The organism is Klebsiella terrigena, from assembly GCF_006539725.1.
Classification (GTDB): Bacteria; Pseudomonadota; Gammaproteobacteria; order Enterobacterales; family Enterobacteriaceae; genus Klebsiella; species Klebsiella terrigena.
On record NZ_BJNO01000025.1, the window covers coordinates 1 to 55,651 of the forward strand.

At 59.8% G+C, this 55,651-nt stretch carries 50 protein-coding genes, 1 other RNA gene and 3 pseudogenes (1 of these 54 cut by a window edge); 37 read left to right on the forward strand and 17 right to left on the reverse strand.

Annotation, left to right across the window (positions count from 1 at the left end; genetic code table 11):
* The first annotated feature begins 206 nt into the window (after window positions 1–206).
* Window positions 207–1,649, forward strand: a complete 1,443-nt coding sequence (gene selO / locus RTE01_RS21930; protein WP_123551555.1) for a protein adenylyltransferase SelO — start codon at window positions 207–209, stop codon at window positions 1,647–1,649.
* Between the two features lie 53 nt (window positions 1,650–1,702).
* On the opposite strand, the gene hemP is transcribed toward selO, so the two are convergent.
* The 3 genes from hemP to ppsR all read right to left on the reverse strand — a co-directional run bounded on the left by hemP (window position 1,703) and on the right by ppsR (window position 4,092).
* On the reverse strand, window positions 1,703–1,882 hold the full coding sequence (gene hemP / locus RTE01_RS21935; protein ID WP_161795705.1) for a hemin uptake protein HemP: 180 nt from the start codon (window positions 1,880–1,882) through the stop codon (window positions 1,703–1,705).
* Between the two features lie 175 nt (window positions 1,883–2,057).
* Entirely contained in the window at window positions 2,058–3,104 is a 1,047-nt protein-coding gene (aroH, locus tag RTE01_RS21940; RefSeq protein WP_134526524.1) for a 3-deoxy-7-phosphoheptulonate synthase AroH, read from the reverse strand.
* 154 nt (window positions 3,105–3,258) lie between these two features.
* Window positions 3,259–4,092, reverse strand: coding sequence for a posphoenolpyruvate synthetase regulatory kinase/phosphorylase PpsR (gene ppsR, locus RTE01_RS21945; protein WP_041147670.1), 834 nt, complete (start codon window positions 4,090–4,092; stop codon window positions 3,259–3,261).
* 340 nt (window positions 4,093–4,432) lie between these two features.
* On the opposite strand from ppsR, the gene ppsA reads away from it, so the two are divergent.
* The 4 genes from ppsA (at window position 4,433) to RTE01_RS21965 (ending at window position 8,524) form a co-directional block, all read left to right on the forward strand.
* The gene (gene ppsA / locus RTE01_RS21950; RefSeq protein WP_134526521.1) at window positions 4,433–6,811 is read left to right on the forward strand and encodes a phosphoenolpyruvate synthase; all 2,379 of its coding nucleotides are present in this window, start codon (window positions 4,433–4,435) and stop codon (window positions 6,809–6,811) included.
* Window positions 6,812–7,278: 467 nt separating this feature from the next.
* A complete protein-coding gene (locus tag RTE01_RS21955) occupies window positions 7,279–7,761 on the forward strand; it encodes an Hcp family type VI secretion system effector (protein WP_123551554.1) in 483 nt (160 codons plus the stop codon).
* A gap of 11 nt (window positions 7,762–7,772) precedes the next feature.
* The gene (locus RTE01_RS21960) at window positions 7,773–8,225 is read left to right on the forward strand and encodes an STM2901 family protein (protein ID WP_134526518.1); all 453 of its coding nucleotides are present in this window, start codon (window positions 7,773–7,775) and stop codon (window positions 8,223–8,225) included.
* A complete protein-coding gene (locus RTE01_RS21965) occupies window positions 8,225–8,524 on the forward strand; it encodes a DUF1493 family protein (protein ID WP_227503252.1) in 300 nt (99 codons plus the stop codon). The genes RTE01_RS21960 and RTE01_RS21965 overlap by 1 nt, the downstream gene beginning before the upstream one ends.
* 53 nt (window positions 8,525–8,577) lie before the next feature.
* On the opposite strand, the gene rprA is transcribed toward RTE01_RS21965, so the two are convergent.
* Together rprA and ydiK are read right to left on the reverse strand one after the other, a co-directional pair.
* An RNA gene (gene rprA, locus RTE01_RS21970) (antisense sRNA RprA) lies at window positions 8,578–8,685 on the reverse strand.
* Between the two features lie 184 nt (window positions 8,686–8,869).
* Entirely contained in the window at window positions 8,870–9,994 is a 1,125-nt protein-coding gene (ydiK, locus tag RTE01_RS21975) for an AI-2E family transporter YdiK (RefSeq protein ID WP_123551552.1), read from the reverse strand.
* 322 nt (window positions 9,995–10,316) lie between these two features.
* On the opposite strand from ydiK, the gene ydiJ reads away from it, so the two are divergent.
* Both ydiJ and menI read left to right on the forward strand, forming a co-directional pair.
* On the forward strand, window positions 10,317–13,373 hold the full coding sequence (ydiJ, locus tag RTE01_RS21980; protein WP_135184384.1) for a D-2-hydroxyglutarate dehydrogenase YdiJ: 3,057 nt from the start codon (window positions 10,317–10,319) through the stop codon (window positions 13,371–13,373).
* On the forward strand, window positions 13,370–13,780 hold the full coding sequence (gene menI, locus RTE01_RS21985; RefSeq protein WP_041146035.1) for a 1,4-dihydroxy-2-naphthoyl-CoA hydrolase: 411 nt from the start codon (window positions 13,370–13,372) through the stop codon (window positions 13,778–13,780). The genes ydiJ and menI overlap by 4 nt, the downstream gene beginning before the upstream one ends.
* 54 nt (window positions 13,781–13,834) lie before the next feature.
* Here menI and RTE01_RS21990 read toward each other — a convergent pair whose 3' ends face one another.
* On the reverse strand, window positions 13,835–14,023 hold the full coding sequence (locus RTE01_RS21990) for a YegP family protein (RefSeq protein WP_041146034.1): 189 nt from the start codon (window positions 14,021–14,023) through the stop codon (window positions 13,835–13,837).
* Between the two features lie 166 nt (window positions 14,024–14,189).
* On the opposite strand from RTE01_RS21990, the gene RTE01_RS21995 reads away from it, so the two are divergent.
* Complete coding sequence (locus RTE01_RS21995; protein ID WP_041146033.1) at window positions 14,190–14,438, forward strand: GlsB/YeaQ/YmgE family stress response membrane protein; 249 nt, start codon at window positions 14,190–14,192, stop codon at window positions 14,436–14,438.
* Between the two features lie 230 nt (window positions 14,439–14,668).
* Here RTE01_RS21995 and RTE01_RS22000 read toward each other — a convergent pair whose 3' ends face one another.
* Window positions 14,669–14,998: a hypothetical protein gene (locus RTE01_RS22000; protein WP_134526515.1), complete on the reverse strand. Its 330-nt coding sequence runs from the start codon at window positions 14,996–14,998 to the stop codon at window positions 14,669–14,671.
* 945 nt (window positions 14,999–15,943) lie between these two features.
* Here RTE01_RS22000 and sufA point away from each other — a divergent pair.
* The 7 genes from sufA (at window position 15,944) to ldtE (ending at window position 22,616) form a co-directional block, all read left to right on the forward strand.
* Window positions 15,944–16,321 carry a Fe-S cluster assembly scaffold SufA gene (gene sufA / locus RTE01_RS22005; protein ID WP_041146031.1) on the forward strand — a complete coding sequence of 126 codons (378 nt, stop codon included), beginning with the start codon at window positions 15,944–15,946 and terminating at the stop codon, window positions 16,319–16,321.
* 2 nt (window positions 16,322–16,323) lie between these two features.
* A complete protein-coding gene (gene sufB, locus RTE01_RS22010) occupies window positions 16,324–17,811 on the forward strand; it encodes a Fe-S cluster assembly protein SufB (protein WP_041146030.1) in 1,488 nt (495 codons plus the stop codon).
* A gap of 66 nt (window positions 17,812–17,877) precedes the next feature.
* Window positions 17,878–18,624, forward strand: a complete 747-nt coding sequence (gene sufC, locus RTE01_RS22015) for a Fe-S cluster assembly ATPase SufC (RefSeq protein ID WP_134526512.1) — start codon at window positions 17,878–17,880, stop codon at window positions 18,622–18,624.
* Window positions 18,599–19,873, forward strand: coding sequence for a Fe-S cluster assembly protein SufD (gene sufD, locus RTE01_RS22020; RefSeq protein WP_141335361.1), 1,275 nt, complete (start codon window positions 18,599–18,601; stop codon window positions 19,871–19,873). The genes sufC and sufD overlap by 26 nt, the downstream gene beginning before the upstream one ends.
* Window positions 19,870–21,090: a cysteine desulfurase SufS gene (gene sufS, locus RTE01_RS22025; protein WP_134526509.1), complete on the forward strand. Its 1,221-nt coding sequence runs from the start codon at window positions 19,870–19,872 to the stop codon at window positions 21,088–21,090. The genes sufD and sufS overlap by 4 nt, the downstream gene beginning before the upstream one ends.
* Before the next feature lie 11 nt (window positions 21,091–21,101).
* Window positions 21,102–21,518: a cysteine desulfuration protein SufE gene (sufE, locus tag RTE01_RS22030; protein ID WP_134526506.1), complete on the forward strand. Its 417-nt coding sequence runs from the start codon at window positions 21,102–21,104 to the stop codon at window positions 21,516–21,518.
* A 99-nt stretch (window positions 21,519–21,617) separates the two neighbouring features.
* On the forward strand, window positions 21,618–22,616 hold the full coding sequence (gene ldtE, locus RTE01_RS22035; protein ID WP_076947624.1) for a L,D-transpeptidase LdtE: 999 nt from the start codon (window positions 21,618–21,620) through the stop codon (window positions 22,614–22,616).
* A gap of 64 nt (window positions 22,617–22,680) precedes the next feature.
* Here the strand turns inward: ldtE and lpp are convergent, their stop codons facing one another.
* From lpp to ynhH, 3 genes are all read right to left on the reverse strand, one after another.
* Window positions 22,681–22,917: a murein lipoprotein Lpp gene (gene lpp, locus RTE01_RS22040; RefSeq protein ID WP_001082307.1), complete on the reverse strand. Its 237-nt coding sequence runs from the start codon at window positions 22,915–22,917 to the stop codon at window positions 22,681–22,683.
* 312 nt (window positions 22,918–23,229) lie between these two features.
* Entirely contained in the window at window positions 23,230–24,642 is a 1,413-nt protein-coding gene (gene pykF / locus RTE01_RS22045; RefSeq protein ID WP_041146024.1) for a pyruvate kinase PykF, read from the reverse strand.
* 7 nt (window positions 24,643–24,649) lie between these two features.
* Window positions 24,650–24,925 (reverse strand): protein YnhH, encoded by a 276-nt coding sequence (ynhH, locus tag RTE01_RS26735; RefSeq protein ID WP_421673175.1) that lies wholly within the window; start codon window positions 24,923–24,925, stop codon window positions 24,650–24,652.
* Between the two features lie 221 nt (window positions 24,926–25,146).
* On the opposite strand from ynhH, the gene fumD reads away from it, so the two are divergent.
* On the forward strand, window positions 25,147–25,362 hold the full coding sequence (gene fumD, locus RTE01_RS22050; protein ID WP_041146023.1) for a fumarate hydratase FumD: 216 nt from the start codon (window positions 25,147–25,149) through the stop codon (window positions 25,360–25,362).
* Window positions 25,363–25,385: 23 nt separating this feature from the next.
* Here fumD and RTE01_RS22055 read toward each other — a convergent pair whose 3' ends face one another.
* Window positions 25,386–26,024, reverse strand: coding sequence for a TetR/AcrR family transcriptional regulator (locus RTE01_RS22055; RefSeq protein WP_134526503.1), 639 nt, complete (start codon window positions 26,022–26,024; stop codon window positions 25,386–25,388).
* A gap of 125 nt (window positions 26,025–26,149) precedes the next feature.
* Between RTE01_RS22055 and RTE01_RS22060 the strand changes: the two genes are divergently transcribed.
* The 4 genes and pseudogenes from RTE01_RS22060 to RTE01_RS22075 form a co-directional block, all read left to right on the forward strand.
* Window positions 26,150–28,003 carry a bifunctional sugar phosphate isomerase/epimerase/4-hydroxyphenylpyruvate dioxygenase family protein gene (locus tag RTE01_RS22060; protein ID WP_141335363.1) on the forward strand — a complete coding sequence of 618 codons (1,854 nt, stop codon included), beginning with the start codon at window positions 26,150–26,152 and terminating at the stop codon, window positions 28,001–28,003.
* 157 nt (window positions 28,004–28,160) lie between these two features.
* Complete coding sequence (locus tag RTE01_RS22065) at window positions 28,161–29,483, forward strand: MFS transporter (protein WP_041146020.1); 1,323 nt, start codon at window positions 28,161–28,163, stop codon at window positions 29,481–29,483.
* Between the two features lie 15 nt (window positions 29,484–29,498).
* Entirely contained in the window at window positions 29,499–30,335 is an 837-nt protein-coding gene (locus RTE01_RS22070; protein ID WP_141335365.1) for a shikimate dehydrogenase family protein, read from the forward strand.
* Between the two features lie 55 nt (window positions 30,336–30,390).
* Window positions 30,391–30,627, forward strand: a pseudogene (locus RTE01_RS22075) (substrate-binding domain-containing protein); the annotation flags it as partial.
* A gap of 20 nt (window positions 30,628–30,647) precedes the next feature.
* Here the strand turns inward: RTE01_RS22075 and RTE01_RS22080 are convergent.
* Window positions 30,648–30,854, reverse strand: a pseudogene (locus tag RTE01_RS22080) (ATP-binding cassette domain-containing protein); the annotation flags it as partial.
* 43 nt (window positions 30,855–30,897) lie between these two features.
* On the opposite strand from RTE01_RS22080, the gene RTE01_RS22085 reads away from it, so the two are divergent.
* The gene (locus tag RTE01_RS22085; protein WP_041146017.1) at window positions 30,898–31,629 is read left to right on the forward strand and encodes a polyphenol oxidase family protein; all 732 of its coding nucleotides are present in this window, start codon (window positions 30,898–30,900) and stop codon (window positions 31,627–31,629) included.
* Between the two features lie 15 nt (window positions 31,630–31,644).
* Here RTE01_RS22085 and RTE01_RS22090 read toward each other — a convergent pair whose 3' ends face one another.
* The gene (locus RTE01_RS22090; RefSeq protein ID WP_141335367.1) at window positions 31,645–33,225 is read right to left on the reverse strand and encodes a rhodanese homology domain-containing protein; all 1,581 of its coding nucleotides are present in this window, start codon (window positions 33,223–33,225) and stop codon (window positions 31,645–31,647) included.
* Between the two features lies 1 nt (window position 33,226).
* Window positions 33,227–33,823, reverse strand: a complete 597-nt coding sequence (locus RTE01_RS22095) for a cysteine dioxygenase family protein (RefSeq protein ID WP_123551542.1) — start codon at window positions 33,821–33,823, stop codon at window positions 33,227–33,229.
* Window positions 33,824–33,953: 130 nt separating this feature from the next.
* On the opposite strand from RTE01_RS22095, the gene RTE01_RS22100 reads away from it, so the two are divergent.
* The 7 genes from RTE01_RS22100 (at window position 33,954) to RTE01_RS22130 (ending at window position 41,009) form a co-directional block, all read left to right on the forward strand.
* The gene (locus RTE01_RS22100) at window positions 33,954–34,847 is read left to right on the forward strand and encodes a LysR family transcriptional regulator (RefSeq protein WP_134526499.1); all 894 of its coding nucleotides are present in this window, start codon (window positions 33,954–33,956) and stop codon (window positions 34,845–34,847) included.
* Between the two features lie 144 nt (window positions 34,848–34,991).
* The gene (locus RTE01_RS22105; RefSeq protein ID WP_134526496.1) at window positions 34,992–36,077 is read left to right on the forward strand and encodes an LLM class flavin-dependent oxidoreductase; all 1,086 of its coding nucleotides are present in this window, start codon (window positions 34,992–34,994) and stop codon (window positions 36,075–36,077) included.
* A 71-nt stretch (window positions 36,078–36,148) separates the two neighbouring features.
* Window positions 36,149–37,237, forward strand: a complete 1,089-nt coding sequence (locus RTE01_RS22110; RefSeq protein WP_134528539.1) for an acyl-CoA dehydrogenase family protein — start codon at window positions 36,149–36,151, stop codon at window positions 37,235–37,237.
* Window positions 37,238–37,248: 11 nt separating this feature from the next.
* Entirely contained in the window at window positions 37,249–38,223 is a 975-nt protein-coding gene (locus RTE01_RS22115; protein ID WP_141335369.1) for an ABC transporter substrate-binding protein, read from the forward strand.
* Window positions 38,220–39,257 carry an ABC transporter substrate-binding protein gene (locus tag RTE01_RS22120; RefSeq protein WP_041146010.1) on the forward strand — a complete coding sequence of 346 codons (1,038 nt, stop codon included), beginning with the start codon at window positions 38,220–38,222 and terminating at the stop codon, window positions 39,255–39,257. The genes RTE01_RS22115 and RTE01_RS22120 overlap by 4 nt, the downstream gene beginning before the upstream one ends.
* Window positions 39,238–40,233, forward strand: coding sequence for an ABC transporter permease (locus RTE01_RS22125; protein WP_041146009.1), 996 nt, complete (start codon window positions 39,238–39,240; stop codon window positions 40,231–40,233). Before RTE01_RS22120 ends, RTE01_RS22125 begins: the two co-directional genes overlap by 20 nt.
* The gene (locus tag RTE01_RS22130; RefSeq protein WP_141335371.1) at window positions 40,227–41,009 is read left to right on the forward strand and encodes an ABC transporter ATP-binding protein; all 783 of its coding nucleotides are present in this window, start codon (window positions 40,227–40,229) and stop codon (window positions 41,007–41,009) included. Before RTE01_RS22125 ends, RTE01_RS22130 begins: the two co-directional genes overlap by 7 nt.
* Before the next feature lie 63 nt (window positions 41,010–41,072).
* Here the strand turns inward: RTE01_RS22130 and RTE01_RS22135 are convergent, their stop codons facing one another.
* Window positions 41,073–43,235 (reverse strand): TonB-dependent siderophore receptor, encoded by a 2,163-nt coding sequence (locus RTE01_RS22135; RefSeq protein WP_141335373.1) that lies wholly within the window; start codon window positions 43,233–43,235, stop codon window positions 41,073–41,075.
* A 427-nt stretch (window positions 43,236–43,662) separates the two neighbouring features.
* Between RTE01_RS22135 and RTE01_RS22140 the strand changes: the two genes are divergently transcribed.
* From RTE01_RS22140 to RTE01_RS22175, 8 genes and pseudogenes are all read left to right on the forward strand, one after another.
* Window positions 43,663–44,484 (forward strand): ABC transporter ATP-binding protein, encoded by an 822-nt coding sequence (locus RTE01_RS22140; protein WP_041146006.1) that lies wholly within the window; start codon window positions 43,663–43,665, stop codon window positions 44,482–44,484.
* Window positions 44,481–45,500, forward strand: a complete 1,020-nt coding sequence (locus RTE01_RS22145; RefSeq protein WP_141335375.1) for a FecCD family ABC transporter permease — start codon at window positions 44,481–44,483, stop codon at window positions 45,498–45,500. The genes RTE01_RS22140 and RTE01_RS22145 overlap by 4 nt, the downstream gene beginning before the upstream one ends.
* The gene (locus RTE01_RS22150; protein ID WP_141335377.1) at window positions 45,497–46,549 is read left to right on the forward strand and encodes a FecCD family ABC transporter permease; all 1,053 of its coding nucleotides are present in this window, start codon (window positions 45,497–45,499) and stop codon (window positions 46,547–46,549) included. The genes RTE01_RS22145 and RTE01_RS22150 overlap by 4 nt, the downstream gene beginning before the upstream one ends.
* A pseudogene (locus RTE01_RS26660) lies at window positions 46,539–47,518 on the forward strand (iron-siderophore ABC transporter substrate-binding protein). Before RTE01_RS22150 ends, RTE01_RS26660 begins: the two are co-directional and overlap by 11 nt.
* The gene (locus RTE01_RS22160) at window positions 47,515–48,414 is read left to right on the forward strand and encodes a MurR/RpiR family transcriptional regulator (RefSeq protein ID WP_141335379.1); all 900 of its coding nucleotides are present in this window, start codon (window positions 47,515–47,517) and stop codon (window positions 48,412–48,414) included. The pseudogene RTE01_RS26660 and the gene RTE01_RS22160 overlap by 4 nt, the downstream one beginning before the upstream one ends.
* A 95-nt stretch (window positions 48,415–48,509) precedes the next feature.
* A complete protein-coding gene (locus tag RTE01_RS22165; protein WP_076947601.1) occupies window positions 48,510–49,277 on the forward strand; it encodes a basic amino acid ABC transporter substrate-binding protein in 768 nt (255 codons plus the stop codon).
* Between the two features lie 66 nt (window positions 49,278–49,343).
* A complete protein-coding gene (locus RTE01_RS22170; RefSeq protein WP_134526493.1) occupies window positions 49,344–50,108 on the forward strand; it encodes an amino acid ABC transporter permease in 765 nt (254 codons plus the stop codon).
* Window positions 50,095–50,817: an amino acid ABC transporter ATP-binding protein gene (locus RTE01_RS22175; RefSeq protein ID WP_041147669.1), complete on the forward strand. Its 723-nt coding sequence runs from the start codon at window positions 50,095–50,097 to the stop codon at window positions 50,815–50,817. Before RTE01_RS22170 ends, RTE01_RS22175 begins: the two co-directional genes overlap by 14 nt.
* Window positions 50,818–50,870: 53 nt before the next feature.
* Here the strand turns inward: RTE01_RS22175 and RTE01_RS22180 are convergent, their stop codons facing one another.
* A complete protein-coding gene (locus tag RTE01_RS22180; protein WP_041147668.1) occupies window positions 50,871–52,085 on the reverse strand; it encodes an MFS transporter in 1,215 nt (404 codons plus the stop codon).
* A gap of 293 nt (window positions 52,086–52,378) precedes the next feature.
* Between RTE01_RS22180 and RTE01_RS22185 the strand changes: the two genes are divergently transcribed.
* Complete coding sequence (locus RTE01_RS22185) at window positions 52,379–53,545, forward strand: M20 aminoacylase family protein (protein ID WP_134526490.1); 1,167 nt, start codon at window positions 52,379–52,381, stop codon at window positions 53,543–53,545.
* A gap of 53 nt (window positions 53,546–53,598) precedes the next feature.
* Here RTE01_RS22185 and fdhF read toward each other — a convergent pair whose 3' ends face one another.
* A protein-coding gene (gene fdhF, locus RTE01_RS22190) for a formate dehydrogenase subunit alpha (protein ID WP_041145998.1) crosses the window boundary here: on the reverse strand, window positions 53,599–55,651 show its 3' portion. 98 nt of this gene lie beyond the right edge of the window; only the last 2,053 of its 2,151 coding nucleotides appear in the window; its start codon lies off the right edge, out of view; its stop codon occupies window positions 53,599–53,601.

Genomic DNA, 55,651 nt, shown 5'->3' on the forward strand with positions numbered 1-55,651 from the left:
AGGGCCCCGCTGCACGATTTTCTATGACTAAACGTTCAGTGTTGCGAAGAGACGGACGGGTGAGGGCAGTAACCACCGGGTCTCTTAGTTAACAAACAGAGGTACAAACGCGAGACCTCCGGCTTCCTCACTTTATCTTGATAACCCTGCCATTCGCCCGTGTTAATACTTTGTTGAAGGCACTACACTGAAGGCCGGAGGAACCCATGACCCTGTCTTTTACAACCCACTGGCGTGATGAACTGCCAGATTTCTACACCGCCCTGACCCCGACGCCGCTGAGCAACGCGCGGCCGATCTGGCACAACGCACCGCTGGCGCAGACGTTGGGCGTGCCTGAGGCGCTATTTCAGCCGTCAACGGGCGCCGGCGTTTGGGGCGGCGAAACGCTGCTACCCGGCATGTCGCCGCTGGCGCAGGTCTATAGCGGCCATCAGTTCGGCTCCTGGGCCGGGCAGCTGGGCGACGGCCGCGGGATCCTGCTGGGCGAGCAGCAGCTGCCCGATGGCCGGCGAATGGACTGGCATCTGAAGGGCGCCGGGCTCACGCCCTATTCGCGAATGGGCGACGGGCGCGCGGTGCTGCGTTCGACGATCCGCGAAGGCCTGGCATCGGAAGCGATGCACGCTCTGGGCATACCCACCACCCGCGCGCTGTCGATCGTGACCAGCGACACGCCGGTGTATCGTGAAACCGTCGAGCAGGGAGCGATGCTGATGCGTATCGCTGAGAGCCACGTGCGCTTTGGCCACTTCGAGCACTTTTACTATCGCCGGGAGGCCGAAAAGGTGCAGCAGCTGGCCGACTACGTGATTCGTCATCACTGGCCTGAGCTCGACGGAGAGGCGGATAAGTACATTCTGTGGTTCCGCGACGTTGTCGCCAGAACGGCGACGCTTATCGCCAGCTGGCAAACGGTAGGCTTTGCGCATGGGGTAATGAATACCGATAACATGTCGATTCTCGGCCTGACGATGGACTACGGCCCGTACGGGTTCCTTGATGACTTCAAGCCTGATTTCATCTGCAACCATTCGGATTACCAGGGGCGCTATAGCTTTGAGAATCAGCCGGCGGTAGGGCTGTGGAATCTGCAGCGTCTGGCGCAGTCGCTGTCGCCGTTCATCAGCGCCGATGCGCTAAATGCGGCCCTGGATGGCTACCAGCACGCGCTGCTGAGCGCCTACGGCCGCCGCATGCGCGACAAGCTTGGCCTGTTTACCCCGCAGCAGGGCGATAACGATCTGCTGGACGGTCTGTTTGCGCTGATGATACGCGAAGGCAGCGATTACACCCGCACCTTCAGGATGCTGAGCGCCAGCGAGCAGCTCAGCGCCGCCTCGCCGCTGCGCGATGAGTTTATCGATCGCGCCGCCTTTGATAGCTGGTTCGACGGCTACCGTGCGCGCCTGCGTGATGAGCAGATTGATGATGCGCAGCGTCAGCAGCGCATGCGTTCCGTCAACCCGGCGCTGGTGCTACGTAACTGGCTGGCGCAGCGGGCCATCGAGCAGGCGGAACAGGGGAATACCGGCGAGCTGGAGCGGCTGCACGAGGCGCTGGCTCAGCCGTTTATCGACCGGGAAGATGATTACGTCAGCCGCCCGCCGGACTGGGGAAAAGGGCTGGAAGTCAGCTGCTCCAGCTGATACGCCGGTGCAATCGGGTGCCGTGCTCTCCTCGCGTCAGGCGGCGGGGAGGGCTATTTTGTCAGGATCAGCTTACCGGCATGGGTTTGGCGCAGCAGATAGCGCTGGCCGTCATGCTCGATAACCACCCGACCTTCGGGACCTAGCAGCACCCGGCTGCAAATTTTACGATCCGTGGCGACAGGGTAAGGGGCATTGTCTTTTGTTTTTTCAGCTGTGGCAGTGTTATCCATTCGCGTCATAGCACCAAAAATAAAAATAAAAGTAACAATGATAATCATTATCAGTAATGTTAATTTTCACGGCAAGCGTTTTTTATCAAAGTACTATATTTGGCAGGCTGGCGGTGGGGATATTCCGGCGCGAGGGGGGGAGAATTCCCACCGCATGCGCGGTGGGAGAGCGCGGCTACAGGCGAGTGGCGGTTGCCGCAGCCAGTTCAGCCAGCAGGCGCTCGCTGTCTTCCCAGCTCAGGCACGGGTCGGTAATCGACTGACCCCAGGTCAGCGGCTGTCCGGCGACCACTTTCTGCGTGCCTTCCTGCAGGAAGCTTTCCGCCATGATGCCGGCGATAGCCGTCGAACCGTCGCGGATCTGCTGACACACGTTCTCGCACACTTCTAACTGGCGACGATGCTGCTTCTGGCAGTTGCCGTGGCTGAAGTCCACCACCAGCTGCTCCGGCAGATCAAACTCGCGCAGCTCATCGCAGGCGGCGCTAATATCCGCCGCATGATAATTTGGCCGTTTGCCGCCGCGCATAATGATATGCCCGTAAGGGTTGCCACTGGTCTGATAGATGGTCATCTGACCCTGCTTGTCCGGAGAGAGGAACATGTGGCTGGCGCGGGATGCGCGAATCGCATCAACGGCGATGCGCGTGTTGCCATCGGTCCCGTTTTTGAATCCGACCGGGCAGGAGAGCGCGGAGGCCATCTCGCGGTGGATTTGGCTCTCGGTGGTGCGCGCGCCGATGGCGCCCCAGCTGATCAGATCGGCAATAAACTGTCCGGTCACCATATCGAGGAATTCGGTGGCGGTTGGCACGCCCAGCTCGTTGATCTGCAGCAGCAGGCGACGCGCTACTTCGATACCGTGATTGACCCGATAGCTGCCGTTCAGGTCAGGGTCGGAGATCAAACCCTTCCAGCCGACAACGGTGCGCGGTTTTTCAAAATAGGTGCGCATCACGATTTCCAGCTGCGGCTGGTAGCGCTCGCGCATCGCCTGCAGGCGCTGCGCATACTCCAGCGCGGCCTCGGTGTCGTGAATGGAACATGGGCCAATAACCACCAGCAGGCGGCGATCTTCACCGTTAAGGATCTTTTCAATTCGGCGGCGGGAAGCGGAGACGTGTGCCGCGACATCGGCAGATACGGGATGCCGCTGGGCCAGCTCCGCAGGCGTTACCAGGCTTTCAATGCGCGCGGTACGCAGTTCGTCTGTTTTATTCATTGGGGTCTCAAAAATCTGTTTCTTCCGCGACGAAACTGCCGGGAAGTGATGCGCATCACGATAAACCAATCCCCGCTTATTGCAAGAGCGGGGGATGATCCTGTATAGGCCACGGGTGATAGCATAAACAAATTTTCAATAATGTACTAGTGTGTTAGTACATTCTTCGATTCAGCCCCATAATGTCCATGATTTTCGTCGCGATTTCCTCTACCGAATAGTTGGTACTATTCAGGCAGGGAATTTTATTTTTGCGGTACAGGGCCTCCACCTCGGTGACCTCCATTCGACACTGGCGCATCGAAGCATAGCGGCTGTTTTCCCGACGCTCTTCGCGGATCGCCGCCAGGCGCTCCGGATTAATGGTCAGGCCGAACAGCTTGTGCTGGAGAGGTTTGAGCGAGGCGGGCAGGATTAAATTATCCATATCGTCGGCGATAAACGGATAGTTGGCGGCGCGGATACCGTACTGCATGGCCAAATACAGGCTGGTCGGCGTTTTGCCGCAGCGTGAGACCCCCAGCAGGATCACCTGCGCCTGATCGAGATTGCGCAGCGAGATACCATCGTCGTGGGCGAGGGTGTAGTCAATAGCGGCAATACGCGCATCGTACTTGTTCAGGTTACCCGGCGTCAGGCCGTGTGTACGATGAGCGATCGGCGTGGGGTCGAGGCGCAGCTCCTGCTGCAGCGGCGCCACCAGCGCCTGCACGATATCCTGACAGAATCCTTCACTTTGCACGATAATGTCGCGAATTTCCGGGATCACAATGGAGTAAAAAACCAGCGGACGGATACCGCTTTGCTGATAGATCGCGTCGATTTGCTCCTTCACCGCCCGCGCCCGGCTGATGTTCTCCACGAACGGCAGGGTAACGCTGCTGATAGCGACCGGAAACTGCGACATCACCGCGTGCCCCAGCACCTCGGCGGTAATGGCCGTCCCGTCGGAAATATAAAATACGTGGCGATCTACAGCACTTTCCATTTTGACCATCCGGTATAATGAGTTTAATTACCTGAAAGCAGTTATTAAATTTAAGCATATCCGTTTATGTTTTGTCTCACTTTAAAAATGAAACGCTATTTTTATTTTTAATGAAAAGGTAGGTTCATTTTTGCCTGCTGGTTATTTTTTGTCTCTTATTGCAGCAGATTCAAGAAGAATCATTGAGTTAGCTATATCAGGTGAACTGTCCTAAAAAAGAAAAAATAATTTGCTTGAACGATTCACCGTTTTTTTCAGCCGCGTAAATATGTCAGGATAAATCCCGTAGTTGATCGTGAGTTTTTTATCACTGGTATTAAATCACAAAAGGATTGTCTCGATGTCCAACAATGGCTCGTCACCGCTGGTGCTTTGGTATAACCAACTCGGCATGAATGATGTAGACAGAGTTGGGGGCAAAAATGCCTCCCTTGGTGAAATGATCACTAATCTGTCCGGTATGGGTGTTAGCGTACCGAACGGATTTGCCACCACCGCTGATGCCTTCAATCAGTTCCTGGACCAAAGCGGCGTAAACCAGCGCATTTATGAACTGCTGGATAAAACCGACATTGACGACGTTTCCGCATTAGCGAAAGCGGGGGGACAGATCCGTCAGTGGATCATCGATACCCCGTTCCAGAGCGAACTGGAAGACGCGATTCGCGATGCCTATAAGCAGCTGTCCGCCGACAACGCTGAGGCCTCTTTTGCCGTGCGCTCCTCCGCCACGGCTGAAGATATGCCCGATGCCTCCTTCGCCGGGCAGCAAGAGACATTCCTGAACGTGCAGGGCTTCGATGCCGTGCTCGTCGCAGTGAAGCACGTGTTTGCTTCGCTGTTTAACGATCGTGCGATCTCCTATCGCGTGCATCAGGGTTACGATCACCGCGGCGTGGCGCTATCCGCTGGGGTGCAGCGCATGGTCCGCTCCGACCTCGCCTCGTCCGGCGTCATGTTCTCCATCGATACCGAATCCGGTTTCGACCAGGTGGTGTTTATCACCTCAGCCTGGGGCCTGGGGGAAATGGTGGTGCAGGGCGCGGTCAACCCGGATGAATTCTACGTCCATAAGCCAACGCTGGAAGCTGGTCGTCCTGCTATCGTGCGCAGAACCATGGGATCGAAAAAAATCCGCATGATTTATGCGCCGACCCAGGAGCATGGCAAGCAGGTGCGTATTGAGGATGTGCCGCAGGCGCAGCGCGATATTTTCTCGTTGACCGACGAGGAAGTGCAGGAGCTGGCGAAGCAGGCGGTGCAGATCGAGAAGCACTACGGGCGTCCGATGGATATCGAGTGGGCGAAAGATGGCCATACCGGCGAGCTGTTTATCGTCCAGGCCCGTCCGGAAACCGTGCGCTCGCGCGGCCAGGTCATGGAGCGCTATACGCTGCATGCCCAAGGGCAGATTGTCGCCGAAGGGCGTGCCATCGGTCACCGCATTGGCGCGGGCCCGGTGAAGGTTATCCATGATATCAGCGAGATGAACCGCATCGAGCCGGGCGACGTCCTGGTTACCGACATGACCGACCCGGACTGGGAACCGATCATGAAGAAAGCGGCGGCCATCGTGACCAACCGCGGCGGGCGTACCTGCCACGCGGCGATTATCGCCCGTGAGCTGGGGATCCCGGCAGTGGTGGGCTGCGGCGACGCCACCGATCGCATCCAGGAAAACCAGAACGTGACCGTTTCCTGTGCGGAAGGCGATACCGGCTACGTCTATGCTGAGCTGCTGGACTTCAGTATCAAGAGCTCCAGCGTGGGCGAAATGCCCGACCTGCCGCTGAAAATTATGATGAACGTCGGTAACCCGGACCGGGCGTTTGACTTCGCCTGCCTGCCAAACGAAGGCGTAGGTCTGGCGCGCCTGGAGTTCATCATCAACCGGATGATTGGCGTTCACCCGCGCGCGCTGCTGGAGTTCGATGACCAGGAGCCTGGCCTGCAGAACGAAATCCGCGAGCTGATGAAAGGCTACGATTCACCGAGAGAGTTCTACGTCGGTCGCCTGACGGAAGGGATCGCCACCCTGGGGGCGGCATTCTATCCGAAACGCGTTATCGTGCGCCTGTCCGACTTCAAATCTAACGAATACGCCAACCTGGTGGGCGGCGAGCGCTATGAGCCGGAAGAAGAGAACCCAATGCTCGGCTTCCGCGGCGCCGGCCGCTACGTTTCCGACAGCTTCCGCGACTGTTTTGCGCTGGAGTGCGATGCGGTTAAGCGCGTGCGTAACGACATGGGGCTGAGCAACGTCGAGATCATGGTGCCGTTCGTCCGTACCGTCGCCCAGGCGAAAGCGGTAGTGGAAGAGCTGGAGCGTCAGGGCCTGAAACGCGGCGAGAACGGCCTCAAAATCATCATGATGTGTGAAATTCCATCCAATGCCCTGCTGGCGGAACAGTTCCTTGAGTACTTTGACGGCTTCTCTATCGGCTCGAACGATATGACGCAGCTGGCACTGGGCCTGGATCGCGACTCTGGCGTTGTTTCTGAGCTGTTTGACGAACGTAACGACGCGGTGAAAGCGCTGCTGTCGATGGCGATTCGCGCGGCGAAGAAGCAGGGTAAATATGTCGGTATTTGCGGGCAGGGCCCGTCCGACCACGAGGACTTTGCTGCCTGGCTGATGGAAGAGGGGATTGATAGTCTGTCCCTGAACCCGGACACCGTGGTGCAAACCTGGCTTGGTCTGGCTGAGCTCAAAAAATAACGCACCTTTGCCCATGCAAACCCCGCCGCTAATGGCGGGGTTTTTTATTTTAATAGCCTCCTGGTCAGGTATTTTGCGGTCAGGCATATAGAGCGGAAAGAACAGTTCGTTTTCCTGGTGCGCCTGCGCCCTTCCTGCCAGACAGCTATATCAAGGCTGAACGCTTTACAGCGATGAAAAAGGAAACATAGCGTATCGGGACGTACAGAAGGAGATGACGGCCATAAGCTGTTCAACTGTGGCGAAGGAAACAAGAGATAATCAGACTAAATAACTGCGCCTTCGTAGATACAGGTAAAATGATTAAGAAAGTAAATTATGCCGCAACTTTATTCATCAAGATTATGATGGATGCAGCTTTAATTCATCGGTATGTATATTTTGATTTTTCTATAATATCTAATTCTTGAGGTTACCTTCACTTCTGTGATTTATTATGTTCTCAACTTAGGAGAGGGCTAAAAATCATGGCAATTCCTGCTTATTTGTGGCTGAAAGATGATGGCGGCGCGCTTATTAAAGGGGGTGTCGATGTTCTTAATCGAGAGTCCAGCATTGAGATTAAGGGGTTTCATCACAACTTAATGATTCCTACTGATAATGCGACAGGGAAAGTAACAGGTACACGAATGCATTCACCGATGCTGTTAGTGAAAGAGTTCGATTATTCCAGCCCATATCTTTATAAAGCGGTAAGTACGGGGCAAAATCTGACTTCAGCAGAGATTAAATGGTACAAAATTAATGATGCTGGTCAGGAAGTTGAGTATTTTAACATGTTTCTTGAGGAGGTTCGGATCGTCTCTATTTCTCCCTCTATGGCTTCACCAGACAACCCGAATGAGAATCATATGGAAACCCTGGAGCTTCGCTACGAGAAAATTACGTGGAAACACTGCGATGGCAATATTATGCATACTGATGCATGGAACCAGCGTCAGACGGCGTAACGGAGGGCTGCATGGACACGACTGAAGAGCTTAACGGTACCTACTTCTATCACGGCCACGCTAATGTTGCGCGGGAAGAGCTGTTTTGGCTTATTTTTCTGGAGATTTTTGCCAGTCGTACCGGTATTGCAATAGAAACGGCTGCTATGATTTTATCCGGGCAGCCTATTTTACCTAAACCTAAAGGATTGGGTAAATCAACGTCTCGGACCAGCATTGCATCAAAAATGGCACGCCGGATATTTAAGGACAGACGTTTTTCTGAAAATATTCGCGTAGCAACATCCGTTGGTTTTGGAAGTGCAAGATATACAACTAAAATGGGTACAGTTGTCGGGCGTGCTGTTCCGTATCTTGGATATGCACAGGCTGTAGTCATTATGATGCACGTTGCTAAAGATACAAGGAACAAATATAACATGATTGCAAGGGCTGCAGATCGTATAGGATGGGCATATTTCTGATGGTTGATGAAAGAGAGATACTTCAATACCTCACCGATAAGTACAGTGAAAGAAAACAGCCTGTACAGAAAAACTGGACGTTTCAAGAGTATTTCAATTTCGTCGATGAAGAACTAGAAGAAATGCTCATTGATTTATTTACCCGATACAATATCAGGTATGATGGCTTCAATTTATATCATTACTTCGAGCCTGAACGTCCCTGGTGGAAGGGTAAGCCTCCTGAAAGAAAGCTTAAACCACTTACCGTAGAAATGATCATTGAATCTGCCAGGGCTGGTGTATGGCTCTATGAGTAAGAAAAGCGTCCATCAGGAGGCGCTCTATCGCGGTGTCACCGTTAGGATTTCAGGCAAAAAAATGCCCATCGTGGGAGATGGGCAAAGACTACACACAGCAATTCGTTGTTTCACTCAGGGGATTTCCATGCTTATAAATCAATATGTTGATTTATAACCGTGCTCATATAGTAGACACGGGGACTTTTTGCGTCGATCGGATTCCTCTCAATAGTTAAATTGAAGTGAAGAATATGCGTGGGATATGTAGCGAAAGGTACGGTGAGGGCGTCAGGCAGGCATGAATGTATAAGATTTATTTATGTTTAAGGCGGGTTTCCCCGCCTTGATATGCGCTGTCAGGGCTTACTTGTCGCTTTTGATATTGCCGGCATTAAGCTCGGTGAGCTCGGCCAGCACCTGCTCGGGGTCTTTCGGCGGCGGCGGAACTTCGTGCACCCAGGCGTCGTACAGTCGCCATGACACGGCGAGCAGGACCGGGCCGATAAACAGGCCAATCATGCCAAAGGCAATCAGGCCGCCGATAACGCCGGAGAGGATCAGGATCATCGGCAGATCGGCACCCATGCGAATAAGCATCGGACGAATGACGTTATCCATTGTTCCCACCACGCAGCTCCACACCAGCAGCACGGTGCCCCAGGTGGTATCGCCGCTGTAGTACAGCCAGATAATGGACGGGATGAGCACGATCAACGGCCCCAGCTGAACGAGGCAGGTGAAGATCATCACCACCGTCAGCAGCGCGGCGTAAGGCACGCCGGTGACCGCCAGGCCGATGCCGCCCAGTACCGCCTGAGTCAGGGCGGTAACCACCACCCCCAGCGCCACGGCGCGAATGGCCTGTCCTGCCAACAGTACCGCGGCATCACCGCGCTTGGCCGCCAGGCGGGTGGCGAAATAGCGGAAGCCATAGGCCACTTTTTCACCCTGCCAGTAGAGCAGGGCGCTGAACAGCAGCATCAGCCCGCAGTAGACCAGCAGTTTGCCAATGTGCGCCGCCTGTCCCACAAACCAGGTGGTGGTGGTGCCGATATAGGGCCGAATTTTGGCCATGATCGCCGCGCCCCCCATATCCAGCAGGCCATGCCATGCGGAGTAGAGCTTGCCGCCGATCAGCGGGATGCTGTTCAGCCAGGCAAAATCCGGCAGGCTCACGCTACCGGTGGTAAACATTTTAATCAGCGGCGCGCTGTTATCGACCAGGCTGTTGACCAGCAGCGCGATCGGGATAACGAACAGCAGGAATAACAGCACGGTCATGACCAGCACCGCGAGGGCGCGTTTGCCAAGCAGCAGCCGCTGCAGGCGGAGAAGTACCGGCCAGGTGGCAATGACCACGGTGCCTGCCCAGGCAAATGACAGAATAAAGGGCTGTACGACCCACAGGCAGGAAACAATAATCAGGGACAAAAACAGCACCGATAGCAGAACCTGCGGGATATCCCGGGGCTGACGATCGTTAATCATAGAGAAATTTTACCTTTCCAGTGGCGCCAAAAGGCTGACGCAGCGTAATTCCATGTACGGATAATAATACCAATAATTTCGCGAGCCTGATTCTGCACATAAATCTGGTGGGCGCATATGAAAAAAATGTGATAAAAAGTTGACTGCACTACGCAATCGTTTAGTTACCCACACACAAAATCATCCAGGATACCTCGAACCGGCAGGTGAAAGCTCGCGACGTTTGCCTAAGTCAACGTTCGGCGCAGCAAAAGCGGCTGACGAAAGCGCTCCGAAGGATGAAGTTTTTACAACACAACATAGTCAGGCAGGGTCAAGCGTTATGATCCCACAAATTTCTCAAGCACCAGGCGTCGTTCAGCTGGTATTGAATTTTTTGCAGGTACTGGAGCAACAAGGTTTTACCGGCGATACCGCCACCAGCTATGCCGACAGGCTGACGATGGCGACGGATAACAGCATCTATCAGCTGCTGCCGGACGCGATTTTATTCCCTCGCTCTACGGCGGACGTCGCGCTGCTGGCGAGAGTGGCGGCGGATGAGCGTTTTAAAACGCTGGTCTTTACGCCACGCGGCGGCGGCACCGGCACCAACGGCCAGTCGCTGAACGCGGGAATAGTCGTTGATATGTCCCGCTATATGAACCGCATTATCGAAATTAACCCGGAAGAAGGCTGGGTTAGGGTCGAAGCCGGGGTCATTAAAGATCAGCTCAACCAATATCTTAAGCCGTACGGCTACTTTTTCGCGCCGGAGCTGTCAACCAGCAACCGCGCCACCCTCGGCGGAATGATCAATACCGATGCCTCCGGCCAGGGGTCGCTGGTGTACGGTAAAACCTCCGATCACGTGCTGGGCGTGCGCTCGGTGCTGATGGGGGGCGATATTCTGGATACCCAGGCCATTCCCGCAGCCCTGGCAGAAACCCTGGCAAACGAGCAGTCGGCAATCGGGCGCATTTACCGCACCGTCTACCAGCGCTGCAAAGCGCAGCGCCAGCTGATTATCGATAAATTCCCCAAACTTAACCGCTTCCTGACCGGCTACGATCTGCGCCACGTCTTTAATGACGATCTCAGCGAATTCGACCTGACGCGGGTATTAACCGGTTCGGAAGGGACGCTGGCGTTTATTACCGAAGCGCGTCTCGACATCACCCGACTGCCGAAGGTACGTCGGCTGGTGAACGTTAAGTATGATTCGTTTGACTCGGCGCTGCGCAATGCGCCGTTTATGGTGGCGGCCAACGCGCTGTCGGTGGAAACCGTCGACTCGAAGGTGCTCAACCTCGCGCGCGAGGATATTGTCTGGCACTCCGTCAGCGAACTGATCGCCGACGTGCCGGATAAAGAGATGCTGGGGCTGAACATCGTCGAGTTTTCCGGCGATGACGTCGAGCTAATCGACGGCCAGGTGGCTTCGCTGTGTCAGCGCCTGGATCGGCTGATCGCGCAGGGTGAAGCCGGCGTCATCGGCTGGCAGGTATGCGGCGAGCTGGACGGCGTTGAGCGTATCTATGCGATGCGTAAAAAGGCGGTAGGGCTGCTGGGTAACGCGAAGGGCGCGGCTAAACCGATTCCCTTTGCCGAAGATACCTGCGTGCCGCCGGAGCATCTGGCGGATTACATCGTCGAGTTTCGCGCGCTGCTGGACGCCCACGGCCTGAGCTACGGCATGTTTGGTCACGTTGATGCCGGGGTGCTGCACGTGCGCCCGGCGCTGGATATGTGCGATCCTCAGCAGGAAGTGCTGATGAAGCGGATCTCCGATCAAGTGGTCGCCCTGACGGCCAAATACGGCGGCCTGCTGTGGGGTGAGCACGGGAAGGGGTTCCGCGCCGAGTACAGCCCGGCGTTCTTTGGCGACGAGCTCTACGGCGAGCTGCGGAAAGTGAAGGCGGCATTTGACCCGGATAACCGCCTTAACCCGGGTAAAATTTGCCCGCCGGAAGGCGTCGATGCGCCGATGATGAAGGTGGACGCGGTGAAACGCGGCACCTTCGATCGCCAGATCCCTATCGCCGTACGCAGCTCATGGCGCGGGGCGATGGAGTGTAACGGCAACGGCCTGTGCTTTAACTTTGATGTTAAAAGCCCGATGTGCCCGTCGATGAAGGTGAGCAATCATCGTATCCATTCGCCAAAAGGCCGGGCAACGCTGGTGCGCGAGTGGCTGCGTCTGCTGGCCGATCGGGGTATCGATCCCAACCAGCTGGAGAGCCAGCTGACGGAGAAACGCGCCAGCCTGCGCGAGCTTATCGAGCGTACCCGCAACAGCTGGCACGCGCGCAAGGGCGAGTATGACTTCTCCCATGAGGTCAAAGAGGCGATGTCCGGCTGCCTGGCCTGTAAAGCCTGCTCTACCCAGTGTCCGATTAAAATCGACGTTCCGGAGTTCCGTTCGCGCTTCCTGCAGCTTTACCACAGCCGCTATCTGCGCCCGGTGCGCGACCATCTGGTAGCGACGGTGGAATCCTACGCGCCGTTGATGGCGCAGGCGCCGAAAACCTTTAACTTCTTTATTAACCAGCCGTGGATGCGCAAGCTGTCGGAGAAGCACATCGGGATGGTGGATTTACCGCTGCTCTCTACACCGTCGCTGAAGCAGCAAATGGTCGGCCACCGTTCGGCGAATATGACGCTGGAGCAGCTTGAAACGCTGAGCGCCGAGCAAAAGGCCAAAATGGTGCTGGTGGTGCAGGATCCGTTCACCAGCTACTACGATGCGCAGGTGGTGGCTGATTTTATCCGGCTGGTGGAAAAGGTCGGCTATCAGCCGGTGCTGCTGCCGTTCTCACCAAACGGCAAGGCGCAGCATATTAAAGGCTTCCTGTCGCGTTTCGCCCGTACGGCGCAGAAAACGGCGGACTTCCTCAACCGGATGGCGCAGCTCGAGATCCCGATGGTTGGCGTCGATCCGGCCCTGGTGCTGTGCTATCGCGATGAATACAACCAGACGCTGGGCGATAAGCGCGGCGACTTCCGCGTGATGCTGGTGCATGAATGGCTGCCGCAGGCGCTGCCTGAAAACGCGGTGCAGGATAACGGCGGCGAGGCGTGGTATCTGTTTGGCCACTGCACGGAGGTCACGGCGCTCCCGGCGGCCCCGAAACAGTGGGCCGAAATTTTTGCGCGCTTTGGCGCGAAGCTGGAAAACGTCAGCGTGGGCTGCTGTGGCATGGCCGGAACCTACGGCCATGAGGTTAAAAACCATGCCAACTCGCTGGCGATTTACGCGCTTTCCTGGCAACAGGCGATTCAGCGTTTGCCGCGCAACCGCTGTCTGGTGACCGGTTACTCCTGTCGTAGTCAGGTTAAGCGTATTGAAGGCAGCGGCGTACGTCACCCGCTGCAGGCGCTGCTGGAGATTATTGGATGATTTGGAAACGTCAGACCACGCTGGAACAGCTCAACGGCATGGGCGAGGGCAATATGGTGGGTCTGCTGGATATCCGCTTTGATGTGTTTACCGATGACACTATTGAAGCCACGATGCCGGTAGACAGCCGTACCCATCAGCCGTTCGGCCTGCTGCACGGCGGCGCGTCGGTGGTGCTGGCAGAAACGCTGGGTTCGGTTGCCGGCTATTTATGCAGCGAGGGCGAGCAAAAGGTGGTGGGGCTTGAGGTTAACGCTAACCATATCCGTTCGGTCCGCGGTGGTCGGGTGCGTGGCGTCTGTAAAGCGCTGCACGTCGGGTCTCGCCATCAGGTGTGGCAGATTGAAATATCCGACGAGCAGGGGCGTCTGTGCTGCTCGTCGCGGCTGACGACGGCGGTGGTTTAAGAGCGCGCTCGCCGCCTGAGGTGATATATGGGGGAAAGTATTCCCCCATATTCTTTATAGCGATTCATCCTTAATTGTTTCGCTCGGTCCATTCTTCTGCACCGAGGCAATTCCTTTTTTGGCCGCATCCTTCGAGGAATACATTTCACTGGTGGCGATAGTTTCGTGGTTATCGGCCTTCAGTAAGAAATACCAGGGTTGGGACACGCTCTTCTCTGACTTCTTAATGACGTAATACCCCATCTTTTACCTCTTTTGACGTTAACAGCTCCCCATGATATGTAGACTATGGCGGCTTGCGCGGCAAGTAATCGTCTAATAAATATATAAATCATGCTTCACATGCTCCGTATATGCTACTATTTAATCACTATGCACTTGCAGAGCAACAAAGAGGACGGAGTTAACCATGGGTATCATTTCCTGGATCATTTTTGGTCTTATTGCCGGTATTTTAGCGAAGTGGATCATGCCGGGCAAAGACGGTGGCGGCTTTTTCGTCACTATCATTCTGGGGGTCATCGGTGCGGTAGTGGGCGGCTGGATCAGCACCTTCTTTGGCTTTGGCAAGGTTGACGGGTTTAATTTCGGTAGCTTTGTCGTTGCGGTAATTGGCGCGCTGGTGGTGCTGTTTATCTACAGAAAAATTAAGAGCTAATAGCCCTTCAGTATCAATCTGAATCATAAGATATAAAAGCTGCCGCTATTATTGGCAGCTTTTTTTTCGTTTGCATAATAGCCATGCCGATGCCTCGGGTGACTAAAAAACCACATAAACCCGATGGGGAAATCCATTTCGAGCGCTAATTTATCGCGCCTGCCGGCGCCGCTCGCAGGGACTGCCAGCGTATTTTATCGTGCCTGCACGGTTTAATTAAGCCGACAAAATCACAAGGGTCCGGTCGCTGCCATATCGGGTACGGCGACGACTTCGACATGGACCTCATAATGCCGGGCTTTGCTGGCAGGGATTAATGCGGTGAGTTTATTAATGGTGTCAGTCGGATTATCGCTGGCAACGGTTGCGGAGAAGAGCGTGGGTTTTCTCGGAGGCAGTGGCGGCATGGGCATGGGCATGGGGCCAAACTCATGGTTCATCTCAAACGGCGGCTGTCCGGCGTTATCCCGCGCAGGCGGCGTTTCGCTTTTATCCGCGGCGAAGGCGCTGGCGGCGGCAATAGAAACGGTTGCTAACAGGGCAATGATTGTTCTTTTCATCTTCGTTACCTCTTAAGTGTGTGGCTAAAATCTTAGAGGCTAGGTTTCGGGCCGACAATCCCACCGGGGGCGAATCCTCCAAATCTCCTTATTTATTAACGACTGTGGAGGGTCTGCAGAAGGGCGCGCGGGGAGGTAAAACCGAGGGCCGGTTTCATCAGGACACGGCTATGGCCGGGCGATAAACGGCGAGAATCGGAACAGCGGCGGCAAAGAGCTGTGGCGCAACAGGCTTTCAGTCCAGCAGTACGCTCATCACCAGAAGAACGACCATGCACATCGACATAATACTGATATCTATCATCCGTTACGACAAAAGCTCCAGGTTATCAGCGGCTCCGACATCATGCCGAAAACTGTAGAAAATATAGACGGGGATTGTACACCAGCTTGATCATGGTGATTAAAACTTAATCCCCGCGGGACGGGCGACTTTATAACCAAAATGTCTACGTATAGCCACACAACACCCCTTGTTTTCAGATAATACTTATAGATTGGAGGTGATACTCGTGGGGTCAGTCAACGTTAAGCGATTGTATAAGGTTTTAGCGGCATAGCTGAAAAGCCGCGCGCCTTCAGCGCCGGGCCGGAATAGGCCGGAAGGGAGTGATGGCGCAACGGTGTAACTATATAACCCGCTGAATATCCGATAACCTGCTGAAAGGCGGATTTTTTCATCTCCTATCTCAAAAATCGGTATTTTCGATGCATCTTTTCCATTGCCGCATTTTCTGCCAACCCATATCAGATAACTTATTATTTTTCAGTCTATTAAATAGAAAAAATGAGACCTGATAAGCAGTAAAGCAGGGTCTATGCTTATAAAAAGGGCCATAAAAGAGTCTCAGGGGCGAATACCCCTTCTCCAGATGGGTTGAAGTGATAATCGTTATCACTAACATGGTGAGATGCCCTGATGGCGCCAACCAATGAGGTAGACCGATGGAATTACAAGCAGGAACCTTTAACCCCGACGATTTTAACTGGCGTGGCCTGATCATGACGCCCGCTGCCGCTGCCCATATTCGTGAGCTGGTGAGCAAGCAGCCGCCGATGCAGGGGCTGCGTCTTGGCGTGAAAACCAGCGGCTGTGCCGGCTTTGCCTACGTCATGGAGCTTATCGCAGAGCCCGCGAAAGACGATCTGCTGTTTGAGTTCGAAGGCGCGAAGCTGTGGGCGCCGCTGCAGGCCATGCCGTTTATTGATGGTACGGAGCTGGATTACGTTCGGGAAGGATTAAATGAAATCTTTAAGTTTCATAACCCGAAAGCGCAGCACGAGTGCGGCTGCGGTGAAAGCTTTGGGGTTCAGGCGGAGTAATTATGTCTCGTAATACTGAAACAACTGACGATGTCAAAACCTGGACCGGCGGGCCGCTGAATTATAAAGAAGGCTTTTTTACCCGGTTACAGACCGATGAGCTGGCCAAGGGCATCAACGAAGAGGTGGTGCGGGCGATCTCCGCCCGCCGCAACGAGCCGGAGTGGATGCTGGAGTTCAGACTGAGCGCTTTCAGAGCGTGGCTGGAGATGGAAGAGCCGCACTGGCTCAAGGCGCACTACGATAAGCTGGACTATCAGGACTACAGCTACTATTCCGCGCCATCCTGCGGCAACTGCGACGACACCTGCGCCTCCGAGCCGGGTGCGGTGCAGCAAACCGGCCCCGCCGACTATCTGACCAGCGAAGTCGAAGAGGCCTTCAATCTGCTGGGCGTGCCGGTACGCGAAGGACGCGAAGTGGCGGTAGACGCCATCTTTGACTCGGTCTCGGTCGCCACCACCTACAGGGAAAAGCTGGCGGAGCAGGGCATTATCTTCTGCTCCTTCGGCGAAGCGATTCACGATCATCCGGAGCTGGTGAAAAAATATCTCGGCACCGTGGTGCCCGGCAATGACAACTTCTTCGCCGCGCTGAACGCCGCGGTCGCCTCCGACGGCACCTTTATCTACGTGCCGAAAGGCGTGCGCTGCCCGATGGAGCTATCGACCTATTTTCGCATCAATGCGGAAAAAACCGGCCAGTTTGAACGCACGATCCTCGTCGCCGACGAGGGCAGCTACGTCAGCTATATCGAAGGCTGCTCGGCGCCGGTTCGCGACAGCTACCAGCTGCACGCGGCGGTGGTTGAGGTCATCATCCACAAAGATGCCGAAGTAAAATACTCCACGGTGCAGAACTGGTTCCCCGGGGATAACAACACCGGCGGGATCCTCAACTTCGTCACCAAGCGGGCGCTCTGTGAAGGCGACAACAGCAAAATGTCGTGGACCCAGTCGGAGACCGGCTCGGCGATAACGTGGAAGTATCCGAGCTGTATTCTGCGCGGCGACAACTCCATCGGCGAGTTCTTCTCGGTGGCGCTGACCAGCGGCCACCAGCAGGCGGATACCGGCACCAAAATGATTCATATCGGTAAAAACACCCGCTCGACGATTATCTCCAAAGGGATCTCAGCCGGTAAAAGCCAGAACAGCTACCGCGGGCTGGTCAAAATTATGCCGACGGCGACCAACGCGCGAAACTTTACCCAGTGTGACTCGATGCTGATCGGGCCGGACTGCGGGGCGCACACCTTCCCGTACGTCGAGTGCCGTAACAACAGCGCCCAGCTGGAGCATGAAGCCACCACCTCGCGAATTGGTGAAGATCAGCTCTTCTACTGCCTGCAGCGCGGGATCAGTGAAGATGATGCGATCTCCATGATCGTTAACGGCTTCTGTAAGGATGTCTTCTCAGAGCTGCCGCTGGAATTTGCCGTGGAAGCGCAAAAACTGCTGGCGATTAGCCTTGAACACAGCGTCGGTTAACAGTCTGGCCCATGCCGGCTGCGCGATGGCGCCGCCCGAAGCAGACTGCCGAATTAAGGAATATACATGTTAAGCATTAAAGATTTGCAGGTATCCGTTGACGATAAAGAGATCCTGCGCGGGTTGAACCTCGATATCCGACCCGGCGAAGTTCACGCCATTATGGGGCCCAACGGCTCCGGGAAAAGCACGCTCTCCGCAACGCTCGCCGGACGGGAAGACTACGAGGTGACCGGCGGCAGCGTTGAGTTTAAGGGCAAGGATCTGCTCGAGCTCGCGCCGGAGGATCGCTCGGGGGAGGGGATCTTCATGGCCTTCCAGTATCCGGTGGAAATTCCGGGCGTCAGCAACCAGTTTTTCCTGCAAACGGCGCTGAACGCGGTGCGCCGCTATCGCGGGCAGGAGCCGCTGGATCGCTTCGATTTTCAGGATCTGATGGAAGAGAAAATTAAGCTGCTGAAGATGCCGGAAGATCTGCTGACCCGCTCGGTCAACGTCGGCTTTTCCGGCGGCGAGAAAAAGCGCAACGACATTCTGCAGATGGCGGTGCTGGAGCCGGAGCTGTGCATTCTCGATGAGTCCGACTCGGGGCTGGATATCGACGCCCTGAAGATCGTATCTGACGGCGTTAACGCGCTGCGCGACGGCAAGCGCGCGTTTATTATCGTCACCCACTACCAGCGGATTCTCGACTATATCAAGCCTGATTACGTCCACGTGCTGTATCAGGGGCGGATCGTCAAATCCGGCGACTTCACCCTGGTCAAACAACTGGAGGAGCAGGGCTATGGCTGGCTTACCGAACAGCAGTAACGCGCTGCAGCAGTGGCACCACCTGTTTGAACAGCAGGCGGAGCAGCGAACGCCGGAAGCGCACCAGCACCTGCAGCAGGCGCTGCGCCTGGGGCTGCCGACGCGTAAGCATGAGCACTGGAAATATACCCCGCTGGATGCGCTGCTCGGCGGCACTTTTGTTGCCCCGCAACCCGAGGCGCTAACCGAGGCGCAGCGGGACGCGCTGGCGCTCTCCGTCGACGCCTGGCGGCTGGTGTTTATCGATGGCCGCTACAGCGAAGCGTTGAGCGACGCGCTGGGCGACAGCGGTTACGAAGTAAATATCGATAACCAGCGTCAGGCGCTGCCCGACGCGCTGCAGCCAGAGCTGTTTCTGCACCTGACCGAAAGCCTGGCACCGACGGTGACCCGCATTCGCGTGAAGCGCAACCAGCGCCCCGCGAGGCCGCTGCTGATCATGCACGTGACGCGCGGGCTGGCGGGCGAAGAGATGAACACCGCGCACTACCGGCATCATCTGGAGCTGGAGAGCGGCGCGGAGGCGACGATTATCGAGCACTACGTCAGCCTCAACGAACAGCGCCATTTCACCGGCGGACGGCTGACCGCCGCTGTGGCGGATAACGCCCATCTGCAGCATATCAAGCTGGCGTTTGAAAACGCCCAGAGCTTCCACTTTGCCCACAACGACCTCTCTCTGGGCCGCGATGCGTCGGCCTTTAGCAGCAGCTTCCTGCTCGGTGGCGCGGTGCTGCGCCAGAATACCAGCGTGCAGCTGCGGGGTGAGAACAGCAACCTGCGCATCAACTCGCTGGCGATGCCGGTCAAAAACGAGGTCTGCGACAGCCGCACCTGGCTGAACCATGACGTCGGCTACTGCAACAGCCGCCAGCTGCATAAAACCATCGTCAATGACAAAGGCCGGGCGGTGTTTAATGGCCTGATTAACGTTGCGCCGAACGCGATTAAAACCGACGGCCAGATGACCAACAACAATCTGCTGTTAGGCCGGCTGTCGGAGGTGGATACCAAGCCGCAGCTGGAGATTTACGCCGATGACGTCAAGTGTAGCCACGGAGCCACCATCGGGCGCATCGACGACGAACAGCTGTTTTACCTGCGCTCGCGTGGCATTACCCAGCAGGCGGCGCAGCACATGATCCTGTACGCATTCGCCGCCGAGCTGACGGAAGCCATCGGCGACGTGGCGCTCAGGCAGCAAATTCTCGCGCGCATCGGCCAGCGTTTACCGGGAGAGACAGCATGACATTTTCTGTTGAACGAGTCCGCGCAGATTTTCCGCTGCTCGGCCGGGAGGTCAACGGCCAGCCGCTGGTCTATCTGGACAGCGCCGCCAGCGCGCAAAAGCCGGAGGCGGTGATTCGCGCCGAGGCGGAGTTTTACCGTCATGGCTATGCCGCCGTGCATCGCGGTATTCACACTCTCAGCGCAGAGGCGACGACGCGCATGGAGCAGGTTCGCCAGCATGCGGCAACCTTCCTCAACGCGCGCTCAGCGGAAGAGCTGGTCTTCGTTCGCGGCACTACCGAAGGCATCAACCTGGTCGCCAATAGCTGGGGCAACGCCAACGTGAGGGCCGGGGATAACATCATCGTCAGCGCCATGGAGCATCACGCCAATATCGTTCCGTGGCAGCTGCTCTGCGCCCGGGTAGGTGCCGAGCTACGGGTGATCCCGCTCAATCCGGACGGAACCCTGCAGCTGGATGCGATACCGGGCCTGTTCGATGCGCGCACCCGCCTGCTGGCCATCACCCAGGTCTCTAACGTGCTGGGCATTGAAAACCCGGTGCCGGCGCTGATCGCCCTGGCGCATCAACACGGTGCCAGGGTGCTGGTGGACGGCGCTCAGGCGGTGATGCATCACGCGGTGGACGTCCAGGCGCTGGACTGCGACTTCTACGTCTTCTCCGGACATAAGCTGTACGGCCCGACCGGGATCGGGATCCTCTACGGTAAAGCGGACCTGCTGGATGAGATGCCGCCGTGGGAAGGGGGCGGTTCGATGATCGCCACCGTCAGCCTGACCCAGGGCACCACCTGGGCAAAGGCGCCGTGGCGCTTTGAAGCGGGGACGCCAAATACCGGCGGCATTATCGGGCTTGGCGCGGCGCTGGAGTACGTCAGCGCGCTGGGGCTTGCGCAGATCGGCGAATATGAACAGACCCTGATGCGCTATGCGCTGCAGGAGCTGACAAAAGTGCCGGACCTTATCGTCTACGGCCCGCCGCAGCGGCTCGGGGTGATAGCCTTTAATCTCGGGGCGCACCACGCCTACGACGTTGGCAGCTTCCTCGATAACTACGGCATCGCCATCCGCACCGGCCATCACTGCGCCATGCCGCTGATGGACTTCTTTAGCGTACCGGCGATGTGTCGGGCGTCGCTGGCGATGTACAATACGACGGAAGACGTGGATCGGCTGGTCGCAGGACTACAGCGCATTCACCGGCTATTAGGCTAAAGGAAGCAATCATGGCGGCGTTACCGGATAAAGATAAACTGCTGCGCAACTTCAGCCGTTGCGCGAACTTGGAAGAGAAGTACCTCTATATTATTGAGCTTGGCCAGCGGCTGGCGCCGCTGAGCGCCGGGGAGCATACGGCGCAAAATATTATCCAGGGCTGCCAGAGCCAGGTATGGATTGTTATCGAGCAGAGCGAATCAGGCGTGCTCGCGCTGCGCGGCGATAGCGATGCGGCTATCGTCAAGGGGCTCATCGCCGTGGTGTTTATCCTCTATGACCAGATGACGGCCAAGGATATCACCGCCTTTGACGTTCGCCCGTGGTTTGAAAAGATGGCGCTGACTCAGCACCTTACGCCATCGCGGTCGCAGGGGCTGGAAGCCATGATTCGCGCAATTCGCGCGAAAGCCGCAAATCTTAGCTAGAATAAACAGGTAGATTTCATTCTGTTACGTTCGGTGGGAACGCGTTTCCCGCCGATATACAGATCCTGGCGTTTTATTAGCGAAAGAAGGAATCTCAGTATGAAACGCGCGACTCTCCTCACGATATCCCTTCTGACGGCCCTGAGCGCTCAGCACGGCGCCTGGGCGGTAGATTACCCACTTCCTCCTGCTAACAGCAGGATCATTGGTCAAAATCAATTCTGGACGGTACAGGAGGGGGATCGCAACCTGCAGGCGATTGCTCGTCACTTTGATACCGCGGCAATGCTGATCCTCGAAGCTAACGATACGCTGGCACCGGTGGAACCTAAACCGGGCACCCAGGTGCTGATCCCGTCGCAGATGCTGCTGCCCGACACGCCTCGGGAGGGGATTGTGGTGAACCTGGCGGAGCTGCGGCTGTACTACTTCCCGCCGGGGCAAAATTTGGTTCAGGTCTATCCGCTCGGCATTGGCCAGCTTGGTCTGGAAACGCCGGAGATGACCACCCGCGTTGGGCAGAAGATCCCCAATCCAACCTGGACCCCGACGGCGGGCATCCGCGCCCGCTCGCTGGAGAAAGGGATTAAGCTGCCGCCCGTTATCCCGGCGGGGCCAAACAACCCTCTGGGACGCTATGCGCTGCGTCTGGCATACGGTAACGGCGAATACCTCATTCACGGCACCAACGCGCCGGACAGCGTTGGCCTGCGGGTCAGCTCCGGCTGTATGCGCATGAACGCCGCCGACATTCAGGCGCTCTTTAGCCAGGTGAAGACCGGAACGCCGGTACGCATCATCAATCAGCCGGTGAAGTTTGCGGTTGAGCCGGACGGCAGGCGCTACGTCGAGGTACACCGGCCGCTGTCGCAGGATGAAAGCGGCAATACCCGCACCATTGCCTATACGCTGCCGGCAGAATTCCATCAGTTTTCCGGCGATAAGTCCGTTGATGAGGCGCAGCTAAAGCGCGCGCTGTCGAGACGAGCGGGCTATCCGGTGGTGGTTTCTGGCGGTGAGCAGAGCAGTACTGGAGGGGCGGTATCGAATTTGTCTGTGCAGAATGCGCCGGTGGATGAGAGCAAAAGAGTGCAGTAAATCGGGCAGAGCGGGGCAAAAAAAATGGCGCACAATGTGCGCCATTTCTATTACACAGGCACTATTACTTACGGTATTTAGTAGCCTGGTTGTCCAGACGCTGGTTAGCGCGTGCTGCGTCATCTTTAGCAGCCTGAACGTCGGAACGCATTGCGTTCACGTCGTTGCTCAGCTGGTCAACTTTAGCGTTCAGAGTCTGAACGTCAGAAGACAGCTGATCGATTTTAGCATTGCTGGAGCAACCAGCCAGCAGAGTAGAACCCAGGATTACCGCGCCCAGTACCAGTTTAGTACGATTCATTATTAATACCCTCTAGATTGAGTTAATCTCCATGTAGCGTTACAAGTATTACACAAACTTTTTTGGGATGAGAATATTTTTTTACGGTAATACGCCTATTTTTGATCGTTCGCTCAAAGAAACAACGAATTTGGCAGATTAGTTTAAAAAGCTGTGTGAAAACAGGACGCTTCCATCGGATTCATCTTAGATAATCTCTTATTAAATAGTAAATTCCGATTTGCATTTTTATTAAGAGTAGCTAGTGATTGAATAAAAAAAAAGCGCCTCAGGGAGGCGCCTTTAAAAAAACAGCTATTAACCTGTAAATTATTACAGCACGTGCACGGATGCGGTATTGGTTGTTCCGCTAGGAACCAGCGCACCGGAGACCATCACAACAACGTCGCCTTTACGTGCCAGACCGCTCTGCAGGGCCAGCTCTTTGCCCAGACGGTAGAAGTCGTCGGTAGAGGCCAGCTGCTCAACCAGCTGCGGTACAACGCCTTTGGTCAGCACCAGCTGACGGGCGGTGGTCTGGTTGGTAGTCAGCGCCAGGATGGTGGCATCCGGGAAGTATTTACGCACGGCGCGAGCGGATTTACCGCCCTGGGTGGCGACGACGATCAGCGGCGCTTCCAGTTTTTCGGCGGTCTCAACGGCACCACGACACACGGCTTCGGTGATGCGCAGCTTGCGGTTGTCGTTGTTGAACTCCAGACGGCTGGTCATCACGCGGTCAGTACGCTCGCAGATGGTCGCCATAATAGTGACGGCTTCCAGCGGGTATTTACCTTTGGCCGATTCGCCGGAGAGCATCACGGCGTCGGTGCCGTCAAGGATGGCGTTAGCAACGTCGCCGGCTTCCGCACGGGTCGGACGCGGGTTCTTGATCATGGAGTCCAGCATCTGGGTGGCGGTGATAACCACTTTGCGCGCGCGGATACATTTTTCGATGATCATTTTCTGGGCGAAGATAACTTCTTCAACCGGGATTTCAACGCCCATGTCACCACGAGCAACCATGATGCCGTCAGAGGCTTCAAGGATTTCGTCGAAGTTGTTCAGGCCTTCCTGGTTTTCGATCTTGGAGATGATCTGGATGTTGTCGCCGCCGTTAGCCTTCAGGTGCTCGCGGATTTCTACCACGTCAGAACGCTTACGGATAAAGGATGCGGCAACAAAGTCAACGCCCTGTTCGCAGCCGAAGATCAGATCCTGTTTGTCTTTCTCAGCCAGCGCCGGCAGAGCGATAGAGACGCCCGGCAGGTTAACGCCTTTGTTCTCGCCGAGGTCGCCGTTATTCAGCACTTTACAGATAACGTTTTTACCTTCGATGGCGGTCACTTCCATGCCGATCAGACCATCGTCAACCAGGACGGTGTTGCCTACGGAGAGGTCAGAGGTAAAACCTTCATAGGTGACAGCGACGATTTCGTTGTTGCCGACCACGGATTTGTCAGTGGTGAAGGTGAAGGTCTGGCCCGCTTTCAGGGAGACATCATTGCCGCCTTCCAGCTTGATGGTGCGAATTTCCGGACCTTTGGTATCCAGCAGGATAGCGGCGGTTTTACCGGTTTTGCTCACCACATTGCGCAGGTTCTTGATGCGCTGACCGTGTTCAGCATAGTCGCCGTGAGAGAAGTTCAGACGCATGACGTTCATGCCCGCGTCCAGCATCTTGGTTAACATCTCTTCGGATTCGGTTTTCGGACCGATGGTGCAAACGATTTTGGTCTTTTTCATGAAGGTATTAGTCTTTAAGTTGTGAAGGATTGGGGAATCTCGCTCCGTGGGCGCAGTGCCGTGGAGTCAAACCTGTATTGCGAAAGTTGCTATGGCACGCTCTAAGGATAGGTGACAACAAAAAAGCGTGCAGAAGAATGTGTGCTGGCGGTTCAGCCCATGAAAAGAGGCAATTTTGTATGCTTTTAGTCATGCAGTCCAATGTGCTGAAACCATTCAAGAAAGATTCGGTGTGCATTATACGACGATGAAACAAAAAAGGAAAATGAAAACAACGTTTCATTTTTCGTTATACAAACGCAACAAAACTCACACCAATTACAATCTTATATGCAACACAAATTTTCGCCAGCCGCCAGGCTAAATCGGCCCCGCGCGCGGTTTTTGCCGTGGTTTTGTTGCGGAAATTCGCCATTAGCGAAGAAACGGCGGGCTGGTTTGATTTATACGGAAAACATATCAATAATGATTTGATTGATAATGATAATTTGTGAGCGAAATTCGATGGGAAACCGAGCAAAAGACGACGAGTTATACCAGGAAATGTGCCGCGTGGTGGGGAAAGTGGTGCTTGAAATGCGCGATCTTGGTCAGGAACCGAAACATATCGTGATTGCCGGCGTCGTGCGCACCGCGCTGGCCAATTCAAAAATCGCCCGCTCTGAGCTAACGCATGAAGCGATGACCCGGGTTATTCACGCCTTATCCGGGCATGAATAACGCCGACGGCCGCGCTTCAGGCTTCAGGAGATAACGAAGCGCACCACCGCTTTTACCGCAATATCGCAGTGGTGGGCGACCATCGCTTCATCGTCGATTTCCGACAGCGGATCGTCGAGATAGAGGCTGTTGAAGGTGTAAAAGTTCGAGACCTGATAAAAGCTAAAGCTGCTGATCAGCCGATGGACGTCCCGCGCCTCAAGCCCGGCCTGAAAAACTCCCTGCTGCTGCCCGCGCTGGAGAATATCCTCGAGGATAGACAGGGCGGTTCGGTTCAGTGGTTTTAGCTGCCCGGACGCCTGCAGCCACTTCCCGCGCTGCATATTCTCCATACAGATAACGCGCATAAAGTCGGCGTGCGTCGCGTGATAGCGCACGCTCCACTTCACCAGCTGAACCAGCGCTTCAACCGGCGGAAGTTGCTCCAGCCCGAGCTGCTGCTCCGTCTCGCGGATGCGGGCGTAGACGTGCTGCAGTACCGCCTGATACAGCTGCTCTTTACTTTTGAAGTAGTAGACCACCATCCGCTTGGTGGTCTGTGCTTCGACGGCAATCTGCTCCATCCGCGCCCCCGAAAGCCCGTGTTCGGCAAATACGGCAATCGCGGCGGCGAAGATCCGCTCTTTCAGGGATTGTGCTTCATCATGAGCAACCACGGACATAACCACTCCTTTATTCTGAGAGACAAAAAATACACATAACGATCACAATTTAGCAACCTCATGTGGCGCGAGTGAACCAAATGATACATATTCAGGGCTCACGTCCGCTGATGACACGAGGATCTATGCTGCGCTCAATCGCCACCGTCTCGATTTCCGGTACCTTACCTGAAAAGCTTCACGCCATTGCCGCTGCGGGTTATCAGGGCGTCGAAATCTTCGAAAACGATCTGCTCTATTATACGGGCACGCCGGCGGATATTCGTAACCTGGCGGCTGATTTAGGGCTAAAAATCACGCTTTTTCAACCCTTTCGCGATTTTGAAGGCGCCAGCCGCACGCAGTTTGCGGCCAATCTGGCGCGCGCGAAACGAAAATTCGCGCTGATGCACGAGCTCGGCTGCGACACCATGCTGCTGTGCAGCAACGTACAGCCGGAGTGCTCCGCCGATATCGCCCTGCAGGTGGCCGACCTTCGCGCTCTGGCGGATTTGGCGGAGCAGGAGGGGATTATCGTCGGCTATGAGGCGCTGGCCTGGGGGACGCACGTTAACCTCTGGCATCAGGCCTGGGAGCGGGTAAAAGCGGTCAACAGCCCGGCAATGGGCATAGTGCTCGACAGTTTCCATATCCTCGCGCGCGGCGATAATCTGGCGCGCCTGCACGAAGTGCCGGTGGATAAAATCACCTTCCTGCAGCTTGCCGACGCGCCGCTGATGAAGATGGATGTCCTCGAATGGAGCCGCCATTTCCGCTGCTTCCCCGGCCAGGGGCAGCTGCCGCTGGTGGATTTTGCCTGCGAGCTGACCCGCTGCGGCTATCGCGGCCCGTGGTCGCTGGAGATCTTTAACGATGGTTTTCGCGCCTCGCCGAACGGCGCGACGGCGAAGGACGGCTACCGCTCGCTGCTGTGGCTGGAAGAGCAGACCCGGCGCCAGTTGGCGAGCAGCGATGCGCTGCTGTTTGACGCGCCGGAGCCCGCGCACTACGCCGGGCTGGAGTTTATTGAGTTTGCCGCCAGCCCGTCCGAGGCGAAAAACCTCGGCCAGCGCCTGGCGCAGCTGGGTTTTCAGCAGGAGGGGCTGCATCGCTCCAAGCAGGTGGCGCTGTGGCGTAACGGTGCGGCACGCGCCATCGTCAACTTTCAGCCGCACAGCTGGGCCGACCATTTCCACCAGCGCCACGGGATTTCGCTGTGCGCGATGGCCCTCGGCGTCAGCCGCAGCGCGCCGATTATTGCCCGCGCTCGCGCCTACGGCTACGCCACCTGGCAGGGCGACGCCGGGCCGAATGAAAGCCCGATCCCGGCGGTTTGCGCCCCGGACGGCAGCCTGATTTATCTGATTGAGCACGGGGACGATATCTATGCCCGCGATTTCCACCTGCAGCCGCCTGCGGCCGTGCGCGATGATTACAGCGGCATCGATCACCTGGCGCTCGGGATGGAGGCGGACAGCCGCGATAACTGGATTATCTTCTTCCGCACGGTCTTCGGCTTTACGCTCGAACATGAACAGACGCTGCCGGACCCGTACGGTCTGGTGCGCAGCCTCGCGGTGCACAGCCCGCAGGGCAACATCCGCCTGGCGCTGAATATTTCTCAAAGCCGCGCGACGCAGATTGCCCGCTCCGTTGCCTGTTATCAGGGCGCGGGGCTGCAGCATGCGGCCTTCGCCTGCCGGGATCTGCCGGCCACCCTCGATAGCCTGCCTGAGGTCTCCCTCGACGCGCTGCCGATCCCGGCAAACTACTACGAGGATTTAGTGGCGCGCTTTGGCGCCGACGAGCGCGCGGCGCAGCTCAAACGTCTGCAGATCCTCTACGACCGCGATGGTCAGGGCGGCGAATTTCTGCATCTCTACACCCGACCGTTCTCATCGGGGCGTTTTTTCTTTGAATTGACCGAAAGACGCGGCGGCTACGCGCTCTACGGCGCGGCAAACGCGGCGGTACGCCTTTCGGCGATGCAGTACGGCTAGGTTGTATCAAATGGTTCATTGAGTGCGTATCACCATACAATAACAACATTCATCTGCACCCCACGCACCGCATCATTCGCGCTGCGCTAAGGCGGCAACGTTCCTGCCGTCCGCGCAAAAAGCGTGGGTGATAACGTGTCTATGACAGGAAACGACTATGAGTTCTTATAGCCATAACCACGCGGCGACGGCAGAGACCGCGACCACCGCTCGCCGCTCCCGGCGGCGGATCGGGATCCTTTCGCTGCTGGCCGTCGGTACGATGATTAACTACCTTGACCGCACGGTGTTAGGCATTGCGGCCCCCAGCCTAACCGCCGAGCTCGGCATTGACGCTGCGGTGATGGGGATCGTCTTCTCCGCCTTCGCCTGGACCTACACGCTGGCGCAGATCCCCGGCGGCCTGTTCCTCGACCGCTTCGGCAACAAGGTGACCTATTTCCTGTCGTTGGCCCTGTGGTCGCTGTTTACCCTGTTTCACGGCATGGCGATTGGCCTCAAGACGCTGCTGCTTTGCCGTTTTGGCCTTGGGGTCAGCGAAGCGCCGTGCTTTCCGGTCAACAGCCGGGTCGTCAGCGCCTGGTTCCCCCAGCAGGAGCGGGCCAAAGCCACCGCGGTGTATACGGTGGGCGAATATCTGGGGCTGGCCTGCTTCTCACCGCTGCTGTTCTGGATCATGGGCAGCTTCGGCTGGCGAACGCTGTTTATCAGCGTCGGCGCGGTCGGCGTGCTCTTTGCGCTGGTGTGGTGGCGCTGCTACCGCGATCCGCATGAGGATACGCAGCTGAGCCAGCAGGAGCGCGAGCATATTGCCAGCGGCGGCGGCATGACTAACGCGACGCAGCAGCGCATGGTCTTCAGCTGGCCGCTGGTCCGCCAGCTGCTCGGCAAGCGGCAGATCCTCGGCGCCAGCATCGGTCAGTTTGCCGGCAATACGGTACTGGTCTTTTTCCTGACCTGGTTCCCAACCTACCTGGCGACCGAGCGCCACATGCCGTGGCTGAAAGTGGGCTTCTTCGCCATCATGCCGTTCCTCGCCGCCGCCGGCGGGGTGATGTTCGGCGGCTGGGTATCCGACAAGCTGCTGAAGGCCACCGGCTCGGCGAACATCGGGCGCAAGCTGCCCATCGTTGCCGGTCTGCTGATGGCCAGCACGATTATCTCCGCCAACTGGCTGACCAGCGATCTGGCGGTGATCCTCGTGATGTCCTTCGCCTTCTTTGGCCAGGGCATGGTCGGCCTCGGCTGGACGCTGATTTCCGATATCGCCCCGCAGGGGCTGGGCGGGCTGACCGGCGGGCTGTTTAACTTCTGCACCAACCTGGCCGGGATCCTCACGCCGCTGATTATTGGCTTTATCGTCGCGGCCTTCGGTAGCTTCTTCTACGCGCTTGTCTATATCGGCGGCGCGGCGCTGCTCGGGGTGGTGGCGTATCTGTTTATTCTTGGCGACGTCAAACGTATCGAGCTGGCAAAATAAGGAAAGGGGCACAACATGGTGATTAGTGGCAACACGCGGCTGATAGCGCATCTTGGCTATCCGACCGCCAGTTTTAAGGCGCCGATGATTTATAACCCGTGGCTGGTTAACCAGCAGGTGGACGTCAAAGTGGTGCCGATGGGGGTCAAACCGGAGGATTATGCCGCCTTTATCGCGCCGCTGTTCTCGATGACCAACATCGTCGGCGCGCTGGTCACCATGCCGCACAAGATTGCCACCTGCGGCCTGGTGCAGCATCTTAGCCCGGCGGCGGCCATTGCCGGGGCGTGCAACGCCATTCGCCGCGAGGCCGACGGCAGCCTGAGCGGGGATATGTTTGACGGCGACGGCTTCGTTCTTGGCCTCCGCCGCAAGGGTTTTCAGCCTCAGGGCGCGCGGGCGCTGGTGGTCGGCTGCGGCGGCGTCGGTTCGGCGATCGCCGCGTCGCTGGCGGCGGCGGGGGTCAGCGCCCTGACGCTCTACGATAGCCATCCGCAGGCGGCGCAGGCGCTGGCCGGGCGCCTGCTGCAGCACTATCCGGCGCTGGATCTCAGCCTGATGCAGCGCGATCCGCAGGGGCATGACCTGGTGGTCAACGCCACGCCGCTGGGGATGAAGGCCGACGACCCGCTGCCGCTGGACCCGCAGCGGCTGTCGCCCGCCTGCTGGGTGGGCGAAGTGGTGATGACCCACGAAATGACGCCGCTGCTGCGGGCGGCACAGGCGCGGGGCTGCGCGATCCAGCGCGGGACCGACATGCTGTTTGAGATGATCCCTGCCTATCTGCGCTTTTTCAGTTTGCCGGTGGCGACGCCGGAGCGGTTGCGGGAGCTGGCGGAAATTCGCTACTGAAACGCGCTCGGGCCGGTTACCCTAGCCGCCATTTCCGGACTTGAGCGAGAGATCCATGACACCGCGTATCGTTCTGCTGGCGGCGGGGAGCCTGAAAGGCGCCTTTGTCCTGCTGCTGGCGCGTTTTCATCAGCTTACCGGCATTGAGGTCGAGGCGCATTTTGGCCCCGCGGGCCTGCTGCGCGAGCGAATTGAGGCCGGGGAGCGCTGCTCGGTTTTCGCCTCCGCCAACGGCCAGCATCCGCAGGCGCTGCGGCAGGCAGGGCTACCTGCGCGCGGCGGGCTTTTTGCCGCTCAGCGGCGGATCGTAAACTGCGGTACGATAGCGGTGCCGCCGATCGATTCAAACCGTCCGCCGAGCGGCGCCAGCACGCCGGTCAGCGTATCAAGCAGCGTGCTTTTTCCGCGTCCGTTCGCGCCCAGGATTGCCCAGACTTCGCCGGCGCGGCAGCGCAGGCTAAGCGGGGCAAACAGCGGCTGACGGTGACCATAGGGCCGCCGCCTTGCGCATCCGCCCACTTTGGCATACGGTAAATCATCATTAATTCATTTTGCCGCCATCATGTCCTTTCAATCCCGGTTGTTAAACGCTATTCCCGGCATCCGCCACGCCTTCCTCGACGTGCACGAGACCGCCGCTTTTCCCTACGCCGAGATGGCGCCGGTTAAGCTGGTGCACGGCAATGTTGTCCATCACTATCAGCTCCCGTTGGCCGAACGGCCGCACGCCGACGCGGTGTTCACCGCCCTGAGCGGGCAAAAGGTGGGGGTGGTGACCGCGGACTGCCTGCCGATGCTGATGGCCTCCCGCGACGGGCGCTACGTCTGCAGCGTCCATGCCGGATGGCGCGGGGCGGCGAGCGGCATCGTCGAAAACAGCCTGGCGCTGTTCCGCCAGCATCGGGTGGCGCCGGAGGAGATAGTGGTGGCGATCGGGCCGCATATCCACGCCTGCTGCTATGAAGTCTCCGGCGAATTTTATCAGACCCTGCTGGCGATGCCGGCAGGGGAGCTGGCGCGGCAGCATAGCGACCGCCTGTTCCATCGACGCCCCGCGCAGCCTGCCAGGGCAGAGCAGGCCCGGGGGACGGAGCCGGAGAGTTTGTGGTTCGACCTGCGGGCCTTTGCCGGGCTGCTGCTGCAGCGCGCCGGCGTGGCGGATGAAAACGTCGAGTGGCTGGGCAGCTGCACCTACTGCACGCCGCAGACGCTGGGCTCCTTCCGCCGGCGCACCCATTTCCCGGCAGCGAAAAGCTTCCAGTACTCGTGGATTATGCGTGCGCCCGCTGCGTAAACGCGGCAGCGCCGGCTAGCGCACCCTAAAGCCGTGGGTGGCGTCGCGCGCCAGCTGATCGACGAGCCCGAACTCCCAGTCCAGATAGGCCTGCATCGCCTCGGGAGAGTTATCCGTTCCCTCGTACGGGCGGCGATAGCGGTCGCTGGCTTCGCTCGCCAGCCGCGTATTGCCCCGTTCCAGCGGCAGGTCCGCCGCTATCCACGCCAGCGTGCCGCCGCGCAGCAGCTCTACCGGCTTACCGGTGTGCGCCCCGACTTCGGTGACAGCGTAACGCGCAAGCAGGCTGCTGCCGCAGGTGAGCACGTAGCGCTCGGCGGGCGGGATCGCCTCCAGCGCCTGCCTGAGTTCGGAGCGCACCAGCCACCAGGCGCCGGGAATATGCCGCGCCGCGTAGTTGGCGCTGGTGGTGAAATCCAGCACCACGGTGCCCGGTTCATTCAGCAGCTCCGCCAGCCGCTGGGGGGCTATCTCTTTCGCTACCGGGGCCGGCGGGACGATGGCTGCCGGTACGCCGCGCTCGCTAAACGTTGCCGGATTCGTTTCGCGCAGTACCGCGACCTCCCAGCCCATCTGCGCCAGCCACGAGGCGGTGATGGCCGCGCGAACGCCGTCATCGTCCAGCGCGACGATCCGCGCGCCGCGCACGCTGGCGTGGTGGTCGGTCTCCTGCACTAGCTGTCCGCCGGGAGCGCTAAGGCTGCCGGGCAGGTGGCCGGCGGCGTACTCCTCCGGACTGCGGACGTCGAACAGATAGGTGGTGCGATCCTCCTGGCGTCGCCAGCGCTGCAGCGTGGTCTCATCAATAAACGTCACCCCGGCGCTTTCGGCCAGCGCGCGCACCTGCTGGCGCCGCGCCGTCGATGGCTGCTGCGCCGGGTCATAGCGCCGCTGCTGGCCGTGCTCCAGCGTCAGTCCGGCCAGCGTCCAGCCGATGGTGCCGTTACGCAGGGCGTAGACCGGATTACGCACTCCGGCGTTGCGCAGCGACTGGGCGCCGATAATGCTGCGGGTGCGTCCCGCGCAGTTAACCACGATCGGCGTCTGCTCCGAGCCTACGAGGCCGTCAACCCGTAGTGCCAGCTCGCCACCGGGAACGCTGATGCTGCCGGGAATACTCATGGTCTGATACTCATCGAAGCGTCGGGCGTCGAGCACCACCACCGGCTGCGGGCCGTCAATCAGCGCCTGCACCTCCTGCGCGCTCAGCGAAGGCGTGTGGCGCTGGCTCTCAACCAGCTCGCCAAACGCTTTGCTCGGGGAGTTGACGTCCTGAAACAGCTCTCCGCCGCTGCGCTGCCAGCCCGCCAGCCCCCCGTCGAGCAGGGCAACGTCCCGGTAGCCCCACTCGCGCAGGCGTTCGAGAGCGACGATGGCAAGACCTTCACCGTTGTCGTAAACGGTTATCGGCGTCGTCAGGCGCGGCACCCGGCGGCTGATTTCCAGCTCCAGCTTGCTGAGCGGCAGGTTTGCGGCGAACAGCGGATGCGCGGTGGCGAAGTGCGCTTCTTCACGCACGTCGATCAGCGCCAGCTCCGCGCCGTCGAGCAGCGCCTGGCGGATCTGTGCGGTCTGGCGTAGGGAGTGTTCGGGCATATTAATTATCCTTAGAGAGATCCCAGAGATTGGGTAAATGGCGGTTGGAGTAGCCGGAGATAAAGGGTTTGCTGAGTCCTTCCGGGGTATACACGGCGCGCCTGACGGCGCCGATATTGCCGCCGTAGACGTGGATGCTGATGGACACGCTATCCGCCAGCGCGTTGCTGACCCGGTGAATATCGCCGTCGCGGGCGGAGACTTTCTCGACCTCGCCGGGGGAGAGGCGCTGGGCGATACCGTCAGCCACCGGCGTGCCGGCGTCATCGAGGCGGTAGCGCTGATTCTCCTCCGCCCCGCGCAGCATGCCGATCGCGCCCCACACCCGGTGGTCGTGGATCGGCGTCGATTGTCCCGGCCCCCAGACGAAGCTGACGATTGAAAAGCGCTGCCCGGAGTCGGCGTGCAGCAGATACTGCTGATAATGGTGGGGATGCGGCAGGGCGTACTCGTCCGGCAGCCAGTCATCCTGCTTCACCAGCGCCGCCAGCCGCAGGGCCACCGCGTCCAGCAGCGGCTCCGGCTGGCCGATCTCGCGATGCAGGACGTCAACGTCTTGAATAAAATGGCGTAATTTTTCCAGTCGGGATGTGCTCATCATCGGTTCCTGTGAGAGGGGCTGGTCAATACGCTAACAAAGGCGTTAATATTATTTAAATGCAATTTCCGCATATATTAATATGCAAAATAAACATTAAGAGCCTGGCGAGGCCGACTCTAAGGAATCTATGCGCATTGACGACATCGACGCTCTGTTAGCCACCGTGCAGTTCTCCTCCCTGAATCAGGCGGCGGAATATCTGGGCATTACCCAGTCGGCGATCACCCGTCGGCTGCAGCGGCTGGAGCAGACGCTGAACGTGACTCTGCTGGAGCGGCAGACCCGGCCGCTGACCCTGACTGCCGCCGGGCATCGCGTCTACGAGCAGTGCCTGACCATCAAGCGGGAAACCAAAAAGCTCTACGGGCTGCTGGACCCGGAGGCGGAGCCGCGCGGGGTTCTGCGCCTCGGCCTGCCGCAAAGCGTGGCGGAAATCGCCCTCCAGCCGGCGCTGACGGCGCTGCATCAGCAGTTCCCGCACCTCCAGCCGCAGGTGACCTGTGGCTGGAGCGGCCAGCTGCAGAAGCGTCTGGAGAGCGTCGAGCTTGACGGCGTGCTGGCGATGGGCCCGGCGCAGCAGGCCTTCGCGGAGGGCTACAGCGGGCGGCTGCTCTGCCCGCTGGATATCGTGGTGATTGCCGGCAGGAGCCTGCACCTCTCCGCCGGGGTGCTGCGGGAGTGCGCGGCGCACGGCTGGGTGCTCAATCCCGACGGCTGCGGGCTGCGGGCGGGATTGATCCGCGAGCTGCAGGCCCAGGGGCTGCGGCTGCAGCTGAATACCGAGACCGCGGGTGCCCAGCTGCAGATTGGTCTGGTGGCGCAGGGGCTGGGATTGGGTATCGTCCCCCGGGCGGCGCTGGCAGCCAGCCCGTGGCGCGATGAGATTAGTATCCTGGCGCTGGCCGATTTCCAGCCCGCGGTCTGCCTGTGGCAAATCAGCGCCCAGAATCTGGCTAATCTCCAGCAGCCGCTGACTTTTTTTGCCGCCAAAATCGTCCAGCAGCTGGCTTTATCTGACTGAAAAACAGCTATAATTTATCTAAATGCTTATTTGGCATATTAAGATATGATAAAAATGCATTTTGTTCATTAATCTCCGATGTATAGGGTAACGATATTGCGCCGCCGCCGCGGCCGGCCCGTTACCCTGACCCAAGGAGTTTGTATGAGCATTCAGTTTCTCGGCATGATCGGCCACCGTCTCGCGTCCGAAACTATCGCCCCGGCAGGGCCGATTTTTGACCGCGACTATATCGTTCGTTTTGCTCAGGCTCACGAGGCCGCCGGCTTTGACCGGCTGCTGGTGGGGCATTGGTCCGATCAGCCCGATGGCTTCCTGGTTACCGCCCTGGCCGGGCTGTCGACGCAAAAAATCAGCTTTCTGCTCGCCCACCGCCCGGGTTTTGTCTCGCCCACGCTCGCCGCGCGTAAATTCGCCACCCTTGAGCACCTGCTCGGTGGGCGCCTCGCGGTGCATATTATCAGCGGCGGCAACGATGCCGAACAGCGCCGCGACGGCGACTATCTCAATCACGACCAGCGCTATGCGCGCACCGACGCCTTCCTTGAGACGGTACGCAAAATCTGGACCGCAGAGCAGCCGGTCGATATCGCCAACGAGTTCTACCAGGCCGAGCAGGCATGGTCGGCCATTCGTCCGCTGCAAAAACCGCATATTCCGCTCTATTTTGGCGGCTCCTCAGAGGCCGCCATTCGGGTGGCCGGTAAGCACGCCGATGTCTTTGCCCTGTGGGGCGAATCGCTGGGACAAACCCAGGAGACGGTGAAGCGGGTGCGGGCTGAAGCGGCAAAGCACCAGCGCGAAATTGACTTCAGCGTCTCCTTCCGGCCGATTATCGCCGATAGCGAAGCGCAGGCCTGGGAAAAAGCCGAGCATATTTTACACGTTGCCTCCGAGCGCGCGGCGCAGACCGACGGCGGATTTAAGGCCAAGCCGGAGAGCGTCGGCGCCCAGCGCCTGCGGGCGACGGCGGAGCAGGGGAACGTGGTGGACAAGCGCCTGTGGACCGGTATTGCGAAGCTGGTGGGCGGCGGACATAACTCCACCTCGCTGGTGGGCACGGCGGAACAGGTTGCCGACGCGCTGCTCGATTACTACGACCTCGGGGTGCACAACTTCCTGATCCGCGGCTTCGACCCGCTCAACGATGCGCAGGAGTACGGCAAGGCGCTGCTGCCGATCGCCCGCGAAAAGGCGGCGCTGCGGGCGGCTAAGGCGCGGGTATCGTGAACACGCCTCCCCAGGCTTCGCCTCAGCCGACGGCCAGCTGGCCGCAGCGGCTGACGAATATCCGCCGGCAAATGGCGGAACGGGCGGCAGAACTTGACCAGAGCGGCGAATTTCCCCGCCATAACCTCGACCTGCTGCACCGGGAGGGCTTTCTGAGCCTGGCCACGCCGCGGCGCTACGGCGGCGCGCAGGCGGATCTCCCGCAGCTGCAGGAGGCGATTTCCGCCATCGCGTGGGGCGAGCCGGCGACGGCGCTGATCGTCTGCATGCAGTATCTGCACCATCTGCGGCTGGCGGAGAGCGAAGGCTGGGCGGAGCCGCTGCGCGAGCGGGTCTTTCGCGACGCCGTCGAACGCGGAGGGCTGATCAACAGCCTGCGGGTAGAGCCAGAGCTCGGCTCCCCGGCGCGCGGCGGCCTGCCGCAAACCGTTGCTACCCGCACCGCGCAGGGCTGGCGGCTCAACGGCCACAAGCTCTACACCACCGGCGTTGAGGGGCTGAGCTGGCTGGCGGTCTGGGCGCGAAGCGATGACCCCGACCCGCGGGTGGGAACCTGGCTGGTGCCGGCTAAAAGTGACGGTGTCACCATTATTAAAAGCTGGGATCACGCCGGCATGCGCGCCACCGGCAGCCATGAAGCACGCTTTCGCGACGTGCTGCTGGCGCCGGAGAGCGCGGTAGAGACCTGGCCCGCGGCGACGCCGCCGGGGCCGAATGCCGAACAGACGCGGCTGTTTGCCAACCGCCACGCGGCGCTGCTGGCGGCTATTTACGACAGCGTCGCTCGCGCCGCGCGCGACTGGCTGCTGGGCTGGCTGCGTACACGTATCCCGGGAAGTCTTGGGCAGCCGCTCAGCCAGCTGCCGCGGGTGCAGGAGAAAGTCGGGCAGATCGACAGCGCGCTGCTGACCAACCGCTGCCTGCTGCAGCGGGCGGCCGAGCTGGGATTCACCGCCGCTGAAGCCAATCTGGCGAAGGTGACCATCACCGACAACGCCATTTCGGCGGTTGGCCTGGCGCTGGAGCTCACCGGCAATCACGGGCTCAGCCGCCAGCACCCTCTGGAGCGTCACTATCGCAACGTGCTGTGCGGGCGAGTGCATACGCCGCAGAGCGACAGCGCCTGGCAGGCGGCGGGCAAACAGGCTTTTCAATTATAAGGATAACCACCATGCGCGAACGAAAGAGAACCCCTTTAGCCGCGGCGCTCGTGCTGCTGGCGCTGAGCGCTCATGCGGTGGCGCAGGAGCGCGTCACCCTGCGCATTGCCGATCAAAAGGGCGGCATGCGCTCGCAGCTTGAAGCCGCGAATGCGCTGCAAAACCTGAACTACGACATCAAGTGGGCGGAGTTTCCCGCCGCCGCGCCGCTGGCGGAAGCGCTGAACGCCGGTGCGGTTGATGCCGGGATTATCGGCGATGCGCCGCTGCTCTTCGCCCTCGCCAACGGCGCGCCGGTAAAGGCGATCGCCGTCGATAAAAGCAACCCCGCCGGCACCGCGGTGCTGGTCCCGCCGGGCAGCCCGCTGAAAAGCGCGGCGGACTTAAAGGGCAAACGCATCGCAACCGGGAAAGGGTCCATCGGCCACTTTGTCGCCCTCAAAGCGCTGGAGCAGGCGGGAATATCGCCCAAAGACGTGCAGTGGGTCTTCCTCGGCCCGGTGGATGCCAAAGTGGCATTGCTCAACGGATCGGTGGATGCCTGGGCGACCTGGGAGCCCTACACCACCCAGCTGGTGAAAACCGCTGAGGGGCAAATTCTGGTCAGCGGCAAGGGGCTGCTGCCCGGAAATACCTTCCTTGCGGCCACCGACGCCAGCCTTAAGGATCCGGCTAAACGGGCGGCGCTGCAGGACTATCTGCATCGCCTGGCGGGCGCCGAGCGCTGGGCCTATGCCAATCTGGACAGCTACGGCAAAACCCTCGGGGAGATCATTCGTTTCCCGCCGGAGATCGCCCGGGCGCAGTTCGCCAACCGGCAATCGCAGTGGCAGCGCCTGGACTCGCGGATCGTCGCCCAGCAGCAGGCCACCGCCGATTTTTATCAGGCCAACGGGCTGATCCGCGCCAGGCTGGACGTCACGCCGACTTTTGATGACGGTTTTACCGTCCCTGCACAAACGGCTCATCAGGAGACCACGCCATGATCCAGACCTCTTTTTCCCGCCGCCGTTTTCTTCAGCTGAGCGCCGGTACGGCATTGGCGGCGACGGCCTGGCCGCTGTGGGCGCACGATATGGCGGCGATGCCCGTCGAGGGGGAAAACCTGGCGCTGCGCCTGGCCGAACCCTACAAAATCAGGCTGGCGATCAACAAAAGCGCGGTGTGCCTTGCGCCGGTCGCGGTGGCCGAGCAGCAGAAGTTTTTCAGCAAGTACAACCTCGACGTGGAGTTCGTTAATTTTGGTAACTCGACCGACGTTCTGCTGGAGGCGATAGCCACCGGCAAGGCGGACGCCGGCGTCGGGATGGCGCTGCGCTGGCTGAAGGCGCTGGAGCAGGGCTTTGACGTCAAGCTCACCGCCGGGACGCACGGCGGCTGTCTGAATCTGCTGACGGCAAAAAATTCGCCGTTTGGCGGCCTGGAGAGCCTGAAGGGACAGACTATCGGGGTGACCGATATGGCCGGCCCGGATAAAAACTTCTTCGCCATTTTGCTCAAACGTCACGGGATCGATCCGCTTAGCGACGTGCAGTGGAAGGTCTATCCCGCCGACCTGCTGAGCGTGGCGCTCGACAAGCGCGAGATTGCCGCCATCAGCGGTAGCGAACCCTTCAGCTATCGCCTGCTGGAGACCGGCAAGTATCAGCTGATCGCCAGCAATATGAGCGGGGATTACGCCAACCTGAGCTGCTGCGTGCTGGGGGTGAGCGGATCGCTGGCGCGGGACCATAAGCCGGCCGCCGCCGCGCTGACCCAGGCCATTCTGGAGGCGCACAGCTACGCTTCGGCCCACCCGGAAAGCGTGGCGCAGGCGTTTATGGCCCACGCGCTGAATACCAATGAGACCGAGGTCTCGGGGATCCTTCACGGCCAGGGCCACGGCCACCACGCCGTCGGCGAGGCTTTCGTCAAAGAGCTGACCCAGTACGCCATTGACCTGCAGCGGGTGCAGGTGATCAAGCCCGGGACCGATCCTCATCAGTTTGCGGAGAGTATTTATGCCAACGTATTCGCCTGAGCAGGCGCTGTCGCGGCCGCGGGCGGGCGGTGCGCTGTGGGCTGAAGGCGCGCTGGCCGCCGCGCTGTGGCTGGCGGGCGGGCTCTTTACCCTGAGGTGGCCGGATGCCGGGCGGCGCTGGCCCTACAGCGAAGGCTGGGCGATGACGCAGCTGGCGATCGCCGGCGGGCTGCTGCTGCTGGCGCTGAGCTACCGCTACTGGCGCCAGCGGGGCGGGCGCCTGCAGCATGCCGGGAAATGGCTGGCGCTGCTGCCGGTGCTGTTCGGCCTGTGGGAGTGGCTGACGGCGAAATCCGCGCTGCTGCCGGTGCCATTTTTTGCTCCACCGCAGGCGCTGATCGAAGTCCTGTATGACGACTGGCCGCGCCTGCTCGATAGCCTGCTGCACTCGCTGGGCCTGCTGAGCCTCGGGGTGCTGCTCGGGACCTCCTGCGGCTTTATCAGCGGGCTGGCCATTGGCTGGTCGCAGCGTATCGGCTACTGGCTGCATCCGGTGCTGCGCCTGCTCGGGCCGGTACCGTCAACGGCGCTGCTGCCGCTGTGCCTGTTTATCTTCCCTTCCAGCTTCGGAGCCAGCGTCTTTTTGATTGCCCTCAGCACCTGGTTTCCGGTCACCGTACTGACGTGGTCCGGGGTGGTGAGCATCGATAAAGCCTGGTACGACGTGGCGCGCACGCTGGGGGCCAGCCAGCGTTTTCTGATCCTGCGGGTAGCCATTCCCGCCGCGCTGCCGAACGTCTTCGTCGGGCTGTTTATGGGATTAGGCGCCTCGTTCTCGGTGCTGATCGTCGCCGAGATGGTCGGTGTTAAATCGGGGATCGGCTTTTATCTGCAGTGGGCGCAGGGCTGGGCGGCCTATCCCAACATGTACGCTGCGCTGCTGGTGATGGCTTTTCTCTGTTCCGGCCTGATTAGCGGACTGTTTATTTTACGCGACCGGCTGCTGAGCTGGCAGCGGGGAGGCATGACATGGTAACGACCGCGACCACGGCGACGCCGGCCGGTGCGGCCATCGACATCGCCCATCTGAGCCACGCCTTTGCGCTGGGCCGCCAGACGGTGCCGGTGCTGGAAAATATCAGCCTGCGGCTGCGCCCGGGAGAGAGCGTGGCGCTGCTGGGGCCGTCCGGCTGCGGGAAATCCACCCTGCTGCGGCTGCTGGCGGGGCTGGAGACGCTGCAGAGCGGGCAGGTGCAGATCGACGATCGCCGCATGGGGCCCCCGGGGCCGGAGCGGATCCTGGTGTTTCAGGACCCGACCCTCTATCCGTGGCTGACGGTGCGGCAAAACGTGCTGCTCGGGCCGCAGGCGCAGGGGAGAAAAGGGCTGGAGCCAAAGGCCGACGCGCTGATTGCGCGGATGGGGCTGGAGGCGTTTAGCGCCGCCTGGCCGCGTCAGCTCTCCGGCGGGATGGCCCAGCGGGCGGCGCTGGCGCGGGCGCTGCTCAACGAGCCGCGGCTGCTGCTGCTCGACGAACCCTTAGGCAAGCTGGACTCCCTGACGCGCATCAGCATGCAGCGCGAGCTGATCGCGCTTTGGCAGCAGCAGGGCTATACCAGCCTGCTGGTGACGCACGATATTGAAGAGGCGCTGCTGCTGTGCGAAAGGGTGCTGGTGATGTCGCCGCGTCCGGGGCGAATTATTGCCGAATTTACGCTGCCGCTGCCCTTCCCGCGCCACCGCGATAATCCGCAGCTGGTCGGCCATCGGCAGGATATTTTGCGCATCCTGGGCCAGGCGGAGGACTGGTAGGATTCGCGATGGGGAGTGTCTCCCGGCGGCAACGTTCCGCTGCGCCGGGAGAGCGTCGGGTGCTTAAAAGTCCATCTTCACCGTAAACTGCACTTCGCGCGGGTCGCCAATCTGGTTGCCCAGGTTGTTGGTACCGATTGAAGAGGTGTAGTAGGTCTTATCGAACAGGTTCTTAACGTTAACCTGCAGGGTGACCGGATACTGCAGCTTCATCTTGTAGGCGGCGAACGCGTCCGCGACGCCGTACCCCGGCAGGTAATAGTCCGCGCCGTTGGTGGCGGAACGCTTGCTGACCGCGTGTCCCCCGGCGCCGAGCGTCAGGGTGTTGCTGGCGTAGACGTTATGCACGTCATAGGTCATGTACAGCGAGCCGGTATGTTTTGGCACGTTCGGCATCGGCTTGCCGGCATAGTCCGGATCGTCGAGCACCTTAGCGTCGGTATAGCCGTAGCTGGCGATGATGCTCAGGTTGTCGGTGAGTGACCCGGCGACGTCCATCTCCACGCCCCGCGAGCGCACCTTGCCCGCCGTTTTGGCAATGGTTTCATCCCCGACCGTTTCGTTGTACAGCACGTTGCGCTTATCGATATCGAACAGGGCGATATTGGCGGTCACGCCGCTGAACAGCTCAAACTTGGCGCCCAGCTCATAAGAGGTGGACTCTTCCGGCGGCAGGTTGCCGATATAGCTGGCGATGGACGACTGCGGCATAAACGACTGCGCCACGTTACCGAACAGCGAAATGGTCGGCGTCAGCTTATAAACCAGGCCAAATTTCGGCGTCCACTTCTGGTCGCTGCTGTCGGTATTGACGTTAAACGGCCGCCCCTTGCCGGCGTACTGGGTGTAATACTGGTAGCGCACGCCGGCGACGGCGATCCAGCTGTCGTTGAGGTAGAGCGCGTCCTGCACGTAGGCGGCGTAGCTTTCCTGCTGGATGCGCTGATCGCTGTCGGACGCCGACACGCTGGTGCATTTATCGACGGCGCCGTAGACCGGATTGTAGATATTGAATCCCCTGGTATTCTTACAGCGGATCATGTCGGTGCGCAGCAGATCGTAGTTCTCGTAGGCGATACCGCTGAGGATCTCGTTGTAGAAACCGCCAATCACCACGTCGCCCTGCAGATCGGCACGGGTCGAGTGCATCTTCTGGGTTGAGCCGTGGGTGGCGTCCACGCGGCGGGTCAGGTCGCCGGTGGTCGAATCATAGGCCATGACCCGCGCCTGATCGTCGTTGTAGTGATCCTGGCTGTAGCTGTAGTCAAAGCGGGCGGTCCAGGCCTCGTTAAGCCGGTATTCGGCGTTAATCTGCGCCAGATCGGAGTAGCCGTCGGTAATATTAAACGGCTCGTCGAAGCGGGTCTTACGATCGACGTTGACCGCCTTTTTGGTATTGAGATCGAAAATCGTCCCGCGATCGAACGGCGTACTGTAGTCGCGATGCGAGTAGGCCACGTTGACCGTGGCGCGGTCGCCAAACCAGGTCAGGGAAGGGGCGATAAAGCTGCTCTTCTCTTTGCCAAAGCTGCGCCAGTAGTCTTCATTCTGATATTCGCCGATGACCCGGTACGCGAGGCGCGTCCCGTCGATGGGCCCGGTGACGTCAAACTGACCGGTGCCGCCGCCAAAGCTGGTGGAGGTTGCCGAAATCGAGCCGCCGAAGGTTTTTTCCGGGCGTTTGGTCACCACGTTAATCAGCCCGCCGGGGTCGAGAATGCCGTACAGCGTCGAGGCCGGGCCTTTCAGCACCTCCACGCGCTCGGCGGCAGCGTTGAAGCTGCGCGGCAGGACGGTGCGCAGCCCGTTGGTCATAATAGAACCGTCGCGGTTGGCGCCGAAACCGCGGCGGGTAAAGGCGTCCTGGGTGCCGCCGAGGGTATTGGTCTGCACGACGTTGGCGACGTTATACAGCGCCTCGTCAAGCGAGGTGACGTGCTGATCTTCCAGCACCCGATCGCTGACGGTGTTAACCACCTGCGGAATATCCAGCAGCGGCATTGAGGTCAGCGTCGCGGTCGCGCTGCTGAGGGGCTGATAGCCGCTGGTGGCGTTCTGCTGGCTGCCGTCGGCCACCACCGTGATGGTTTCGTCGGCGGCATTTTTATCTTTTTCCACCGCGGTTTGCGCGGCGATAATCCCCGGAGAGGTAAAGGAACCCAAAAAAATCAGTGAAAAAAGTGCACGCCCTTTCAATGTCGTGAAAGGGACAGTTGATTGCGTCATTTGTCTGTTTCTCGTGAACGAATCCGTCCTTTGCGGACAGAAAAAGCCAATTAAATCATTGCCCTTAAAAATATTATCTATCCGTTATCCGCTATAATTTGCGCTCAGATATGTAATTGAGAATCATTCAACCACGTAGCAATGTAGTAGTAAACGTTATGTAAGATAAAAAAGCGCTGCCGGCGAAAGCGGCGTTTCGGCGGCGGAATGGACAGCGAAAATAGTCTTTATCTTTCTGTTTTTAATCGGTTTAATTAAGGTTGTGTCGCTACGCCAGGCTACGGGTAGCGCCTTTTCGCTGCGCGTAAAACAGAGTATTGACTACTACATTCATTCACATCATGATCAAAAGAGAATGAGATGTATTTTTGTTTGAGTGCAGTCCGAGCGGGCCTGATGCCACGCCGCTGCGGTGCGGGAGCGAGTTATGCCACAGCGGGTGATGCCTGCAGAGCAGGGGATTGTGCTGGATTCCCTGTCGGCCGGATACGGCCAGACCCTTATCGTCAACGATATTAATCTGACGATCCCCCACGGCAAAATGACGGTACTGGCCGGGGCCAACGGCTCCGGGAAATCGACCCTGCTATCGACCATCGCCCGAATGCTCAAGCCGCTCGGCGGCTGCGTGCGCCTCGACGGTGAGGTTATCCACGAGCTGCCCACCCGGACGGTATCGCGCCGGCTGGGGATACTGCCCCAGTCGCCGCTCACCCCGGAAGGGCTGACGGTTTTCGAGCTGGTGGCGCGCGGGCGCTATCCCTGGCAAGGGCTGATGCGCCAGTGGTCGGCCGACGACGAACGGGCGGTGGAGGAGGCGCTGGCGCTGACCGGCACCGCGGAGTTCGCCCATCTGCCGGTGGACAGCCTCTCCGGCGGCCAGCGCCAGCGCTGCTGGATAGCGATGGCGCTGGCCCAGCAAACCGCCACCATTCTGCTCGACGAACCCACCACCTGGCTCGATCTGCGCTATCAGGTCGATATTCTCGAGCTGCTGCAGACCCTGACCCGCGAACACGGGCGCACGGTGGTGACCGTCCTGCACGACCTGAACTTTGCGGTGAACTATGCCGATACGCTGGTGTTTCTCAAGCAGGGGCGCATTGCCGGGGTGATTGGTGAAAATGAAACCTGTACGCCGGAGCTGATTAAAACGGTGTTTGACGTTGACGTGCAGATGTCGCTGAACCCGCAAACCGGTAAACCATTCTTTATGCCCTTTCGCGCCCGTCAGGCGGCCGGACAATGAGCGCCAGCGCGCTGATGCTCCGGCGCCGACGCGCCCGGCCGCAGCTGGCCGTGGTGGTGCTGACCCTGCTGCTGATCGGCGGCTCGCTGGTGCACCTGGGGCTGGGGGCGCGCTGGATTGCGCCGCCCACCATACTGCAGGCGCTGCTCCATTACGATCCGCACAGTTTTGACCAGCGGATTATTGTCGATTTACGCCTCGTGCGCCTGGCCGCCGCGCTGCTTACCGGCGCCGCGCTCGGCATCGCGGGCATGCTGCTGCAGACGGTGATCCGCAATCCGCTCGGCGAACCGCATATTCTCGGTCTCAATGCCGGCGCGTCACTGGCGGTGGTGGCGACCTCGGCGCTGGGCCTCGGCGAAGCGGCGTTCGGCCGCCCGCTGACCGCCGCCTGCGGCGCAGGGCTGCTGTTTGGCGCCGTGATGCTGCTGGCTTCCTCCGGACGCGGCGGCATGACGCCGCTGCGCATCACCCTGTGCGGGGTGGCGCTCTCGGCCTTTGCGTCGGCGGTGACCGCGGCGGTCCTGATTCTGGACGAACAAACGCTGCTGGCGATGCGCACCTGGCTGGCGGGCGATCTGGCCGGGCTGAAGTGGCAAACGCTGCGCGCGGCGCTGATCCCGGCGCTGGGCGGGCTGCTGATCGCGCTCGCCATCGCCCCGCGGCTTAACGTCCTGGCTTTGGGGGATAAGGTCGCCCTCGGACTGGGGGTGAAAATTGCCCAGACCCGGCTGCTGGGGCTCGCCGCCATCGCGCTGCTGTGCGGTTCGGCGGTCGCCGTTGCCGGGCCGATCGGCTTTGTCGGCCTGGTGGTCCCGCACGTGGTGCGGCGGCTGATCACCGAGGACATTCGCCTGGCGCTGCCGCTGGCGGCGCCGGTTGGCGCCCTGGTGCTGGTGCTGGCGGATATTGCGGCGCGCACCCTGGTGGCGCCCCAGGAGCTGGCAACCGGGGCGATGACCGCCCTGGTGGGCGCGCCGCTGTTTATCTTTATTGCCGCGAGATTCTTTAAATGAAAAGCGCCGCACGTCGTGCCGGATTCCGCCCGCTGGCTGCCGGGAGTCGTCATATTCTGCTGCGCCCGGCGGCGCTGAAGAGTGCCGCCGGGCTGCTCGCCCTGATAGCCATTCTCGGCGCGTTTGGCCTGACGCGCGGCAGCTTTCCGCTGCCTTCCGGGACCGTGCTGCGGGCGCTGCTGGATGCGGATAGCCTCAGCGGACAGCAGCGCTTTATTCTGTTCGATATCCGCCTGCCGCGGCTGTTTATGGCGCTGCTGTGCGGGGCAATGCTGGGGATGGCCGGCGCGGCGATGCAGAGCATCACCCGTAACGGGCTGGCGGACCCGGGGCTTATCGGCGTCAAGGAGGGGGCCAGCGTGGTGGTATTGGCGCTGATCCTGCTCTTCCCGGCGACGGCACTGGCGTGGCGGCCGCTGGCGGGAATGGCCGGCGGCGTGCTGGTGGCGCTGCTGGTGCTGGCCCTGGCGCGCGACTGCTCGCGGCCGCGCTTTATCCTGATCGGTATCGGCGTCTCCTGGACCCTGGCCGCGGCGGTAGGCATTTTTATGACCACCGCCGACGTCCGCGACGTGCAGACGGCGATGATCTGGCTGGCGGGAAGCCTGCACGCCGCGACCTGGCCGCTGCTGGCGGTCGCCGCCTGCTGGGCGCTGCCCGGCGCGCTGATCCTGTTTCTTACCGCCCGCGCGGCGGACGTGGCGCTGCTCGGCGACCGCACGGCTATCGGCCTCGGCGTCCGGCTACAGCAGCTGACGCTGCTGCGCTTTTTTGCCCCGGTGCTGCTGACCTCCGCCGGCGTCTCCTGCGTGGGCAGCCTCGGCTTCGTTGGCCTGATGGCGCCGCATATGGCGCGCTTTGTGCTGCGCGGCGGCCAGGTCTCTCTGCTGTGCGGTAGCGCGCTGATTGGCGCTCTGCTGGTTTTAGTGACCGACACCATCGGGCGGGTGGCCTTTGCGCCGCTGCAAATCCCGGCCGGGATTGTCATCGCCCTGGTGGGCTGTCCGTTTTTTATTCTGCTGCTCTGGCGTCGTCGTGATGCCCTGTAACTCTCAAGGATTGCTATGCGTTGGTTAGTTCCTCTGCTGCTTTGCGTGGCCGGTACCGCGGGTGCCGCCGCGGGTCAGACGCAAAAATTTACCGATGATTTAGGTCGGGTGGTGAACGTTCCGCTGCATCCGCAGCGGATTGTCTCGATGCACGATCTGGATATCACGATCCCGCTGATCGAGCTCGGCGTGCCGCCGGTCGCCAGCCACGGGCGTACGCGTCCCGACGGTAGCCACTATCTGCGCTCCAGCGCCCAGCTTACCGGCATCGATTTTGATAACAGCGATATTCAGTTTATCGGTACCGCGGATATCGATCTCGAAGCCGTGGCTGCGGCTAAGCCGGACCTGATTATTACCGAGCCTAGCCGCCACGTCTCCGTGGAACAGCTGGAGAAGATAGCCCCGACGGTGAGCATCGACCATCTGCAGGGCAGCGCGCCGCGCATTTACGCTAAGCTGGCGCAGCTGACCGGCTCCGAGGCGCGGCTGGCGGTGCTCGAGCGGCGCTATCGGGAGCAGATTGCCCAGCTGAAGGCGGCGGTCGATACGCAGAAGATTACCGTCTCGGTGATTCAGGCCAACGGCGGTAAAGTAACCGTCCATCACGCCTATCACGCCCTGGGCCGCGTGCTGCGCGACGCCGGCTTCCGCTTTCCGCCGCTGATTGAGCGCATTCCCGACGGCCAGCGCATCGACGTTAGCGCCGAGCAGCTGCCGGAGCTGGATGCCGATTTCGTTTTCGCGACCTGGCGCTCCGATACCGGCGGCAAGCCGCAGGATGAGCTGCAGGCGATGGAGGCCGTGATGCCGGGCTGGTGCGACTTTATGCGCGCCTGCCGCAGCGGACGCTATATCCTGCTGCCGCGTGAGGACGTGATCTCCAACTCCTTCGCCGCCCTGAGCCTGATGGCGGCCGAAGTGCAGTCGCATATTGCCGGACGTCCGCTGCCGGCGGCGCTGAAATGAAAACGCCGGGCAAACGAGAGAAGGGGCGGGTTGACCTGTTTGGCGACCGTTTTCGCGCCCGGGCGCATCAGCTGTCGCCGCGCCTGCTGGCGGTGGTTAGCTATATCAACGACAATCGCGAGGTGGTGCTCGAGCGCACGGCGATGGAGATTGCCACCGCCACCCACACCTCCGACGCTACGGTGGTCAGGGCTATTCAGGCGCTGGGCTTTGCCGGGCTGCGTGAGCTGAAGCAGACTATGGAGCGCTGGTTCGGTCCGTCGATTACCTCCTCGGAGAAAATGCTCTCGACGGTCAACGTGCTCTCGACGGACGTCAATTCGAGCATCGATTTCGTGCTCGAGGGCCACCAGCGCGCCTGCGAGGTGCTCTCCCGCCCCGACAACCGCGAGGCGGTAGCCCAGGCGGTGGCACTGCTCACCGACGCGCGCCAGGTGGCGATTTTCGGCATCGGCGCGTCGGGGATTCTGGCGGAGTATACCGCCAGGCTGTTTAGCCGCATCGGTCTGCCTTCCTACGTCCTGAACCGCACCGGTTTTAGCCTCGCCGAACAGCTGATCGGCCTGCAGCGCGGCGACGTGCTGATCATGATGGGGCAAAAATCGCCGCACCGTGAAGGCATGACCACCCTGCGCGAGGCCCGACGGCTCGGTATTCCGACCATTCTGCTGACCCAGGCGGTGGACTCCCGCTTCAGCCAGGAGGCGCAGGTGGTTATCGAGGTGCCGCGCGGCGGCGATAACGGGCGGGTGCCGCTGCACGGAACGGTGCTGGTGTGCCTGGAAATGATGGTGCTCTCGGTCGCCTCTACCGCTCCGCAAAAAACCATGAAGTCGATGAAGCGCATCAACGAACTGCATAAAGCGATCGGTAAATCTGGCGGTAAGCGCAGCTAACTGCCAGATAAATCACCGCAGCGCAGGTTTGTGGTTGCATGCCATGCTGAGTATGTGTATTTTTATGCAAAATAAATGCATAAAAAGGATCTATCATGGTTAAGAAGTGGATGAAAGTGTGCTGCCTGATGGCGGCAATGATTGGCACCGCGCAGGCGGCACAGGAAACCTACGTTGTCGGTTCCGGCGGCACCTATCGCCCGTTTGAATACGAAAACAGCCAGAAGCAGCTGGAAGGTTTTGATATCGACATCATCAAAGCGATCGCTAAAGCAGAAAACTTTGATATCAAGCTGGTCAACACGCCGTGGGAGGGGATCTTCGCGACCCTCAACACCGGCGATCGCGACATTATCATCTCCGGGATCACCATTACCGATAAGCGTAAGCAGATGGTGGATTTCTCCGCCCCTTATTTCCCGGCCGAGCAGTCGATCGTGGTGCCGTCGGATTCGAAGGTGACCTCGCTGGCGGCGCTGAAAAGCGAGAAGGTTGGGGTGGTGAACTCCAGCACCGGCGATATCGTGGTTTCTGACGTGCTGGGTAAAAACAGCACCGCCATTAAGCGCTTCGACAATACGCCGCTGATGCTGCAGGAGCTGTTTGAAGACGGCGTCAGCGCGGCGGTCGGCGACGTTGGGGTGGTGAAATACTACATCAAGCAGCACCCGGAGAAGCAGTTCAAGCTGGTGCCGGACGCGAAGTTTGAGCGCCAGTACTTCGGCATCGCCGTAGCCAAGGGCAACAGCGCGCTGCAGGCGAAAATCAACGCCGGCCTGCAGAAAATTGTCGCCGACGGCACCTACGCCAAAATCTACAAAACCTGGTTCGACGACAACGTCCCGACGCTGCCAGCGCAATAAGATCTATTTTTTGTCTTACTCACGGCTATCGGCTTTGACGATAGCCGTATTTTTTAGGGAAAGATTATGACGGGATTCCGTTGGGAGATCATCGAGGAGTACGGTCCGCTGTTTATGGACGGCGCCTTGATGACCATTAAATGCACCATTATTTGCGTGATCCTCGGCACCCTGTGGGGTCTGACCCTTGGACTGGGAAGAATGGCGAAGGCCGAGCACGGGGTGTGGAAATACGTCCTGCGCTACCTGGTTCAGTTCCCGGTACGCTTCTACGTCAGCGCATTTCGCGGCACGCCGCTGTTTGTGCAGATCATGGTGGTGCACTTTGCGCTGGTACCGCTGTTTATCAACCCGCGCGACGGCCTGCTGGTCACCGGCGGGGTGATGAGCGCCGACTTTGCCCGCGAGCTGCGCTCTAACTACGGCGCGTTTCTCTCCTCCGTGGTGGCGATAACGCTCAACGCCGGGGCCTACGTCTCGGAAATTTTCCGCGCCGGCATTCAGTCGATCGACAAAGGACAGATGGAAGCCTCCCGCGCGCTGGGGATGCCGTGGTGGAAAACCATGCGCCAGGTGATCCTGCCGCAGGCGTTTCGCCGCATTCTGCCGCCGCTGGGCAACAACGCCATCGCTATCGTCAAGGACTCCTCGCTGGCGTCGGCGATCGGCCTTGCCGACCTGGCCTACGCCGCGCGTACCGTCTCCGGCGCCTACGCCACCTACTGGGAACCCTACCTGACGATCTCTCTGGTCTACTGGGTGATTACCTTCCTGCTGGCACAGCTGGTTAACCGTCTGGAAAAGAGGTTTGGCAAAAGTGATTCACATTAACAATCTGCACAAGCGCTTCGGTGACAGCCACGTCCTGCGCGGCATCAGCTGCGATATTCAGCCGCAGGAAGTGGTGTGCATCATCGGCCCCTCCGGCTCGGGGAAAAGCACCTTTCTGCGCTGCATGAACGCGCTGGAAACCGTCAGCGAAGGCGAAGTGGCGGTCAACGGCTTTGCCGTCCACGACCGCACCACCGACCTGAACAAGCTGCGTGAAAGCGTCGGCATGGTCTTTCAGCGCTTCAACCTGTTCCCGCATATGACGGTGCTGGAAAACCTGATCATGGCGCCGATGAACCTGCGCGGCATGGCCCGGCAGGCGGCGATTGCGCTGGCGGAAGAGCTGCTGGCAAAAGTGGGATTAAGCGATAAGCGCGACGCCTGGCCCTCCAGCCTCTCCGGCGGCCAGCAGCAGCGGGTAGCGATTGCCCGCGCCCTGGCGATGAAGCCGTCGATCATGCTGTTCGACGAGCCGACCTCGGCGCTCGACCCCGAGCTGGTCGGCGACGTGCTGGCGGTGATGAAAAATCTCGCCAGCGAAGGGATGACGATGGTCATTGTGACCCATGAAATGGGCTTTGCCCGCGAGGTTGCCGACCGGGTTATCTTTATCGACGGTGGGATTATTCAGGAGCAGGGCCGGCCGGAGCAGATCTTTAGCGCCCCGAGCAACCCGCGCACCGCCGCGTTCCTCAGCAAAGTGCTATAAGAAAAGCGGCCGCCAGGGCCGCTTTATCATATTGCTGCAGGCGAAACGGCGCGCTACTGCGCCGCTTCGCTAACCTCATCGTCCGAAACTTCATCGTCCGAAACTTCACGCTCGTTAGCCAGCAGCGTCTTCTCGTTTTTACCTAATCCCTGAATCAGCAGGAACAGTAGCCCGCTGGCGAAGAGGGTGACGATCAGACCGTCATATCCCGAAACGCCGATCGCCAGGCTGCTGATCACCGGCCCGGCAACGCTCCCCGCCGACCAGAAGAAGCCCAATAGCGCGTTTATCATGATCAGCTTTTGCCCGGAGAAGGTTTTACCCGCGCGCACCAGCGACAGGGTATAGAGCGCGCCTGCCGCCGCCCCGAGCACCAGGCAGCCGACGATCAGCTGCATGCGCGAGCCGAGCAGGAAGGGCAGCGCCAGCAGGGCGAGGCAGAAGACCAGCGCGCAGCTGAGATGCACCCGGCGGATGCCAAACTTATCGGCAATCCAGCCGAGCGGCGCCTGGAACAGCGCGTCGCCGGTCAGTACCACCGTCACCAGCAGCACCGCCATCGACTCGTTTAGCCCCTTATCCATGCCGTACAGCGGCAGCAGCGCGAGGATGCTGGCATCGAAGAAGGAAAAGCAGAATACGCCGGAGGCCAGAACCGGCAAAAATGCGCCGAGGCTACGCCAGCTGGCGCGTCCGGCGAGGCTCTCACGACTGCCGCTCGGCAGGTGGCGCAGCATAAGCAGGCACAGGGCGGTCAGGCCGCAGATCGCCAGCAGCGCCCATGACTGATAGGCGGGGCCGGCGGAAATGAGCAGCGGCCCGGCCAGCTGGCAGCCGGTAAAGGCCGAGGCGTAAATCCCGGTCAACGTGGCGCGATTTTTACCCGCCGCCCCGCCGGTTATCCAGCTCTCTCCCAGCACGATAATCACCCCCGAGGCGAGGCCGGTCAGGAAGCGCGGCAACAGGAGCTGCAGCAGATCGACGGTCAGGCAGGAGGCAACCGTCGCCAGGGCCAGCAGGATCAGGCTTGCGCTGAGCAGCACGCCCATCTCAAAGCGGCGGCACAGCGCGGGCGAGAGGAAGGAGGAGAGCATCATGCCCGCCGGCGGCAGCGCGGCCAGCAGGCCAACGTAGAGGGTATCAATTTGCTGCTGCGCAAGCTCAAGGCTGATAAGCGGCACCGTATAGCCGGTGATAAAGCCTACCAGCGAGGCGGCCATGATCATCGCCAGCGTGGGCGCTAAGCGATTGTGGTCTGGGTTAAACATTTTATTCCCGATAACGGAAGTCAACAGGTGGATAAACTGGCGAAGCGCCAACAGCCCTGCATATTAGTTAATCATATGGCTTCTGTCACCGTTGAAATGGCTACCATTAATTGAGAAGGGGGCCGCGGCCGCTCGCCAAAGCCCGCCGGGCGGACGTTTAGCGAGAGTTGTCAGCGCGCTGGCGAAAGGATATAACTCATAGAGCAGCCCGGCGCTCGCGGGGCGCATGGATAAAATGTATACCGATAACAACCCTCGCTCAGCGCTGATGCTGTGCAGGAAAGGAGTACGACATGGCAGTATCGCCTTCATCCATCGCCGAGGCTATTCGCTGGCGACGCGATTTTCATGCTTACCCTGAACTGGGCTACCAGGAACAGAAAACCTCCCGTCGCGTCGCCGAACTGCTGGCCTCGTTTGGCCTGCAGGTGCATACGGGGCTGGCGGGAACGGGGGTGGTGGCGACCCTGGAGAACGGCCCTGGCCCGGTAATCGGCCTGCGCGCCGATATGGACGCCCTGCCGATTACCGAACTCGGCGAGGTCAGCTACAAATCCCGCAATCCCGGCGTGATGCACGCCTGCGGCCACGATGGCCATACCGCGATGCTGCTGGCCGCGGCGGCGCATCTGGCGCGGACCCGCCGCTTTCGCGGCACGGTGCATTTTGTTTTTCAACCGGCGGAAGAGAACCTCGGCGGCGCACGCAAAATGGTCGAAGAGGGGCTGTTTACCCTGTTTCCAATGGACGCCATTTACGCGCTGCACAACTGGCCGGGGATCCCGCTGGGGCAGGTGGCGATCAACAGCGGCGCGATGATGGCCTCCCTTGATGCCTTCGAAATCACCCTGACCGGCAAAAGCTGCCATGCGGCGATGCCGGAGAGCGGGGCCGACCCGATCGTCGCCGCCGCGCAGCTTATTATGGCGCTGCAGACGATTCCGTCGCGGCGCCTGTCGCCGCAGGAGTCGGCGGTGGTCAGCATTACGCAGATTAGCGGCGGGGAGGCGATCAACGTCCTGCCGGACAAAGTGGTGCTGCGCGGCACCTTCCGCTGCCTGAGCAACCCGGTTCGCGAGCGGGTAAAAGGGCTGATTGAACGCTACGTGGCGACGCAGCCGCAGGTCTCTGACGTGCAGGGGGAGATTTTCTGGTATCCGGGCTATCCGGTCACCAGGAACCATCCGGCGCAGGCGCTGAGCGTCCGCGAGGCGGCGATTGCCGCGCTGGGCGAGTCGGCGGTGAACGCCGAGGTCAGCCCGTCAATGGCCTCAGAAGATTTTGCCTGCATGCTGGAAGCGTGCCCCGGCGCCTATTTCTGGATCGGTACCGATGGCGAAACGCCGTCCAAACCGCTGCATAACGCCGGCTATGATTTTAATGACGATCTGATCGAACCCGGGGTGCTGATGTGGACGGCGCTGGTGGAAAAACTGCTGCCGCAGGCCGGTGAAGCCTGACGCCTTGAGTGACAACGTCACGTCAGGGGAGACGCGCGCCTCCCCTGATGCTTTTAGGCGTTAGCCGCGGCTTTCAGGCGCGCTTTCATCTCGTTGTAGGCGCTGAGCGCAAACTGTTCCGCCCAGCGCTGATCGGCAATGGCCTCGACCTTCACCGCGCAGTACTTGGTTTCCGGCGTTTTCGAGATCGGGTCGAGGTTATCCTGGGTTAACTCATTGCAGGCCCCCACCCACCACTGGTAGGTCATATAGACGGCGCCGCTGTTGATGCGATCGCTGATATCGGCGCGGGTGATCACCTTTCCGCGCCGCGAGCTGACCCACACCAGCTGCCGGTCGGTAATCCCCATCTGCTGCGCATCGGCGCGGCTAATTTGTACCCGGCCCGGCTCGTCGGCCAGCGACTGCAGCGCCGCGCAGTTGCCGGTCATCGAGCGGCACGAGTAGTGGCCGACTTCGCGCACCGTGCACAGCACCAGCGGATAATCGGCATCCGGCGTTTCGGCCGGGGCCCGCCACGGCGCGGCGAACAGCTGGCCTTTACCCGTCGGGGTATCAAAATGGTTATCCTTATAAAGCCACGGCGTGCCCGGATGATCCAGCGTCGGACAGGGCCACTGCACGTGGTTCATGTCACCCATTTTTTCATAGGTTACGCCGTAGAACAGCGGGCATAGCTCGCGCATTTCGTCCCAGATTTGCTGGTTATCCGCGTAGTGCATCGGGTAGCCCATTTCGCTGGCCAGTAGGCTGATTATCTCCCAGTCGCGCTTGACGTTTCCCGACGCCGGGATCGCTTTTTCAAAGCGCTGGAAGCCGCGATCGGCGCAGGTGAACACGCCGCCGTGTTCGCCCCAGGAGGTCGCCGGCAGCAGCACGTCGGCTATCTCGGCGGTTTTGGTCATAAAGATATCCTGCACCACCACGAAATCCAGCGCCTCGATCCCCTTGCGCACCAGCCCGAGGTCGGCCTCCGTCTGCAGCGGATCTTCCCCCATGATGTAGTAGGCCTTGATCTCCCCGGTCAGCGCCTTGTGGGGCACTTCGGTGATGCGGGTGCCGACCTTATCGTCCATCAGCGCCGGGTCGATGCCCCAGGCCTCGGCAAACTTAGCCCGCACCTGCGGGTCGGTGACCTCCTGATAACCGGGGAAGAGGTTCGGCAGAACCCCCATGTCGCAGGCGCCCTGGACGTTGTTTTGTCCGCGTACCGGGCCGACGCCGACGTGCTCGCGCCCAAGGTTGCCGGTGAGCAGCGCGAGGCTGGCCAGCCCTTTGACCACGTCCACCGCCTGGCCAAACTGGGTCACGCCCATTCCCCACATAATGGTGGCCGAAGGCGCGGCGGCAAACATGCGCATCGCCTGGCGCACCTCCTGCGCCGGCACCCCGGTCAGCGCTTCAACCGCCTCGGGTGAGTAGTCCCGCACCGCTTCCCGGTAGGCCTCAAGGCCTTCGGTAAAGCGATCGACGTAATCATGATTGTAGAGGTCTTCCTCGAGCAGCACGTGCGCAAAGGCGTTGACCAGCGCCATATTGCTGCCGTTATTGAGCTGCAGGTGACGATCGGCAATGCGCGCGGTTTCAATGCGCCGCGGGTCGCAGACGATGATCTTCGCCCCGTTCTCGCGGGCTTTGATCACCCTGCGGGCCACGATCGGGTGGGAATCCGCGCAGTTGTAGCCAAAGACCAGCAGGCATTTCGAGTTTTCAATATCGCTTATCGAGTTGCTCATCGCGCCGTTGCCCAGCGCCTGCTGGAGGCCAGCTACCGACGGCCCGTGACACACGCGGGCGCAGCAGTCGACGTTGTTGGTGTTGAGCACCGCGCGGGCAAATTTCTGCATCACATAGTTGGTTTCATTCCCCGTGCCGCGGGATGAGCCTGTGGTCATAATGGCGCGCGGGCCGTGCTGCTGCTTGATGGCCTGCAGCTTTTTGGCGGTATAGCGGATCGCTTCATCCCAGGTTACCGGGGTGAGCTTGCCGCCTTTTTGGTAGCGAATCATCGGCTGCTTCAGGCGCGGGGTGAGCAGCTGGGTATCGTTGAGGAAATCCCATCCGTAATAGCCTTTGAGGCACAGCTGGTTTTGGTTGGTCACCCCA

What these genes read in the sequence shown, in the direction of transcription:
- selO (WP_123551555.1), top strand. Translation starts at nt 207, where the DNA reads ATGACCCTGTCTTTTACAACCCACTGGCGTGATGAACTGCCAGATTTC.
- hemP (WP_161795705.1), bottom strand. Translation starts at nt 1,882, where the DNA reads ATGGATAACACTGCCACAGCTGAAAAAACAAAAGACAATGCCCCTTAC.
- aroH (WP_134526524.1), bottom strand. Translation starts at nt 3,104, where the DNA reads ATGAATAAAACAGACGAACTGCGTACCGCGCGCATTGAAAGCCTGGTA.
- ppsR (WP_041147670.1), bottom strand. Translation starts at nt 4,092, where the DNA reads ATGGAAAGTGCTGTAGATCGCCACGTATTTTATATTTCCGACGGGACG.
- ppsA (WP_134526521.1), top strand. Translation starts at nt 4,433, where the DNA reads ATGTCCAACAATGGCTCGTCACCGCTGGTGCTTTGGTATAACCAACTC.
- RTE01_RS21955 (WP_123551554.1), top strand. Translation starts at nt 7,279, where the DNA reads ATGGCAATTCCTGCTTATTTGTGGCTGAAAGATGATGGCGGCGCGCTT.
- RTE01_RS21960 (WP_134526518.1), top strand. Translation starts at nt 7,773, where the DNA reads ATGGACACGACTGAAGAGCTTAACGGTACCTACTTCTATCACGGCCAC.
- RTE01_RS21965 (WP_227503252.1), top strand. Translation starts at nt 8,225, where the DNA reads ATGGTTGATGAAAGAGAGATACTTCAATACCTCACCGATAAGTACAGT.
- ydiK (WP_123551552.1), bottom strand. Translation starts at nt 9,994, where the DNA reads ATGATTAACGATCGTCAGCCCCGGGATATCCCGCAGGTTCTGCTATCG.
- ydiJ (WP_135184384.1), top strand. Translation starts at nt 10,317, where the DNA reads ATGATCCCACAAATTTCTCAAGCACCAGGCGTCGTTCAGCTGGTATTG.
- menI (WP_041146035.1), top strand. Translation starts at nt 13,370, where the DNA reads ATGATTTGGAAACGTCAGACCACGCTGGAACAGCTCAACGGCATGGGC.
- RTE01_RS21990 (WP_041146034.1), bottom strand. Translation starts at nt 14,023, where the DNA reads ATGGGGTATTACGTCATTAAGAAGTCAGAGAAGAGCGTGTCCCAACCC.
- RTE01_RS21995 (WP_041146033.1), top strand. Translation starts at nt 14,190, where the DNA reads ATGGGTATCATTTCCTGGATCATTTTTGGTCTTATTGCCGGTATTTTA.
- RTE01_RS22000 (WP_134526515.1), bottom strand. Translation starts at nt 14,998, where the DNA reads ATGAAAAGAACAATCATTGCCCTGTTAGCAACCGTTTCTATTGCCGCC.
- sufA (WP_041146031.1), top strand. Translation starts at nt 15,944, where the DNA reads ATGGAATTACAAGCAGGAACCTTTAACCCCGACGATTTTAACTGGCGT.
- sufB (WP_041146030.1), top strand. Translation starts at nt 16,324, where the DNA reads ATGTCTCGTAATACTGAAACAACTGACGATGTCAAAACCTGGACCGGC.
- sufC (WP_134526512.1), top strand. Translation starts at nt 17,878, where the DNA reads ATGTTAAGCATTAAAGATTTGCAGGTATCCGTTGACGATAAAGAGATC.
- sufD (WP_141335361.1), top strand. Translation starts at nt 18,599, where the DNA reads ATGGCTGGCTTACCGAACAGCAGTAACGCGCTGCAGCAGTGGCACCAC.
- sufS (WP_134526509.1), top strand. Translation starts at nt 19,870, where the DNA reads ATGACATTTTCTGTTGAACGAGTCCGCGCAGATTTTCCGCTGCTCGGC.
- sufE (WP_134526506.1), top strand. Translation starts at nt 21,102, where the DNA reads ATGGCGGCGTTACCGGATAAAGATAAACTGCTGCGCAACTTCAGCCGT.
- ldtE (WP_076947624.1), top strand. Translation starts at nt 21,618, where the DNA reads ATGAAACGCGCGACTCTCCTCACGATATCCCTTCTGACGGCCCTGAGC.
- lpp (WP_001082307.1), bottom strand. Translation starts at nt 22,917, where the DNA reads ATGAATCGTACTAAACTGGTACTGGGCGCGGTAATCCTGGGTTCTACT.
- pykF (WP_041146024.1), bottom strand. Translation starts at nt 24,642, where the DNA reads ATGAAAAAGACCAAAATCGTTTGCACCATCGGTCCGAAAACCGAATCC.
- ynhH (WP_421673175.1), bottom strand. Translation starts at nt 24,925, where the DNA reads ATGAAACGTTGTTTTCATTTTCCTTTTTTGTTTCATCGTCGTATAATG.
- fumD (WP_041146023.1), top strand. Translation starts at nt 25,147, where the DNA reads ATGGGAAACCGAGCAAAAGACGACGAGTTATACCAGGAAATGTGCCGC.
- RTE01_RS22055 (WP_134526503.1), bottom strand. Translation starts at nt 26,024, where the DNA reads ATGTCCGTGGTTGCTCATGATGAAGCACAATCCCTGAAAGAGCGGATC.
- RTE01_RS22060 (WP_141335363.1), top strand. Translation starts at nt 26,150, where the DNA reads ATGCTGCGCTCAATCGCCACCGTCTCGATTTCCGGTACCTTACCTGAA.
- RTE01_RS22065 (WP_041146020.1), top strand. Translation starts at nt 28,161, where the DNA reads ATGAGTTCTTATAGCCATAACCACGCGGCGACGGCAGAGACCGCGACC.
- RTE01_RS22070 (WP_141335365.1), top strand. Translation starts at nt 29,499, where the DNA reads ATGGTGATTAGTGGCAACACGCGGCTGATAGCGCATCTTGGCTATCCG.
- RTE01_RS22085 (WP_041146017.1), top strand. Translation starts at nt 30,898, where the DNA reads ATGTCCTTTCAATCCCGGTTGTTAAACGCTATTCCCGGCATCCGCCAC.
- RTE01_RS22090 (WP_141335367.1), bottom strand. Translation starts at nt 33,225, where the DNA reads ATGCCCGAACACTCCCTACGCCAGACCGCACAGATCCGCCAGGCGCTG.
- RTE01_RS22095 (WP_123551542.1), bottom strand. Translation starts at nt 33,823, where the DNA reads ATGAGCACATCCCGACTGGAAAAATTACGCCATTTTATTCAAGACGTT.
- RTE01_RS22100 (WP_134526499.1), top strand. Translation starts at nt 33,954, where the DNA reads ATGCGCATTGACGACATCGACGCTCTGTTAGCCACCGTGCAGTTCTCC.
- RTE01_RS22105 (WP_134526496.1), top strand. Translation starts at nt 34,992, where the DNA reads ATGAGCATTCAGTTTCTCGGCATGATCGGCCACCGTCTCGCGTCCGAA.
- RTE01_RS22110 (WP_134528539.1), top strand. Translation starts at nt 36,149, where the DNA reads ATGGCGGAACGGGCGGCAGAACTTGACCAGAGCGGCGAATTTCCCCGC.
- RTE01_RS22115 (WP_141335369.1), top strand. Translation starts at nt 37,249, where the DNA reads ATGCGCGAACGAAAGAGAACCCCTTTAGCCGCGGCGCTCGTGCTGCTG.
- RTE01_RS22120 (WP_041146010.1), top strand. Translation starts at nt 38,220, where the DNA reads ATGATCCAGACCTCTTTTTCCCGCCGCCGTTTTCTTCAGCTGAGCGCC.
- RTE01_RS22125 (WP_041146009.1), top strand. Translation starts at nt 39,238, where the DNA reads ATGCCAACGTATTCGCCTGAGCAGGCGCTGTCGCGGCCGCGGGCGGGC.
- RTE01_RS22130 (WP_141335371.1), top strand. Translation starts at nt 40,227, where the DNA reads ATGGTAACGACCGCGACCACGGCGACGCCGGCCGGTGCGGCCATCGAC.
- RTE01_RS22135 (WP_141335373.1), bottom strand. Translation starts at nt 43,235, where the DNA reads ATGACGCAATCAACTGTCCCTTTCACGACATTGAAAGGGCGTGCACTT.
- RTE01_RS22140 (WP_041146006.1), top strand. Translation starts at nt 43,663, where the DNA reads ATGCCACAGCGGGTGATGCCTGCAGAGCAGGGGATTGTGCTGGATTCC.
- RTE01_RS22145 (WP_141335375.1), top strand. Translation starts at nt 44,481, where the DNA reads ATGAGCGCCAGCGCGCTGATGCTCCGGCGCCGACGCGCCCGGCCGCAG.
- RTE01_RS22150 (WP_141335377.1), top strand. Translation starts at nt 45,497, where the DNA reads ATGAAAAGCGCCGCACGTCGTGCCGGATTCCGCCCGCTGGCTGCCGGG.
- RTE01_RS22160 (WP_141335379.1), top strand. Translation starts at nt 47,515, where the DNA reads ATGAAAACGCCGGGCAAACGAGAGAAGGGGCGGGTTGACCTGTTTGGC.
- RTE01_RS22165 (WP_076947601.1), top strand. Translation starts at nt 48,510, where the DNA reads ATGGTTAAGAAGTGGATGAAAGTGTGCTGCCTGATGGCGGCAATGATT.
- RTE01_RS22170 (WP_134526493.1), top strand. Translation starts at nt 49,344, where the DNA reads ATGACGGGATTCCGTTGGGAGATCATCGAGGAGTACGGTCCGCTGTTT.
- RTE01_RS22180 (WP_041147668.1), bottom strand. Translation starts at nt 52,085, where the DNA reads ATGTTTAACCCAGACCACAATCGCTTAGCGCCCACGCTGGCGATGATC.
- RTE01_RS22185 (WP_134526490.1), top strand. Translation starts at nt 52,379, where the DNA reads ATGGCAGTATCGCCTTCATCCATCGCCGAGGCTATTCGCTGGCGACGC.